The sequence below is a fragment of the Ruegeria sp. CK2 genome (genome assembly GCF_056536585.1).
Genome location: NZ_JBQFPW010000008.1, coordinates 57,672 through 114,215, shown reverse-complemented (window position 1 = coordinate 114,215; position 56,544 = coordinate 57,672). Strand labels below are relative to the sequence as shown.

General features: G+C 55.2%; 53 protein-coding genes and 9 pseudogenes (1 of these 62 cut by a window edge). 32 read left to right on the top strand and 30 right to left on the bottom strand.

The features are described from left to right. Positions 1-430, top strand: the 3' end of a protein-coding gene (locus tag ACR0BU_RS13805) for a class I SAM-dependent methyltransferase (RefSeq protein WP_480737893.1). It extends 518 nt beyond the left edge of the window; the window shows 430 of its 948 coding nt (coding positions 519-948); its start codon lies off the left edge, out of view; the stop codon is at positions 428-430. Positions 431-822: 392 nt separating this feature from the next. On the opposite strand, the pseudogene ACR0BU_RS13800 reads toward ACR0BU_RS13805, so the two are convergent. The 13 genes and pseudogenes from ACR0BU_RS13800 to ACR0BU_RS13740 all read right to left on the bottom strand — a co-directional run. After that, positions 823-977: pseudogene (locus ACR0BU_RS13800) on the bottom strand (transposase); the annotation flags it as partial. Positions 978-994: 17 nt separating this feature from the next. Beyond that, positions 995-1,729 (bottom strand): proteasome-type protease, encoded by a 735-nt coding sequence (locus ACR0BU_RS13795; RefSeq protein WP_298934699.1) that lies wholly within the window; start codon positions 1,727-1,729, stop codon positions 995-997. Positions 1,730-1,777: 48 nt separating this feature from the next. Beyond that, positions 1,778-2,575 (bottom strand): transglutaminase family protein, encoded by a 798-nt coding sequence (locus ACR0BU_RS13790; protein WP_480737892.1) that lies wholly within the window; start codon positions 2,573-2,575, stop codon positions 1,778-1,780. A 12-nt stretch (positions 2,576-2,587) separates the two neighbouring features. Beyond that, on the bottom strand, positions 2,588-3,529 hold the full coding sequence (locus ACR0BU_RS13785; RefSeq protein ID WP_298934696.1) for an alpha-E domain-containing protein: 942 nt from the start codon (positions 3,527-3,529) through the stop codon (positions 2,588-2,590). Positions 3,530-3,533: 4 nt separating this feature from the next. Beyond that, on the bottom strand, positions 3,534-4,961 hold the full coding sequence (locus tag ACR0BU_RS13780) for a circularly permuted type 2 ATP-grasp protein (protein ID WP_480737890.1): 1,428 nt from the start codon (positions 4,959-4,961) through the stop codon (positions 3,534-3,536). Positions 4,962-5,018: 57 nt separating this feature from the next. Next, the gene (locus ACR0BU_RS13775) at positions 5,019-5,798 is read right to left on the bottom strand and encodes a transglutaminase-like domain-containing protein (protein WP_480737888.1); all 780 of its coding nucleotides are present in this window, start codon (positions 5,796-5,798) and stop codon (positions 5,019-5,021) included. Between the two features lie 223 nt (positions 5,799-6,021). Beyond that, entirely contained in the window at positions 6,022-6,681 is a 660-nt protein-coding gene (locus ACR0BU_RS13770; protein ID WP_480737887.1) for a DUF2461 domain-containing protein, read from the bottom strand. Between the two features lie 12 nt (positions 6,682-6,693). After that, positions 6,694-7,038 (bottom strand): TfoX/Sxy family protein, encoded by a 345-nt coding sequence (locus ACR0BU_RS13765; protein ID WP_480737885.1) that lies wholly within the window; start codon positions 7,036-7,038, stop codon positions 6,694-6,696. Continuing rightward, a complete protein-coding gene (locus tag ACR0BU_RS13760; protein WP_480737883.1) occupies positions 7,038-7,436 on the bottom strand; it encodes an MAPEG family protein in 399 nt (132 codons plus the stop codon). Before ACR0BU_RS13760 ends, ACR0BU_RS13765 begins: the two co-directional genes overlap by 1 nt. Before the next feature lie 25 nt (positions 7,437-7,461). Next, on the bottom strand, positions 7,462-7,848 hold the full coding sequence (locus tag ACR0BU_RS13755) for a VOC family protein (RefSeq protein WP_480737882.1): 387 nt from the start codon (positions 7,846-7,848) through the stop codon (positions 7,462-7,464). Positions 7,849-7,916: 68 nt separating this feature from the next. Continuing rightward, positions 7,917-9,152 carry an RNA polymerase sigma factor gene (locus tag ACR0BU_RS13750; protein ID WP_480737881.1) on the bottom strand — a complete coding sequence of 412 codons (1,236 nt, stop codon included), beginning with the start codon at positions 9,150-9,152 and terminating at the stop codon, positions 7,917-7,919. 3 nt (positions 9,153-9,155) lie between these two features. Further along, complete coding sequence (locus tag ACR0BU_RS13745) at positions 9,156-9,527, bottom strand: YciI family protein (RefSeq protein ID WP_480737880.1); 372 nt, start codon at positions 9,525-9,527, stop codon at positions 9,156-9,158. A 213-nt stretch (positions 9,528-9,740) separates the two neighbouring features. Next, entirely contained in the window at positions 9,741-10,343 is a 603-nt protein-coding gene (locus ACR0BU_RS13740; RefSeq protein WP_480737879.1) for a TetR/AcrR family transcriptional regulator, read from the bottom strand. 98 nt (positions 10,344-10,441) lie between these two features. Here ACR0BU_RS13740 and ACR0BU_RS13735 point away from each other — a divergent pair, with 98 nt between their 5' ends. Then, positions 10,442-11,416 (top strand): zinc-dependent alcohol dehydrogenase family protein, encoded by a 975-nt coding sequence (locus tag ACR0BU_RS13735; protein WP_480737878.1) that lies wholly within the window; start codon positions 10,442-10,444, stop codon positions 11,414-11,416. A gap of 24 nt (positions 11,417-11,440) precedes the next feature. Next, positions 11,441-11,854 carry a glutathione S-transferase N-terminal domain-containing protein gene (locus tag ACR0BU_RS13730; protein ID WP_480737876.1) on the top strand — a complete coding sequence of 138 codons (414 nt, stop codon included), beginning with the start codon at positions 11,441-11,443 and terminating at the stop codon, positions 11,852-11,854. 25 nt (positions 11,855-11,879) lie between these two features. Here ACR0BU_RS13730 and ACR0BU_RS13725 read toward each other — a convergent pair. From ACR0BU_RS13725 to ACR0BU_RS13705, 5 genes and pseudogenes are all read right to left on the bottom strand, one after another. Beyond that, positions 11,880-12,132: pseudogene (locus tag ACR0BU_RS13725) on the bottom strand (transposase); the annotation flags it as partial. A 268-nt stretch (positions 12,133-12,400) separates the two neighbouring features. Beyond that, positions 12,401-13,786, bottom strand: coding sequence for an aldehyde dehydrogenase family protein (locus ACR0BU_RS13720; protein ID WP_480737875.1), 1,386 nt, complete (start codon positions 13,784-13,786; stop codon positions 12,401-12,403). Beyond that, positions 13,783-15,456, bottom strand: a complete 1,674-nt coding sequence (locus tag ACR0BU_RS13715; RefSeq protein ID WP_480737873.1) for an acetolactate synthase large subunit — start codon at positions 15,454-15,456, stop codon at positions 13,783-13,785. The genes ACR0BU_RS13720 and ACR0BU_RS13715 overlap by 4 nt, the downstream gene beginning before the upstream one ends. 88 nt (positions 15,457-15,544) lie before the next feature. Next, entirely contained in the window at positions 15,545-17,053 is a 1,509-nt protein-coding gene (locus tag ACR0BU_RS13710; RefSeq protein ID WP_480737871.1) for an FMN-binding glutamate synthase family protein, read from the bottom strand. A gap of 91 nt (positions 17,054-17,144) precedes the next feature. After that, positions 17,145-17,260: pseudogene (locus tag ACR0BU_RS13705) on the bottom strand (5-aminolevulinate synthase); the annotation flags it as partial. A 211-nt stretch (positions 17,261-17,471) separates the two neighbouring features. Between ACR0BU_RS13705 and ACR0BU_RS13700 the strand changes: the two are divergent. Both ACR0BU_RS13700 and ACR0BU_RS13695 read left to right on the top strand, forming a co-directional pair. Beyond that, positions 17,472-17,863: pseudogene (locus ACR0BU_RS13700) on the top strand (DDE-type integrase/transposase/recombinase). A gap of 189 nt (positions 17,864-18,052) precedes the next feature. Further along, a complete protein-coding gene (locus ACR0BU_RS13695) occupies positions 18,053-18,742 on the top strand; it encodes a phosphorylase family protein (protein ID WP_480755748.1) in 690 nt (229 codons plus the stop codon). A 33-nt stretch (positions 18,743-18,775) separates the two neighbouring features. Here ACR0BU_RS13695 and ACR0BU_RS13690 read toward each other — a convergent pair whose 3' ends face one another. From ACR0BU_RS13690 to ACR0BU_RS13680, 3 genes are read right to left on the bottom strand one after another with little or no spacing between them, the layout of a single operon-like run. Continuing rightward, on the bottom strand, positions 18,776-20,443 hold the full coding sequence (locus ACR0BU_RS13690; RefSeq protein WP_298934679.1) for an AMP-binding protein: 1,668 nt from the start codon (positions 20,441-20,443) through the stop codon (positions 18,776-18,778). After that, positions 20,440-20,811, bottom strand: coding sequence for a Zn-ribbon domain-containing OB-fold protein (locus ACR0BU_RS13685; RefSeq protein WP_298934678.1), 372 nt, complete (start codon positions 20,809-20,811; stop codon positions 20,440-20,442). Before ACR0BU_RS13685 ends, ACR0BU_RS13690 begins: the two co-directional genes overlap by 4 nt. Beyond that, positions 20,808-21,977 carry a thiolase family protein gene (locus tag ACR0BU_RS13680; RefSeq protein WP_298934677.1) on the bottom strand — a complete coding sequence of 390 codons (1,170 nt, stop codon included), beginning with the start codon at positions 21,975-21,977 and terminating at the stop codon, positions 20,808-20,810. Before ACR0BU_RS13680 ends, ACR0BU_RS13685 begins: the two co-directional genes overlap by 4 nt. Before the next feature lie 84 nt (positions 21,978-22,061). Here ACR0BU_RS13680 and ACR0BU_RS13675 point away from each other — a divergent pair, with 84 nt between their 5' ends. The 12 genes from ACR0BU_RS13675 to ACR0BU_RS13620 all read left to right on the top strand — a co-directional run bounded on the left by ACR0BU_RS13675 (position 22,062) and on the right by ACR0BU_RS13620 (position 34,089). After that, positions 22,062-23,228, top strand: a complete 1,167-nt coding sequence (locus ACR0BU_RS13675; protein WP_480737868.1) for an MFS transporter — start codon at positions 22,062-22,064, stop codon at positions 23,226-23,228. Positions 23,229-23,291: 63 nt separating this feature from the next. Next, on the top strand, positions 23,292-24,137 hold the full coding sequence (locus ACR0BU_RS13670; RefSeq protein WP_480737867.1) for a sugar phosphate isomerase/epimerase family protein: 846 nt from the start codon (positions 23,292-23,294) through the stop codon (positions 24,135-24,137). After that, positions 24,127-24,657: a DAK2 domain-containing protein gene (locus ACR0BU_RS13665; protein WP_480737865.1), complete on the top strand. Its 531-nt coding sequence runs from the start codon at positions 24,127-24,129 to the stop codon at positions 24,655-24,657. The genes ACR0BU_RS13670 and ACR0BU_RS13665 overlap by 11 nt, the downstream gene beginning before the upstream one ends. Then, the gene (locus ACR0BU_RS13660; protein ID WP_480737864.1) at positions 24,654-25,676 is read left to right on the top strand and encodes a dihydroxyacetone kinase subunit DhaK; all 1,023 of its coding nucleotides are present in this window, start codon (positions 24,654-24,656) and stop codon (positions 25,674-25,676) included. The genes ACR0BU_RS13665 and ACR0BU_RS13660 overlap by 4 nt, the downstream gene beginning before the upstream one ends. After that, complete coding sequence (locus ACR0BU_RS13655; protein WP_480737863.1) at positions 25,673-26,569, top strand: tagatose 1,6-diphosphate aldolase; 897 nt, start codon at positions 25,673-25,675, stop codon at positions 26,567-26,569. Before ACR0BU_RS13660 ends, ACR0BU_RS13655 begins: the two co-directional genes overlap by 4 nt. After that, positions 26,566-27,294, top strand: coding sequence for a GntR family transcriptional regulator (locus ACR0BU_RS13650; RefSeq protein ID WP_480737862.1), 729 nt, complete (start codon positions 26,566-26,568; stop codon positions 27,292-27,294). The genes ACR0BU_RS13655 and ACR0BU_RS13650 overlap by 4 nt, the downstream gene beginning before the upstream one ends. A gap of 16 nt (positions 27,295-27,310) precedes the next feature. After that, positions 27,311-28,735 carry an L-fucose/L-arabinose isomerase family protein gene (locus ACR0BU_RS13645; protein WP_480737861.1) on the top strand — a complete coding sequence of 475 codons (1,425 nt, stop codon included), beginning with the start codon at positions 27,311-27,313 and terminating at the stop codon, positions 28,733-28,735. Then, the gene (locus ACR0BU_RS13640) at positions 28,732-29,775 is read left to right on the top strand and encodes an ABC transporter ATP-binding protein (protein WP_480737860.1); all 1,044 of its coding nucleotides are present in this window, start codon (positions 28,732-28,734) and stop codon (positions 29,773-29,775) included. The genes ACR0BU_RS13645 and ACR0BU_RS13640 overlap by 4 nt, the downstream gene beginning before the upstream one ends. A gap of 25 nt (positions 29,776-29,800) precedes the next feature. Beyond that, positions 29,801-31,144, top strand: coding sequence for an ABC transporter substrate-binding protein (locus ACR0BU_RS13635; RefSeq protein WP_480737859.1), 1,344 nt, complete (start codon positions 29,801-29,803; stop codon positions 31,142-31,144). A 51-nt stretch (positions 31,145-31,195) separates the two neighbouring features. Beyond that, positions 31,196-32,104 carry an ABC transporter permease gene (locus tag ACR0BU_RS13630; RefSeq protein WP_298934665.1) on the top strand — a complete coding sequence of 303 codons (909 nt, stop codon included), beginning with the start codon at positions 31,196-31,198 and terminating at the stop codon, positions 32,102-32,104. A 2-nt stretch (positions 32,105-32,106) separates the two neighbouring features. After that, complete coding sequence (locus ACR0BU_RS13625) at positions 32,107-32,973, top strand: ABC transporter permease (protein WP_300072007.1); 867 nt, start codon at positions 32,107-32,109, stop codon at positions 32,971-32,973. A 12-nt stretch (positions 32,974-32,985) separates the two neighbouring features. Continuing rightward, on the top strand, positions 32,986-34,089 hold the full coding sequence (locus ACR0BU_RS13620) for a nucleoside hydrolase (protein ID WP_480737857.1): 1,104 nt from the start codon (positions 32,986-32,988) through the stop codon (positions 34,087-34,089). A 65-nt stretch (positions 34,090-34,154) separates the two neighbouring features. Here the strand turns inward: ACR0BU_RS13620 and ACR0BU_RS13615 are convergent. From ACR0BU_RS13615 to ACR0BU_RS13605, 3 genes and pseudogenes are all read right to left on the bottom strand, one after another. Next, positions 34,155-34,487, bottom strand: a pseudogene (locus ACR0BU_RS13615) (transposase); the annotation flags it as partial. Then, positions 34,478-34,693: pseudogene (locus tag ACR0BU_RS13610) on the bottom strand (IS6 family transposase); the annotation flags it as partial. The pseudogenes ACR0BU_RS13615 and ACR0BU_RS13610, both read right to left, overlap by 10 nt. A gap of 88 nt (positions 34,694-34,781) precedes the next feature. Beyond that, positions 34,782-36,086, bottom strand: coding sequence for a rhamnan synthesis F family protein (locus ACR0BU_RS13605; RefSeq protein ID WP_480737856.1), 1,305 nt, complete (start codon positions 36,084-36,086; stop codon positions 34,782-34,784). Between the two features lie 165 nt (positions 36,087-36,251). Between ACR0BU_RS13605 and ACR0BU_RS13600 the strand changes: the two genes are divergently transcribed. Further along, positions 36,252-36,419: a hypothetical protein gene (locus ACR0BU_RS13600; RefSeq protein ID WP_480737855.1), complete on the top strand. Its 168-nt coding sequence runs from the start codon at positions 36,252-36,254 to the stop codon at positions 36,417-36,419. Between the two features lie 283 nt (positions 36,420-36,702). Here ACR0BU_RS13600 and ACR0BU_RS13595 read toward each other — a convergent pair whose 3' ends face one another. The 3 genes and pseudogenes from ACR0BU_RS13595 to ACR0BU_RS13585 all read right to left on the bottom strand — a co-directional run bounded on the left by ACR0BU_RS13595 (position 36,703) and on the right by ACR0BU_RS13585 (position 40,045). Beyond that, on the bottom strand, positions 36,703-37,722 hold the full coding sequence (locus tag ACR0BU_RS13595) for a glycosyltransferase family 8 protein (protein WP_480737854.1): 1,020 nt from the start codon (positions 37,720-37,722) through the stop codon (positions 36,703-36,705). Between the two features lie 164 nt (positions 37,723-37,886). Continuing rightward, positions 37,887-38,557 (bottom strand): annotated as a pseudogene (locus ACR0BU_RS13590) (IS6 family transposase). A gap of 228 nt (positions 38,558-38,785) precedes the next feature. Then, complete coding sequence (locus tag ACR0BU_RS13585; protein WP_480737853.1) at positions 38,786-40,045, bottom strand: replication initiation protein; 1,260 nt, start codon at positions 40,043-40,045, stop codon at positions 38,786-38,788. Between the two features lie 634 nt (positions 40,046-40,679). Here ACR0BU_RS13585 and ACR0BU_RS13580 point away from each other — a divergent pair. Both ACR0BU_RS13580 and ACR0BU_RS13575 read left to right on the top strand, forming a co-directional pair. Next, positions 40,680-42,011, top strand: a complete 1,332-nt coding sequence (locus ACR0BU_RS13580; RefSeq protein WP_298934784.1) for an AAA family ATPase — start codon at positions 40,680-40,682, stop codon at positions 42,009-42,011. After that, on the top strand, positions 42,004-43,068 hold the full coding sequence (locus ACR0BU_RS13575; RefSeq protein ID WP_480737852.1) for a ParB/RepB/Spo0J family partition protein: 1,065 nt from the start codon (positions 42,004-42,006) through the stop codon (positions 43,066-43,068). The genes ACR0BU_RS13580 and ACR0BU_RS13575 overlap by 8 nt, the downstream gene beginning before the upstream one ends. A gap of 283 nt (positions 43,069-43,351) precedes the next feature. Here the strand turns inward: ACR0BU_RS13575 and ACR0BU_RS13570 are convergent. Further along, positions 43,352-43,999: pseudogene (locus ACR0BU_RS13570) on the bottom strand (IS6 family transposase). Positions 44,000-44,952: 953 nt separating this feature from the next. Between ACR0BU_RS13570 and ACR0BU_RS13565 the strand changes: the two are divergent. From ACR0BU_RS13565 to ACR0BU_RS13540, 6 genes are read left to right on the top strand one after another with little or no spacing between them, the layout of a single operon-like run. Next, positions 44,953-46,101, top strand: coding sequence for an ABC transporter substrate-binding protein (locus ACR0BU_RS13565; RefSeq protein ID WP_480737851.1), 1,149 nt, complete (start codon positions 44,953-44,955; stop codon positions 46,099-46,101). Between the two features lie 43 nt (positions 46,102-46,144). After that, complete coding sequence (locus ACR0BU_RS13560; protein ID WP_480737849.1) at positions 46,145-47,215, top strand: FecCD family ABC transporter permease; 1,071 nt, start codon at positions 46,145-46,147, stop codon at positions 47,213-47,215. Continuing rightward, positions 47,212-47,982: an ABC transporter ATP-binding protein gene (locus tag ACR0BU_RS13555; protein ID WP_480737848.1), complete on the top strand. Its 771-nt coding sequence runs from the start codon at positions 47,212-47,214 to the stop codon at positions 47,980-47,982. Before ACR0BU_RS13560 ends, ACR0BU_RS13555 begins: the two co-directional genes overlap by 4 nt. Then, a complete protein-coding gene (locus ACR0BU_RS13550; RefSeq protein ID WP_480737847.1) occupies positions 47,963-48,460 on the top strand; it encodes a pseudoazurin in 498 nt (165 codons plus the stop codon). Before ACR0BU_RS13555 ends, ACR0BU_RS13550 begins: the two co-directional genes overlap by 20 nt. A gap of 1 nt (position 48,461) precedes the next feature. Then, positions 48,462-48,734, top strand: coding sequence for a hypothetical protein (locus ACR0BU_RS13545; RefSeq protein WP_480737846.1), 273 nt, complete (start codon positions 48,462-48,464; stop codon positions 48,732-48,734). Then, a complete protein-coding gene (locus ACR0BU_RS13540) occupies positions 48,722-48,865 on the top strand; it encodes a methyltransferase domain-containing protein (RefSeq protein WP_298934651.1) in 144 nt (47 codons plus the stop codon). Before ACR0BU_RS13545 ends, ACR0BU_RS13540 begins: the two co-directional genes overlap by 13 nt. 566 nt (positions 48,866-49,431) lie before the next feature. On the opposite strand, the gene ACR0BU_RS13535 is transcribed toward ACR0BU_RS13540, so the two are convergent. After that, a complete protein-coding gene (locus ACR0BU_RS13535; protein WP_480737845.1) occupies positions 49,432-50,331 on the bottom strand; it encodes a peptidoglycan-binding protein in 900 nt (299 codons plus the stop codon). Positions 50,332-50,524: 193 nt separating this feature from the next. Between ACR0BU_RS13535 and ACR0BU_RS13530 the strand changes: the two genes are divergently transcribed. Beyond that, entirely contained in the window at positions 50,525-52,204 is a 1,680-nt protein-coding gene (locus ACR0BU_RS13530) for an adenylate/guanylate cyclase domain-containing protein (protein WP_480737843.1), read from the top strand. Positions 52,205-52,251: 47 nt separating this feature from the next. Here ACR0BU_RS13530 and ACR0BU_RS13525 read toward each other — a convergent pair. Then, positions 52,252-52,452 (bottom strand): annotated as a pseudogene (locus tag ACR0BU_RS13525) (transposase); the annotation flags it as partial. Positions 52,453-53,199: 747 nt separating this feature from the next. On the opposite strand from ACR0BU_RS13525, the gene ACR0BU_RS13520 reads away from it, so the two are divergent. From ACR0BU_RS13520 to ACR0BU_RS13500, 5 genes are all read left to right on the top strand, one after another. After that, complete coding sequence (locus ACR0BU_RS13520) at positions 53,200-53,475, top strand: hypothetical protein (protein WP_298934648.1); 276 nt, start codon at positions 53,200-53,202, stop codon at positions 53,473-53,475. Between the two features lie 307 nt (positions 53,476-53,782). Beyond that, positions 53,783-54,286: an aggregation factor core gene (locus tag ACR0BU_RS13515; protein ID WP_480737842.1), complete on the top strand. Its 504-nt coding sequence runs from the start codon at positions 53,783-53,785 to the stop codon at positions 54,284-54,286. Positions 54,287-54,328: 42 nt separating this feature from the next. Beyond that, positions 54,329-54,781: a TspO/MBR family protein gene (locus tag ACR0BU_RS13510; protein ID WP_300072035.1), complete on the top strand. Its 453-nt coding sequence runs from the start codon at positions 54,329-54,331 to the stop codon at positions 54,779-54,781. A gap of 105 nt (positions 54,782-54,886) precedes the next feature. After that, positions 54,887-56,401 carry an FAD-binding domain-containing protein gene (locus ACR0BU_RS13505; protein ID WP_480737841.1) on the top strand — a complete coding sequence of 505 codons (1,515 nt, stop codon included), beginning with the start codon at positions 54,887-54,889 and terminating at the stop codon, positions 56,399-56,401. A gap of 2 nt (positions 56,402-56,403) precedes the next feature. Next, complete coding sequence (locus ACR0BU_RS13500; protein ID WP_299083172.1) at positions 56,404-56,535, top strand: DUF2256 domain-containing protein; 132 nt, start codon at positions 56,404-56,406, stop codon at positions 56,533-56,535. The last annotated feature ends 9 nt before the right edge of the window (positions 56,536-56,544 follow it).

Sequence of the window (56,544 nt, the reverse complement as noted above, 5' to 3'; positions counted from 1 at the left end):
TGATGAGGCGTTCCTCAAGCGGACTGCCCGTGAAGCCAAGGCGCTGTCGACCAGTGTGCGTACTTTGCATGCTGATTTTCTCGAGGCTGCGCGCAACCCGGGGCAGCGCTACGACGTGGCTTTGTTCTCCTCAAGTTTTCACCATTGCCTGGAATTCGAAGAGTTGCTGCGGGCGATCAAGGAAAACGTCCTGACAGAGAACGGATGTATTGCGTTTTTTGCGGAACCAATTTCGAACGGTATGAGTTTTCCCTGGGGACTGCGATATGACGGCGAAGCCGTTTGGGCGATCACATGCAACAAGTGGCTGGAATTGGGGTTCTCTGAAGATTTCTTTCGCGAGTTGATGGCCCGCGTGGGTTTCTCCGTCGAGCCTATTCCCGATCCCTCGGGCTTGTCGGGTGCGGGTTGGCTGGCGCGTTCGTTGTAACCAAAAGTCGACTCAAATAGGGTGCGTAAAGCTTCGTAACCTAGCCCAACTGGCCCGTAGCTGGAAAAGCGGCCAACATGAGGTTTTCGTGACGAAGTCTCAGTTTGTTGTATGAGCAAGCCTTTGATTATAATTGGCTTTACGCATATTGGATTTTCTAAGGTATTGATTTGGTTAAATCTGGTTCTCGGGGCGATTTAGATCCATAAGTTCCCATATTGGAATGAGACTAGGCTCAGGACTCATACCCAATAGGTGACGAGAGCGACAAGTGCGATTGCTGACAGGAAGACCTTCGGCCATCTGTCGCAGTGGGTCGCAACCCTCCGCCCATCCTTGAGCCAGCCGAACAGGATCTCAGCATAAATCCCTTTGCCACTCCACCGCTTTCAGCGGTTGTAGAGCGTCTTATGCGGACCGTATTCTTTCGGCGCATAGCGCCGGCGTAACCCATTACAATTGATAAAGGTAACGCCACTCAGGACGCGCTTGTCATCAACGCGAGGCTTTCCGTGGGGTTTAGGAAGAAGGGTTCCAGACGCGACACTCCCTGCTAACCAGAGCCTATTGAGCCTTGTAACTTGGCAACTGCATAAGAGCATTGCGTAACGCATCGCTCCAACCGGTAGAAACGGCTTGGTAATACTCATCATCCGCCTCGATCCGGGGGCTATTGATAACGTCAAAGCTGTCCTTAGCGTAAACCTGAAGATCAAGCGGTAACCCTACGGACAAGTTCGCCTTGATTGTTGAATCGAAGGAGACGATCAGCAGTTTGATGGTATCTTCGAAACTCATGTCGGGGTCGTAGGCTCTTACGAGAATGGGTTTACCGTATTTGGCTTCACCAATCTGAAAGAAAGGGTTGTCATCGGTGATTTCGATAAAGTTGCCTTCGGGATAGATCATGAACAGTGTTGGTGCGCCGCCTTTAACTTGGCCGCCCAGAATAACCGATGCTTTGAATTTCGATGATGCTTCCTGCCCATCCGGCCTGCTGTCGCTGATCACCTCTTTCAAAGTGGCCCCGACCAGGCGTGCGATCTGAAACATCGTCGGCAACTCAAGAAGCGTCGGGTTTCGCTCGGCGACGACTTTGGATCGCTCATCAAGAAGACTCACCAAGGCTTGCGTGGTGGCAAGATTGCCTGCAGTCATCAGTGTAATGACCCTTTCGCCCGGAACACTCCATGTGAACATTTTCTTCGTGACGGAGAAGTTGTCGACGCCCGCGTTTGTGCGAGTATCTGACATAAAGACCAAGCCCTTATTCAGGCGAAGTCCAACGCAATAAGTCATTGTCTTGGTCCAGTATGGAATAGAAACAGCGAAGTGATGGCACCGTATCTATTGCTGAATCTGCAGTGACACAATCATCGATTCAGCAGAAGGCCCAAGGCGGACTCCCGTAATGGGCGCTGCCTCGTGTGAATCAAGGCCAGTCGCGATCCTGACATAGCGTTCATCCGGCGAAATGCCGTTGGAAACGTCAAATCCAACCCATCCAAGACCCTCGATATGCGCTTCGGCCCATGCATGGCTGGCCTCTTGCTCGACCCTGTCGTTCATCATCAGGTAGCCGCTGACATATCGCGCTGGAACACCCGCAGTACGGGCTGCCGAGATGAAGATCTGCGCGTGATCCTGACACACGCCGCCGCCGGCTGCGAGGGCCTCTTCTGCACTGGTCCCTGCCTCTGTGTCTGCCTCGCCATAAGGAACGGCCAACAGAACAGCCTTTGACAGCTCGTGTAGATCGCTCAGTATATCGGCATCGCCACGAATACACTTGGCAAGCTTTCGAATGCCCTTTCCTGCAGTCGTGCGAGGTGTGCTTTGGACAAAGTGCCAAAGGGGTGCAGCTCCATACACTTTACCGAATATCCCGTCGAATGAGTGTGTCTCTACTTCGCCAGAGACCTGAACACAGACCTCGGTTGCGCCGGGTTCGGCTTGAACCAACACTGTCTGGTTTTGGTATTGATCCTGAAAAGTCAGCTCTTGCGCCCCACCCGAGATCTCAACACTCCAGTCCAAAACCGTTTGGTTTTGGTTGGTGGCAGGGGTCAACCTAACCTGCTGCAAGCCATATGAGACCGGGACGTCATAAGAGTAACTTGTCGTATGTGTGATTTTCAGCTTCATGGTGCCAGATGCCTATCCAATGAACCTATAGTCTTGCTCGATCTGCTGCCCGATAGCGTTGTTATCGCGAATAAATGCTGTGATGAATTGATGCAGACCTTCGTCAAAAATAGTGTCAATCGTTTGCTGGCGAAGCTTATCGCGTTGGGCATCAATCATTTCATGACAAGGCAAGCGGATACCGTAGTCTTTGGCCAGATAGTTTAGGTTCTCTTCCAGAATTCGGCTGCAAAAGGACAACGAACGCGGGAAGCGGCTGTCAAGAATAAGAAATTCGGCAACCGCCGCCGGCGTCATCTCATCGCTGTTGAGCCATCGAAACGACCGGTGTGCAGAAACCGACCGGAGAATGGTTTCCCATTGCACATTGTCCAGCGCAGAACCGACAAAACTAGCTGTCGGCAGCAGCGTGTAGTATTTTACATCTATGATCCGTGCTGTGTTGTCAGCCCGTTCCAACACCGTACCAATTTGGGTGAAATCATAGATATCATTGCGCAGCATCGTACCTTGCATAGCTCCACGGACCAAGGCGCTGTGGCGGCGGATCTCTCCTAAGACGGCGGGTAGTTCAGTCTCTCTAATGGGCTTCTTCAACGCTTCCTTTAAACCCATCCAACTTTCGTTAACGGCTTCCCAAACTTCGGTGGTCAAAGCTGTTCGAACCATTCGAGCGTTGGTCCGCGCTTTTTCAATGGCCGAGATTACGCTGGACGGGTTCGTGGTATCCCGCAGCAGAAAATCCACAACGTTCGCGGCCATATAGCCATCGTATTTCGCATCATAGCTGCTGCGAACCCCAGCAGTAGTCACGACGGATTTCCATTCCGAGGCAGGATCTTTTGACCGTGTTAAGGCAATGCGAAACCCTGCCTCCACAAGACGAGCCGTGTTTTCGCTGCGTTCCAAAAACCTAAACATCCAGTAGAGGCCACCAGCGGTTTTTCCAAGCATTTCGCTAGTCCTCCAGAACCCATGTGTCTTTGGTGCCGCCACCCTGGCTCGAATTGACAACCAGCGACCCGTCCTTCAAGGCCACGCGCGTCAACCCGCCGGGTGTGATGCTGATGCCTTTGGGAGAAACAAGCACGAAGGGCCGTAAATCAACGTGCCGCGGAGCAAGCCCCTTTTTGGCAAAGATTGGCACTGTCGATAACGAGAGGGTCGGTTGGGCGATGTAATTTGACGGGTTCTTTTGAAGCTTGGCCGCAAAGCTTGTCAGCTCTTTCTTGCTTGCCGCAGGACCAACAAGCATCCCATAACCACCCGATCCATGCACCTCTTTGACGACCAACTCTGCCAGATGCTCGAGAACATAGGCAAGAGAGTCAGTCTCTGAACATCGCCAGGTCTGCACGTTCTTCAGGATTGCTTTTTCGCCGGTGTAGAATTCGACTATCTCAGGCATGTACGAATAAAGCGCCTTGTCGTCTGCGATCCCGGTCCCGGGCGCGTTGGCAATCGTGATGTTACCGGCGCGGTAGACATCCATAATACCGGGCACGCCCAACATGGATTCCGGCTTGAAGTTTAGTGGATCGAGGTAGTCGTCATCGACCCTGCGATAGAGCACATCAATGACTTTGTATCCCTCAGTCGTACGCATCGCGATATGACCATCGACCACCCGCAGGTCATGACCCTCAACCAGCTCAACCCCCATCTGATCGGCCAGAAAGGAGTGCTCAAAATATGCGCTGTTATGAATCCCGGGTGTCAGGATCGCCACAGTCGGCTTGCCGGTACAGTTGTCCGGCGCGCACGCGGCGAGCGAGCGCCGCAGGTTTTTTGGATAGTCGCTTACCGGCTGAACCTTTATCTGGCTGAACAGCTCGGGGAACATCTGCAGCATCGTTTCCCGATTTTCGAGCATGTAAGACACGCCTGACGGTGTGCGCGCATTGTCTTCCAAAACAAAGAAATCATCTTCGCCAGTTCGGACAATATCGGTCCCAACAATATGGGTGTAGACACTGCCGGGCGGTGTGACGCCAATCATCTGGGGCAGAAACGCTTCGTTACGCGAAATCAGTTCGACGGGGACAACACCAGCCCGCAGAATTTCCTGCCGATGATAGATGTCGTGCAGGAACGCATTGATCGCTTGTACGCGCTGTTCGATCCCCTTGGACAACTTTGTCCATTCCCGGTTCGCAATAATACGCGGGATCAAATCAAACGGGATCAGACGTTCCTGAGCCGCAGCCTGACCGTAAACGTTAAATGTAATTCCCGTTCGTCGAAAGAACGCTTCAGCTTCTTTAGATTTTTTCGAAAGGCGCGTCGGATCTTCGTTCGCAAACCACTTTTGATACTCGGCGTACGGTACTCGCACGTTATCTGAACCCAAAAGCATCTCATCAAAGTACTGTCGTTTTGAAGGCATTCAAGCATGGTAGCGGTTGTGTACCAACTTGCAATACAGCGCGTCGTTTTCTGTGAATCATCCAAGGCGAGACACCTGAATTGACTGCTTAATAAGCTCCATACGGCCATAGGATGTCATAAACGACACGTCAGCGGCATCTCGACCGATACCGATGCGAACAATCTCAGATACCTGCGCCATGCCAGTTGGATCAACTAAATGCCACTGACCCCCAAGATAGACTTCGGCCACCGCATGAAAATCCTGAGGCACAACATCCGGAGCGTAGGCACTGACAAACCGTGCGGGAATCCCTATCGCGCGCGCCATACTTATTAGCACATGGGCGTAGTCCCGGCAGACACCCCGGCGCTTGGTAAAGCTGTCTATGGCGTTGGTTGAGGAGTCACTTGCACCATTGTCATAAATGAAATTGCGCTTAATCCATTCAGACATCGCGAGCACAACTTCACCGCCCGGCTCAACACCAAACCTCCTTTGCGAAAAGGTGATGAAATCTGATGGATTGCAATATCTTGACGGCATTAGGAATTTTGTCACATCGCCAGGTATCAAAGGAAGCGGAGTGGCATGTAGAGTCCCCAGCTCTAAAGCCTGTCGGTCCACTAGAACGCATGTCTGATACAGGCATTCAAAACTACGCTCGACGTGGATCCACCGTCGTTGCCCAACTTGCTCTTCGCCCTGAACAATACGAGATGCAACTTCCGGCTGGATCGCAAATTCTGTGCCGGTACAATCCTGTTCGGCATCGGTCACAGCCTCAAGCTGCAGCAGGAGATCGCAAGGCTGCTCTGCAGAATACAACAAATGTGTTTTTATGGAAATCTGCAAAACCTGCCTCGTTTTCGCGAAACCGCAAGAACATAATTTCCCACCAACAAATCGAGTTGTCGAGTTCGAAGTGTTTGGCTGCTGTGTAGAAGCCCGGTTACGAGAGGTCGGAACCAACCTTAAATTTAGCGCATCATCGGCTCAATCTCGACTTTAGCCGGTAGATACTTACGCCACAGCGCAGCCCGTCATACCGCCAATCGCTGAGTGCGCATAACTGGGGCTACTTGATCCGGGAAAGCAGCAGGAAAATCGGCATGAGCTCGGCAAACATGGTGGTTGTTCGTTTCGTCAGGTTCGGCTCGAGAACAAAGGCAGGGGACTCGGCGTCTATCCAAACCGAAAAGCCTTTGCGCCGCAACGCATCCTCATGGGGATGATCCTTATCAAAACCGGACGGAACACGTTTCAATTCCGGATCGCCGATCCGGAAACCCCGCCCTCGCATCTTAGTGGTGGTCTGGATCAACTCTGCCCCCAGAGGCCCCGCCATCGCATCACGGAAGACGTCCAACGCCCCTTTGTCATAGTGGAAAACCCCGCAACCGAGGGACAGTTTTTCAGGAGAGAGCCCAAAGAACCACATCGGCGGCTGAACCCCTGGCCCAGCCGACATAAACGCAAGGTGCAGATGCGCGTTATAGGGTGTCTTGTCCTTAGAAAATCGAACATCGCGATAGATCCGAAAGATTTTGCTTCCGTGATCCTGCCCAGTCAGTTCACCCAGGGCCAACGCCATATCGTCGGCGAACTGCTTGCTGGGCGCTTTCAGGTGGGTCTCATAAGTCGCTTTGTTCGCCGCAAACCAATCTTTCGTGTTGTTGGCCTTCAGATCTTGCAGGAAACCAACCGCCTCAGGAGAGAAACAGTCAAATTGGGCCATACTATCCTCCGTTCAGTCTTTTTTCGGTAACGCTGCGGCGTGTTCGAGGCAAAGGTGCAGCCAACGCAACAAAGCTTTGTCATCGCAATCTGGTTCATCCACACGAACAAAACCACCCAGTTTGCGGGTTCCGTGGATCACGGCGCGGGCCGTGTGGTCTTTCAAAGCGGCGCTCTCGTTCACCTTGCCCACCCGAAACATGAACCGTCCTACGCCGTCTTGGTGTCGCCGCGCACCGCAGAGCATGTTGCCGTTCAAAAAGAAGCACAGGCCGCCCATCATCCGCTTTTCGGAAATGCCCACATGCGCGGCCAAAGCCTCTCGCATGCGGGCGTTGAGCGTTTCATCCACGGGCATCAGCTGGTCGTCCAGAGTTGCCAGAGGATCGCCAGCGCAAGCACCAACATGGTCAAGGTCGTGAGCGCCGCCCCGACCGCGCGCCCCTTGCCGTCCACAGAAGCACTAAGGCTGAAATAGTGGATCAGGCGCGCAAGCAGCAGCACTCCACCGCAGGCAGCGACCAGCCAAGGCGCGGTTCCCGCGATCTCTGCCCCTGCAAGGGCCAGCAAGGCAAGTGGGACATATTCGATGAAGTTCCCATGTGCCCGCATCAGCCGCAGCAAGCTCTCATCCTCGCCATGAAGCAAAGGAATCCCGGTCTTGGTACGACGCACGCCAACAGCAATGGCCATCGGAATGCTCATCAAAACAAAAACGGCTGTGACTACCAGCGCGATTTGCGGAAACTGTTCCATCTGATCTTTCCTTTCCAGATCGCACTCAGGACGCCATGCTTTCATAGGTGATCAGCGCGAACCGCGCGCCCTGGGGGTCCATCAGCGTGGTCATGCGGCCGACCCCCGGCATATCCATCGCGGACTGAACGATCGTAGCGCCGTTGGCCTCGGCTTTAGCGACGCTGGCATCGACGTCCGCCACGGTGAAAAAGATCGTCCAGCTTCCGTGATCCTCTGGCATTGGGGAAAAGCCACCAATGGCGGTTTCGCCCACGACAGCGGCAGAATAGCTTGACCCGTCCTGCATTGGCATGTCGTTGATGGTCCAGCCAAGCACCTCCTGATAGAACGCTTTCGCTTTGGCCTGATCGGGGCCAGAATGCCCGATCCATCCAGAGTTTCCGACAGTGGTCATCTCAAGAATACTCATGTGTATCTCCCTTGGTTACGCCCGCCACATACGAGTCTGATCCAAGGACGCGCGAAGCGAAGTGATCCCTACACGTTGCGCAAATTTTTGTGGCTGATCGCGATTTTTTCCGTGATCGCAACACGTTCGAGGGCAGTTGGACCGAGTGTCATCACGGTTTCAAAGGCAGTAATCGCTGACCGGTGATCCCCTGTTTCCTGCAAAAGCCCACCCCGCATTGCGTGAAACCAGCGATAGCTGGACAAATCCTGTGCCAATGGCTCCATCGCCTTTAACGCATGATGCGCGCCGTACAGCTTGGCCTGAGCGGCAATCTGGTTAAGTCGGACCACAGGCGTCGGTTGCAATGTATAGAGGGCAGCGTAGTGGCTTTCGATCGACGCCCAGTCCGTGTCCCCAACCGAAGCCGCTTGGGCATGTGTCGCAGCGATTGCGGCCTGGACGATATAGACACCGTGATGACCAGTCCGCTTGGCCTTCTGCAAAAGGCCTGTCGCCTCGGCGATGTCCGCACGGTTCCAAAGGCCGCGATCCTGATCGTCCAACGCGACGAGCTTTCCGCCCCTGTCAATGCGCGCATGTCGCCGGGCGTGTTGAAACAGCAAAAGCGCCAGCAAGGCGGCCTGTTCTCCCATTGCCGGAAACAGTGCCGCAAGCAGACGGGCCAGTCGGATTGCTTCCTCGCACAAAGTAAGCTTGATTTGCTTAGGACCGGCCGAGGTCGACCACCCCTCACTGAACATCAGGTAGACCATCAAGGAAACTTCGCCCAACCGTGCGCCTCTTTCCGCCGGGCTTGGCGTTTCAAAGGCGACCGGGCTTAACGATATTTTCTTTTTGGCCCGTGTGATCCGCTGCTCCATGGTTTTGGGCTTGACCAGAAATCCGCTGGCAATCTCTTCCACGCTCAACCCCAGGACCACCCGCAGAGCAATGGCAATCTGGTCCCGTCGGTCGAGTTCCGGATGGCAGCATATGAACAGCAGTCGCAAAACGTCATCGCGCATCTCGTCCGGATCCGGCGTTTCGGCGGGCATCGGCTGAAACTCCTCGATGTGGCGTGACAAGATTGCCGCACGGCGCTGTGATTTGCGGACATGATCAAGACCCGAGTTGCGCGCGGTCGTCAGCAGCCACGCCAACGGATCCCGAGGTGCCCCGTCTTTGGGCCAGACCGTCAGCGCTTTGAGGCAAGCGTCGGCAAAAGCCTCTTCGGCCATGTCGATATCCCGAAACAACCGGGTCAGGGCCGCGAGGGCACGCGGGCGGAGCAGGGCGAATGTGGCCTCAAGCCAGTCAGACATGACCTATTCCGACGAGATCGCGCCGCCAGCCCAGGCAACCGGTCGCACCTCAAGCCGTGCGACTGGGGATGAGATCATCTTGGCGTAGTCTAGTGCTTCATCAAAATCTTTGAAATCGGCGGCATAGAACCCAAGGAAATTCTCCTTAGTCTCGGCGAACGGGCCATCGGTGATCAGTGGCGCCGCGCCTTCAGATGGGGCTGGTTGGACCATCACGGCAGAGGTTGGAGGCATCAATTTCATCGACACGAACTCCCCCCGGTCTGCCAACGCCGATTGCAACGCGCCATGTCCCGACATCACTTCATCCTGGCGATCTTTGGGCAGCGCTTCGAACACGCCCGGTTCCCCATAGATTGTAATTGCGTAAATCATTTTCGCCTCCGTGCATTATTCACATGGTGCAAGGACGCGCGAAGACATGCAAATCCGACAACCGACCCAATCCAGGCACTAACCAAATGTCTCGTGCTGAATGCAACCTCCCCAAAGCAGGCCTTGCTAGCAACGTGCAACATTCAGGTACGCCACAGACCAAAACGCGGACAAGACCGACATCTTCAGTTCCGTTTTTGTATGTCTGGTTCACTAACGCGCCAAAAATGCGTTCTTCATCACTGTCGACAATTGAACAGTGGCCTCGGCCCTCTCTACGTTGTCGCTTCGCATCGCTTGCATCATGGCGCCTTCGACCAGACCGTGCGCCATTGCGGCCATCATGGCGACATCTCCCTTCACGAACGTCCCTTCAGATATGCCCTCGGCATAGAAAGATCGGATCTGGTTTTGGATGCGGTCACCGGGCAGCGCGCCATCGCTATAAACCACATCCGTCGTCATTGTTAGCAGCCGCAAGAGTGACCTGTGTTGTTCAGCGACTACAAACAGCCCCTCGCAGATTGAACCTAGGCGCTCAGAATGAGCACCGCCTTGATTCCAATCCTGTTTCATGCGGTCGACGAACAGTGCTTCGATCTCTTCCAGCATTGCCCGAAGCATCGCGAGCTTGTTGTCATAGAAGCGGTAGACAGTCCCAACCGCGATCCCTGACATTTTGGCGACCTGCGCTATGGACACGTTCTCGTAGCCCTTCTCTGTAAACAACTGCAGCGCCGCATCGTGAAGAGCCGCTCGTTTTGCTTCGGGGTCGCGGGTGCGTTTTGACGGGCTCGTGTGATCTGAATTTTCCATAAATGAATTGTATTCATTAGCGTTGACGACGCAAGAGGGAACGCTATATGAGCGTTAATGAATACAATTCATTAACGTATCAACGAAGGAAAAGACCCATGAAACAAGCGATCTACAAAACACATGGTAAGGCTGATGCCGTTGTTGAGCTCGTCGAGCTGGCACGCCCAGTCCTCGAGGCCGGGCAGACGCGGGCAAAGATCCTGCGTGCGCCAATCAACCCATCCGACATCGCACAGGTCGAGGGTGTCTATCGTTTCCAGCCCCCTCTCCCAGCCGCCGCTGGGATGGAAGGCATCGGCGAGGTCGTCGAAGTAAATGGGGAAGGTCCTGAAGTCGGAACCCTTGTTCTTCTTGCAGAACCTCCCGGCTCCTGGTCGACAGAAAAAGTCATGAACACCGCGGCCGTTGTTCCTGTTCCGCCCGCCGACATCGACCAGCTTTCGATGTTGAGTGTGAACCCGGCAACCGCTTACCTCTTGCTGACAAAATATGTCGCGCTGAACGAAGGCGACTGGCTGATCCAATCCGCGGGCAACTCTGCCGTGGCGGGGCTTGTTGCAAGTCTCGCAAAAGCGCGCGGTGTGAAAGTCGCAGCGCTGGTGCGGCGTGACAGCGCAGTGGCAGATGCGCAGGATGCAGGTGCGGACGCTGTATTCGTCGATGGTCCAGACCTTGCAGAGCGCGTCGCTGCTGAGCTGGAAGTGGCCCCAAGACTCGCTTTGGACGCTGTGGGCGGCAGCTCGCTTGGTCGCCTCGCCTCGACGCTCCAAGCGGGTGGCACAGCTGTCATGTACGGCAACATGTCTGGCGAAGACGCCCAGCTTCCAGACTCAGCCGTAATCTTTAACGACGTCATCGTGCGCGGTTTCTGGTTGGTCCATTGGTTCAATACGGCGACCGCCGAAGAACAGGCGCAGGTCTATGGTGAACTGACTGCGATGATCCTGCAAGGAACTCTTGAGGCATCAGTGGATCGCATCTTCCCGCTTGAAGAGATCAACGCGGCCCTCGCATACACCATGAAGGGCGGCCGCTCGGGCAAAGTCTTGATTGCGCCAAACGGCCTCTAAGCCAAGGCAAAGGGGATCCTGACAATGACACTTACACTGTTGCACAGCGCTGGTACCCGTTCCGTCGGCCCGCTTTGGCGTCTAAAGGAAATGGGTTTGCCTTACCAACTCAGGACACTGGGATATGACAGCACCTATTTTGCGTCAGATGCGTTCCGAAAGATCAACCCAATGGGCAAAGTCCCGGCGCTCTATGATGCTGGGACTGTGATCGCAGCGTCGACCGCTATTGTGCAGTCTCGCTGCACTGGTTTGGCGACTCAGACCTTTCGGTTGCCCCCCGACAAGAGGCCGAATATGGCGCATATCTGCAATGGCTCCATATCGCTGAAGGCCTTTGGATGTCCGATACTGATCGAGATGGTCAACATGATCCGCAAAGGTCAATTCGCGCCCGGACCCTCTCTGTTTCAGCAGTTCGCCCCATTGGCGGGATAATCGGCTCATCAGCGCCGACTATGCTGCTCTCAATGAAGTTTGCGACACAACTCAAACCCTTTCGTCGTCGAAGCGGCATCCCGATCAGCGCCATCATCGTGAGGCACGCCTGTCGCAGCATCGCTAAAACTCTGCTGCCGCCCGCGCTTGCCGATCTGCGCGGGCGTCCAGATCATTTCGGGGTCAAACCAGATCGTTAACGATCCCCGACGTTTCAGCGCCGCGTTATAGTTCGACCAGTTCGAGGTCTTGTACTTCGCAGGGGTCCAATTGCTCATGTCTTCCAGCTATCACACTGGATTCACGTGATGAATCCCCAACGATTTGTGCAACAAAGCCCCTGGCGTGAAATCGCACAGGCTAGAGAAGTATAGCTTCCGAGCGCGGAGAATTCATTAGCCCAGGTCAGTTAAGTTTACCGTGCTTCAACGAGCTCAACTTCGTCGCCAAGCTGTTTCCGGAAGCGGAATAGTCCGAGACCAATACCAGTTCCGACCACTGACTGCTGACGTTAACGCAACGGACCGGTCCGGTTTAACACTGACCTCAAATCTTAATCACAGCCATCTTGTCCTGTGTCATGTCGTGCATTGTATATCCGATTCCACCGGTGTTGTATCCTGACTGTCGGCGGCCCGCGAAGGGCATCCAATCGACCCGAAAAGCAGTATGATCGTTGACCATGACCGCCGTAGCATCCAGACGCTGAATAGCTTGCATTGCGGTGTCCAGGTTTTTGGTAAAGACCGCTGCTTGAAAGGCAAATGGCAGGTTGTTCGCAACCTGATAGGCATCGTCAAGTGTGTCATAGCCATAGACACAGACAACCGGTCCAAAGACTTCTGCCTTTGAGACGCGCGCATCTGCTGGCGGATTCAGCAGGACAGTCGGCGCATAAGTAGTTGGGCCAAGTCGCATTCCGCCTGTCAGCAGCTTCGCACCACCCTCAACGGCCTCATCTACCCATTGTTCGACGCTGTCAACCTCGGCCGGACGAATAAGCGGGCCGCAATCGACATCGGGATCGGTGGCGTCTCCTACCGTCAACTCCGCCGCCGCATCCGCTAGTTTCCGAGCAATCCCTGCAGCTGATACGGTCGGTGCAAAGACCCGCTGAACCGAAACACAGACTTGTCCTGAATGATAGAACCCCCCCTTGATCAAAGATGGGATCATCACGTCAATGTCGGCGGTCTCGTCCACGATCACTGGCGCGACACCGCCGTGTTCCAGTGCGCAGCGCGTGCCGGGCGCAAGCTTGGAGCGTAACATCCACCCAACCTGCGCCGAGCCAATGAAGGAGAAAAAGCCGACACGGGGATCGGTGATCAAGTTCTCGGCCACATCGTTTTGGCAGGGCGCGAAGTAGCACCAGTCAGCGGGCAAACCGGCCTGATGCAAGATATCCACAAAAGCCTTACAGGAGAGCGGGGTATCCAAAGCAGGTTTGACAATCACCGGGCAGCCGGTGGCCACTGCAGGGGCAACCTGATGCACAATCAAGTTGAGCGGGTGATTGAATGCGCTTGCCGCAACTACGACACCAATCGGTTCACGTCGCGTGAACGCGACGCGCCCTGCACCAGCCTCGGTCAGGTCCATCGGAATTTCGCGCCCCGCCATCTGAGCAATTTCGTGAACGCACAGTTCGACCCCGTCGACTGCACGTTTGACCTCGACGTGTGCATCGACAAGTGGTTTGCCGCCTTCGTTGGCTATCAAAAACGCCAGTTCCTCGGCTCGACCGGACATAAGCCGGGCGGTTTCTTTCAGAATTTCAACCCTTTTGAAGGCGGGCAACCAACCGTCGCGATCGCGGTGTAGATCCTGCGCAGCACTTAGCATGCGCTCGATCTCAACCCAGGAGCGGGTTTGCACGCTGCCAATCGACTGCAGGCTGTATGGGTTTAAGACATCTACGACACCGCTCATATCAAGCATGCCTTGGCGGCCAGTTCGTCGATAAGTACACGTTGGTTTTCGCTATAATCCACGGGCAGGTCGACTAGATGCACGCCACCAGTGGCAAACGCTTTTTCGTAAGTCGGCATCAAATCTTCGGTGCGTTCAATCCGGTGGCCGGTTGCGCCATAGCTGTTTGCGTATTGCACGAAATCGGGGTTGTTGAACTCAAGCCCCCAATCATCAAAACCGGCATGTGACTGCTTCCATCGAATCATACCGTAGGAACTGTCATTCAGCACTGTGACCACAAGATTCAAACCCAGCCGGACTGCTGTTTCAATCTCTTGGCTGTTCTTCATGAACCCGCCGTCGCCGCAAATCGCCATCACCCGACGTTCGGGGTAGAGTTTGGCCGCCATCATCGCCGAGGGCAGCCCTGCCCCCATAGTGGCCAACGCGTTATCCAGCAACACTGTGTTTGGCTGATAAGCCTGATAATTACGCGCGTACCAGATCTTGTAGATACCATTGTCCAGCGCGATGATATCGCCATCCCCCATGACCTTGCGCGTATCCGCCACGAAACGCTGCGGGATCACAGGGAACCGAGCATCATCAGCCCCGCTCGAAGTGTGCAGATCAGTTTCCTGTTTGACGCGCCGGAAATAGGCGCGATCAAAGTCCAGCGGCCCACCCAGAATGTTACCCAGCCGTGCAATGGATTCCGCCAGATCGCCAACCACTTCGACCTGTGGGAAATAGACAGGATCGACCTGCGCAGCCTTGTAATTTACGTGAATCACCTTGGTGCCGCCTTCCTCCATGAAGAAGGGCGGTTTTTCGACCACATCATGGCCCACATTGATGATCAGGTCGGCCCGATCGATGGCACAGTGCAAGTAGTCTCCATCGGACAACGCTGCGGTGCCGAGGAAAAGATCAGATCGTTCGTCGACCACGCCCTTACCCATCTGTGTGTTGAAGAACGGGATTTGCGTTTCCTTCACAAACTGGCTGAGGGCACTGCGCGCGTGTTTGCGGTTGGCCCCTGCCCCCAGTAACAGCAATGGCATCTTTGCGGCACGGATCAGGTCCGCGGCTTCGTTCAGGACCGTGTCACCTGCCACGGCATAGTGGCGTGGATGCGGTGTCAGCACGGGTTCGTTGGTTTCCTCGGCCGCAATATCCTCGGGGAGTTCCAGCAAGACCGCACCGGGGCGTTCCTCTTGGGCGACGCGAAACGCCTCGCGGATCAATGACGGGATGGTGTTGCCGTGCACGATCTGCTTGGACATCTTGCAGATTGGTGCAAACAGGCCCACCACATCAATGATCTGAAATTGACCCTGCTTGGATTTCTTAATCGGCTTTTGCCCGGTGATCATTACCAATGGCATTCCACCAAGATGCGCATAGGCCGCTGGAGTGGCAAAGTTCGTAGCTCCAGGTCCAAGCGTGGCCATGCAAACCCCGGCCTTGCCTGTCAAGCGCCCATAAGTGGCCGCCATAAAGGCCGCACCCTGTTCGTGTCTGGTCAATACAAGTTCGATCTCCGAAGTTCTGAGTGATTCCAGAACGTCCAAGTTTTCTTCACCCGGGACAGCAAAGATGTATTCGACACCTTCAGCCTCAAGCGCCGCGACCAGCAGGTCCGAAGCTTTGGTAGGGATTGATGCGATGGGTGCTGAAGGTGACATGTGATCTCCTCAAATTTGCAGGATCAACCGCTAATGGCTGACCCGCAGGCAGCCGGGGCTACCGTGTCATTTACCTATACAGACAAGCCTATTCAGCGGCCTGTATTTGTTGCGGATCCGGATAAAGGTCATCCATGGATGCAGAGCGTCCGTTGTCCAAAACGATGCGCGCATGATATCGCTTCAGCAGGCGCGGTTCGGCCACACCACAACTGTGGGCGATAGTGCCAACCTCTTTTTTCATATTCTTGGCATAGCTTGCGACACGTTCCGCCTTGCTGACTGGGTCAAGTCCGAATTGCAGTTTAGCATTATGGGTCGTGATGCCTGTGGGACATGTATTCTTGTTGCACTGCAGGGCCTGTATACAGCCGAGCGCGAACATGAATCCACGCGCCGAGTTTACGAAATCGGCACCTGCGCAAAAAGCCCAGGCCACCTCGGATGGGTTGATCATCTTGCCGCTGGCGCAAACTTTCACCCGATCCTTCAATCCAAATTTCCTGAGCATGTCCACCGTGAGCGGCAGGCTTTCACGCAAGGGCATGCCCATGTTGTCAATCAGGCTCATCGGGGCGGCGCCAGTGCCCCCATCGGAGCTGTCGATAGTGACGAAATCCGGGGCACTTTCGAGGCCACGTTTCAGAATTTCCGTACACAGGCTTTCGAAGAAACCATAGGCCCCAATTACTGCCTTAAAGCCAACGGGTTTGCCAGTTACGTCTCGCACATAGTTGATCATGTCCAGCAGATCGCCCACGCTGTTGATTTCGGGGTGCCTGTTGGGGCTGATGGCATCCTGACCGACCCTCAGACCGCGAATGGCAGCAATGTCCTCGGTGACCTTGGCGCCGGGCAGAATGCCGCCCTTGCCGGGCTTGGCGCCCTGACTCAACTTGATCTCAAACATCTTTACGGCGTCATGGGCCGCAACTGCGCGCAGCTTGTCTTCGTCAAAACCGCCTTCCGGTTTACGCACCCCGAACTTGCCCGTCCCGATCTGAAAAACGACATCCGCGCCGCTTTCCAGGTGATAGGGCGAGAGGCCACCCTCGCCAGTGTTGATCCAGATGCCCGCCGCGCTCGCTCCGGATGATAGCGCCCGAACGGCCGGAACCGAGATGGCGCCATAGCTCATGCCCGAAATGTTAAAGACTGAATCAGTGGTATATGGGTGTTGCGCAAATGGCCCAATGGTCACTGCTGACGGTTCCTGTGCGTCCTGTTCCAGCGTCGGAAACGGGCAGTTCACAAAATACACCGTCCCCGTCGGTCGCAGATCGCGGGTCGAGCCAAAGGCCACGGTTGAATCCACATTCTTGGCTGCGCGGTACACCCAGGACCGTTCGGCCCGGTTAAACGGCATCTCTTCTCGGTCCTGTGCAAAGAAGTACTGACGAAGGAACTCGCCCATGTGTTCAAAGAAATAACGAAACCGTGCGACCACCGGATAGTTGCGACGCAAGGTACTTTCGGTTTGAGTCTTGTCACGGAAATAAGTCACTACGACCCAAAGCACGACCAGACCGATGGTGAAGATGAAAGCATAAGATAGGACTTGCAGTAGCGTCAGGATCACGTTCGTTAACTGTGACATCAATCATTGGCTCCGGATTTGGCTATTGGCTGCGGTCAAACCAACGAGCGCGTCATCCGGCCCGTTCATTGCGATTGAGTTCACATTGGGATCAAAGAGCATTAAGTCCATCCACGAATGATCAAGTTCTGGTGATCCATGCACTAGCGACGGGGTAAGACGCTGGCGCTCAGTTCCGCGCAGGACAGTCGGGAAGTTGATTGGCTGGTCATCTGCTGGGTTCTAACCATTACGTGCCCTCGCGAATACTGAGGGCTTTGTTGCAAAGTTTTGAGCTGACCGAATTGTATTGTCGATGGTTGTGTTACAAACTTTCGGCCATTGACGCTTTCGGAATTGGCGAGTGAATGACTGTCGGTCGTATCAAGCCGAAAGCCAGCTCATGACTTCCTTCGAAGGCGCACTGTATTAGAAAGATGTGATCCTATTCGCAGTGTTCCTCTATGTTCGATACGGCGTTTCCTACTGCGATCTGCAGGAGATCTCGGCAGAGCGAGGTTTTTCCGTCGATCACACCACGCTGAACCGCTGAGTGACGCGATACTTCTGCGCAATCGCTGACACAGCAGACCGCCGCAAAGGCCCATGCGAGCGCGCCCGATCGAGATGGTGAGGCGGAAATATCTAAATCAAATCGTGTAACAAGATCACAGGTTCATCAAAGGACGAAACCGCCCGACGCTTGGCTTCAAGTCCTTTAAATCTGCATCTGCAACTCTTTCAGGTATCGAAGTCACGCACATGATCCGCAAAGGTCAATTCACGCCCGGACTCTGTCCATTTCTAAAGTTCGCAGAACTGGACACCTAACCCATCGGCACAAAATTAGGATTCCGAACATCCGCTAACTTTGCAACGGAACCCTTGTACTCCTTTCGACTGGCGCACTAAATGTCGTCATCGGTTTCAATATTGAGGCAATCGCCTTTGGCAATCTTAGATTTTGACAAGGCTATGTGGGAAAACGCTCTCGGTAGTGCACTCGGTGGCGTTCCTCACGTGTTAGTGTTGGAGGGCACCTGGTGGCGCGCGCAGGCGTGTGAGAACCGGCTGGCACGGCTTAGTGACGTTCGGGAGTTGCCGTTTCCCGATATCTTTGCAGGCAGTTTTGGAAAGGCGCGCGTGGCTTATTGCTGCGCATATGGCGCGCCTCGGGCTGTTGAACCAAGCCATATTTTTGCTCAGCTTGGTACACCCTTGATCATTCAGATCGGAACCTGCGGGGTGATGACACCCGGAATTCCGGCGGGTGCTGTGACTGTCCCGCGCAGCGCGGCCGCGCGCGATGGGGTTTCGCAGTATTACGGCGCCGGGGAGGAGGTCAATTTCGATGCGAATTGGTGCGCACGTGCTGATATGCTGTTGCGAGAGGCCAATTGCAATGTGCTGAGCACACGGCACGTCACTTGGCCCAGTCTATTCGCCCAAAGCGAAGAGATCTGTTCCGGTTGGGCACAAGAGGGGTTGCAAACGGTAGATATGGAAGCCAGCGCCGTAGCAGCCGTTGCCGCGCGGTACGGACGCGCCAGCCTCGCCCTTCTTTGCACATGGGACCTGCTTTCAGACGGGCGCACCTTTCTGGACCCACTGCCGGATCACAGTCAGGCGGAGCTCGCGCGGGCGAACACCGCTACCTTCGAGGCGGCGTTGCAGCTTGCCTTGGAGGTGGCGCGCGAAGGCCCCGGATAGGGGTATACCGCTGGCAGTCACGCCACCTTTGGACTAGCAATCGGACTTTAGCCGCGCTTCTTCAGCCTCACGCAAGGCACGGCGGCTGATCTTGCCAGAGGATGTCATCTTGAACTCGTTGACGAATTCGACCTCGCGGGGTGCTTTGTAGCTGGCAAGGCGGGTTTTCACGTGCTCTTTCAAGGCAACCCCCAGCGCGTCATCTGCCGTTACATTCGCACGGGGTTTTACCACCGCTTTGACAATCGCCCCCCGGTCTGGGTCAGGTTTGGCGATCACAGCGGCCTCGGCAACGCTGGGATGCGAAAGAAGGCATTCTTCGATTTCGGCGGGTCCGATCCGGAAGCCCGAAGATTTGATCAGGTCGTCGGATCGCCCTTTGTACCAGAAATAACCCTCTGCATCGCGCACAGCGAGGTCATGGGTACGCCAGAAAGACCCGAGTTTCATCTCGTGTGTCTTTTCTATGTTGTTGAAGTAGCCAATGAACTGTGTCGGCGAGCCAAGCGGGGTCACAACTTCACCTGGTTCACCATCGGCGACCTGCTGCCCTTCGCCATCGACAAGCAGGACCCGATGACCGGGATAGGCCAGGCCCATCGATCCCGGTTTGCGCGGGAAAAGCGCGGCGCAATTTCCGATCAGATGATTGACCTCTGTCATGCCGTAGAACTCGTTGCAGACCACACCCAGCTTGGTTTCCGCCCAAGTGAGTGTTTCAGCTGCCAATGCCTCGCCCCCGGTGCAGATCACGCGCAGGGCCAGATCATATTCGTCCCTTGGGGTCGGGTGCTGCGCCAACCGTTTGATCGCCGTAGGGGCCAGAAAGGTATGCGTGACCTTGTGGCGGGCCATGAAGTCATAGGCGTAATCGGCCGTAAACCGCTCCAACGACGTTGCAACGGGGCGCCCGGCCATCCAGGCGGGAAACAGCATATCCAGAAGCCCGCCAACCCAGGCCCAGTCGGAAGGCGACCAGAAAACGGCATCAGTGTCGTCCAGCGACAGATTGAAGAACAGGTTGATAGACGGGGTATAGGCGGCAAGAACCCGGTGCCCGTGCATGATCCCCTTGGGTTTGCCAGTCGAACCGGATGTGTACATCAGCAAAGCAGGATCACCCGCGCCACCAAACTCGGGCGTAAACTCATCCGGCACGTCGTGCATTGCTGCGTCCAGGTCGATGTCGTTCGAACCGGGATCGCGCATGAACACATGTATCAGATGCGGGAAGGATTCACTGCGCAAGGGCTCCCACGCGGACCGGCTGGTCAGAATCACACGGGCTTGGCAGTCGTTCAGGGCATGGGCCAACGTGTCAGGCCCATAGAGCTGAGACAGCGTGACCGCTATTGCGCCGATTTTCGCAATCGCCATGTGACCAATCGCCGTGTCGGGATGTTGACCGGTGTGCAACGCCACAGGGTCGCCCTTGCCATAGCCAAGCGCGCGCAGGGCAGCGGCAAGCCCGGTGGCGGCCGCATCGACTTCGGCAAAGCTCATCCTTGAGACGGTGCCGTCGGACGCTTCGTAGATGATCGCGGCCCGGTCCCGGTCTTCGGGTCCCAGAAACCGGCCAACCGTCGCGCTATAGATGTTGTAATCCGCCGGCCAGGTAATCTTGTGTCCGCCATCCTTGGTCGGTGCCAGTCGAAGGGCCGCCAACTGGCCCGGGTCCAAGGAATCCAGATACTCGCTCATATGCCCGGCTCCGCTTCAAGCTGCAGGATGGGCGGGCCTTCGGGGCACGCGCGCAGACGTCCATGTGTCGCATCGAGCGGCAGGTGCGTACTGCGCAGCACTGTTGCACGTTGTGCACCTTCAAAATTGGCCATGGCAAAATCGCCATCAGCGCCTGACGTCCGCCATTGGATCGCGGCCCGCCCCGACAGTGTGACCCAACCGTCAGAGGGGTTTTTGCAATCGGGACAAACGCGAAGTGGCGGGAATTGCGCGGCACCGCAAGTGGTGCAGTGCGAGGCAACAACTTTGCCCCGCCGCAGCCCCTCGATCCAAGGGGCTAGCCAACCTTCGGCCAACGAGTATTCAAGCGAGACCTGATGTTTCATGTGCGATCCCCTGCCTGCAGCACGGTCACGGCGCAGCTTGTGCCGACGCCGCCATGCGTATCGGCCAAGGCATGACCCAGCGGACGCTCGGGCTGCAGGCCCTTATGGTATCGGCCTTCCAGCAGCAGCGCACAGGTGGCGGCTTGTCCGACCCCAGTTGCCCCGACAGGCGCACCTTGTCCAATCAACCCGCCAGAGAGGTTAACTGGGCAAGCGCCGTCGGCATCAAAGCGGCCATCCCGCAAATCGGTGATCGGATCACCGGACAGGCCAAGCGCTGCAATCGCTTGTAACTCTGCGCCGGCATAGGCGTCGTAAACCTCTGCCAGGTCGATATCCGAGGTGCCGATACCCGCCATTTGAAAGGCGCGGTCCGAGGCAAGCGATTTGGCCACAAACTGACCCGGTGACTTACGATGGCCGAGACCGGGCAGATCGGATGCAGCCCCGATCCCGGTGATCTTTGGTGCGCTGGGTTGCCGCGCGACAGGTGCCGCCTCGGGCGCGGACAGGATCAAAGCAGCCGCTCCGTCGCTGAGGGGCGAGCAATGCAGGCGTTTGTAAGGGGAAGCAATCTCTGCAGATCCTTCAAACTCTGCAGCCGTATGCTTGCGGGGAAGATGTGCACCGGGATTTTCGCAGGCGTTCAGGCGGTTTTTGGTTGCGATCCGGTCCAGGTCGGCCGCTGTGCCGCGATGTTCAGCCGCAAAAGCCTGCCATGACAGTGCATAAAGGCCAGTGGCGGTGACGCCAGAAAGGCCATCGGTCCAGAAATCGAACGAATATCCGTAAAGTTCCCGAATGCTGTCGCCGTCCAGTGCGCTGGCTGACGGGTCCACGCCCAATACGGCAACCCTTTGCGCCCGTCTGGACAAGATGCGTTCAACACCCGCGTGGACCGCATATTGGCCAGAACCGCCACCGCCCTCAACCCGCAGCGTCGCAGCGCCGCAAAGACCAATATCCTGAGCAAAAACTGATGCCGGGTTGAGCTGGAGTGTGAAAAAATCGCTCTCAGATGAAACGATCAACGCGTCAATATCGCCGGGCTCCAATCCAGCCATCTGTAGTGCATCGCCGAAAGCTTGCGAGGCCCAATCGCGAAAGCCAGAGCCGTCGCGCCGCCGGTTGAATGGCGTCAATGCTGCTCCGATAACCAGAACCAATAGGCGATCCTCCCTGACGGAAGATTGACTCAGTAAATTTGTTCATACAAGTCTGTAATAGCAAATTATTGAAAGGGCCGAGCATTGAAGACTCGGAATGCCCATTGGCTTAGCCAGGCCCTGCCGGTTTTGGGATGTTTTGGCGGGGGCAGCCTTTATGGCTGGTCCGGTCTGATGCCCGCAGTTCAAAGCAGGTTTGATATCGGCAGCGCATCGGCATCCATGGTGTTTTCCTTTGCGCTTGTCAGCTTCACATTTGGCGTCCTGATCGGCCCCGCACTTTTTTCCAAGTTTCCAGCGCACGCCCAACTGCCTATTATTTCAGGCATTGCGGCCGCCAGCCTGATCCTGTCGGCGCAGGCACAGCAATTCGAATTTTTCGTGCTCACCTATAGCGTTGGCTTTGGATTTTCCGCGGATGCTCTCTACAATCACGCGCTTGCCACTGCAGCAGCTTCGCGCCGGCCAAAACTCCTTGTTCCGACCAGCGTCGCATCGTTCGGATTAGGTGGAGTTGTATTTGGTCCTATGAGTATCTGGCTGACCGGGCTCGGATGGTCGCTCAGTGCATTAATGCCCGTACTCGGCTGTATGGTTTTTATCGTGGCTGTTTCTTCAGTCACTGAAACTGCCAATGGCACCCAGACGACCAACCCCAAAACGCAGACAGGATTTGTCAAACCAGACCGCATGATCTTTGTTCTTTGGGCTATCTTTGCCACCGGTTCCTGTGCGGGTCTGATTGTTCTGGGTCTTGCACCGAAACTCCTTCCCTCCAACGCACCCGGTGCGGGCATGGCAGGTCTCGCAGTTTTTGGAGTTGCCGCGGGCAACACATTGGGACGTCTGTCAGCGGCCGGGATTGCGGCACGCTTTGGCCCGATGCACGGCTTTGTCGGTGCGGTCTTACTATCAATGGCGGCATTGTGTGCTTTACTTATGCCAATTTCCTCAGAGTTGTTTGTGAACCTTTTGATCTTTCTTGTGGCACTATCCTACGGACAGATCGCTGCACAGACACCTTTGTTGGTGTCCGCACGCGTAGCAACTTCGGCTTTTTCGGGGGCATTTGGCTGGGTTTTTACCGGATGGGGCGTCGCCGGATTGCTGGGGCCATGGGGCGCGGGATGGTTGCTCGACAGAACGGGCGATATGCGTCTGGCCCTTCTGGTTTGCATCGGTTTTTTGTTTCTGAGCCTTTTACTGACCATGCAGCTACCCCCGACAAGAGCCGCGGCGGGCCCCGACTAGTGATTTGTTGACATAATCAATTTGTTACTACTAATGTGGTTGCGACTGCGGGGAGGACTTGGCGTGAAGTTCGGTATCCATTCTGGACTGTGGATGAAAGCTTGGACCGACGATCCGGATCCGATCTTCGAATCTGCTGCACAAATCGGCTATGATGTTGTCGAGCTGTCGCTGCTTGGCGTTGGGCTTGATCGTGCCGACAAGATCCGGGCAAAGGCCAATGAATGCGGGTTGACCATGACTTGTTCAACCGGCCTCGGCCCCGAGGCGGACCCGACCTCAGAAGACCCGGCCATCCGTGACAACGCCGTCGCCGCACTTAGCGATGCAATCCGGATAACCGCGCGATTGGGGTCCAAAAGCCTCGCCGGTGTGGTGGCCGCACCTTGGGGTGTTTTCGACCCCGCCCACAAAACCGCCCGTGCGACCCGATCAGCGGAAACCTTGGCCCGCGTCGCCCCAGTTCTGGAAGCCGAAGGCGTTTTCCTAGGGATCGAAGCGCTTAACCGGTTCGAAACCGATCTGACCTCGACCGCGGCAGAGACCTGCGCCATTGCGCGTGCGACAGGATCGGATCACATCGGCGTGCTGCTCGACAGTTTCCACATGAATATCGAGGAAAAAGACCCACCCGCCGCGATCCGCGCCGCGGGTGATACGCTGGTGCACTACCATGTGTCTGACAATGACCGGGGCCAGCCCGGTTCTGGTCACTATGATTTTGCCGCTGATGCCAAAGCTTTGAAAAATATCGGATATAAAGGTTGTGTCGTTGCCGAGATGTTCGTGATGGCCGGACATGCCTCCAGCCGGGATCTCAATATCTGGCGCGATATCGAGCCCGACCCGAACCGGGCCGCAGTAGAAACGCTGGCCTATCTGAAAGAGGTTTTCGGCGATGTCGGCTGACCGTTTCTTTGAGTCGCTTCTGGCGCGCTATACCGTTGAAGCAGACCATCTCAACGCGCTTGATGCCGCCATCGGGGATGGTGATCACGGCACGACCATGCTGCGCGGCCTGACAAAGGCAGCGGCGGCAAAGGATGGCAAACGCGCCAAGGCGTTCATGCGAGCGTCGGGCGGCGCATCCGGCACCTTGTTTGGTCTGATCCTGCTTGAGATTGAGGCACATCTGGGCGCGGGCGCGCCACTGAACCTGACTCGCGCGTGCGACAGGATTTGCGATCTGGGGGACGTTGCGCCAGGCGACAAAAGCATGGTGGACGCCCTATCCCCGGCGCTTGCCGCGCAGGACAACGGATTGGCGGCGATGATCACCGCCGCGACGACGGGGTGCGATGCCACCGTGGGCATGACTGCCCGCAGGGGTCGAGCACAATACGTCGAAAACGCAGGGCGCGGACATATGGATCCGGGTGCCGCTTCGGTTGTGATTTTTCTGGAGACCCTTGCAGAGGTATCGGAATGAAAAAACTGTTCAACAGCGCCGAAACGATGGTCGACGATATGTTGGACGGCTTTGTGAGCGCCTTTCCCCAAGTGCAACGTGGCCAGAGTGATCCGCGCGTGATCATTCGCGGTTCAGCGGACCGGAAAAACGCCAATGAAAAAGTCACGTTGTTGATCGGCAATGGCTCAGGTCATGAACCGATTGCTATGGGCTTTGTCGGGACCGGATTGCTGGATGCCAATGTCGTGGGGGATGTTTTTGCCGCGCCTTCGGCGGATCTGATACTGGACGGGATTTCCGAGGTGACTGGCGACGCGGGTTCAATCCTGCTGATATCGCAACATTCCGGCGACATGATCAACGGGCGCGCAGCCACCATGATGGCCGAGGATTTGGGCATCCGCACCGTTCCCATGCCGATGTATGACGACATCTCCGCCGCGCCGCCAGATCGCAAACAGGACCGGCGCGGAGCTCCGGGTACGATGTTCATATACAAAATCCTTGGCGCGGCGGCCGAGGAAGGCCAACCACTTAATGCGCTGATCACCCTTGGCGAAGCTGTGCGTGACCGGCTTGTGACGCTCTCGGCGGCGATTACTCCGCCCGTGTCGCCCCTGACAGGTAAACCCATGTTTGAATTGCCGGAGGACGAGATTTTCCTTGGCATGGGCGTTCATGGCGAACCCGGTGTCGGGCGCGTCAAAACCGGCCCCCTACGCGATCTTGTTCGGCAGATGATTGACGCACTTCTCGCCGACCGGCCCATGCAAAAAGGGGCACAGGTCTGCGTGATCATCAACGGGATGGGCGGCACCACGTTGATGGAACAGTTGACCGCTTGGGAAGAAACACGCACCACGCTGGCCGAACAGGGCATTCGCGCAATTGCGCCGATGATCGGTAGTTATGTAACAACTCAGGAAATGGGTGGATTCTCGATTTCCTTCCTGGAACCCACAGACGAGATGTTGCGGTACTGGCTGGCGCCATCCGACACGCCATTCTTTCCGCAGATCAGGATGGAGGCCACATGAGTATCTTCTTTGGTCCTGTTCATGGTGTCGCTGTTGATCAGGGCAGCGGTCTCGAGGCCGCCCTGCGCGAGGCGCGCGGTGTACATGCAAGTGCCGATGATTTGTTGGAATTCAAACGTATCACGGTTGAAACGCTTAGCCCGTTTGCCACCACAATGCTGGTCGATGCCTCGCTTGGCCGCGAGCTGTTGCCCGCATTTGACAAGGCCTGCGTCAGGATGCTGGCATATGAAGCGGACGTGTATCACATCTCGGACGACGACCGGATGACAAAGCTGCCGGACAACCTGAGCATTGCAGACTATCCAGGTCTGGGTGCGGAGGTTTTGAAGTTTTTTCTCTATTACGGGCCGAACGATCCTACAGCGCTGAACCAGCGTAAAAAGGACCTTGTGACCCAGATCGGGGCCGAGTGTCGCGCGCAAGGGGTGACATTTCTGTTCGAGCCCCTCGTGTATGAACGCGACATACCAGATAGCGGCTCTGCCGAATTTGCGATGGCCAAACCGGGGCTTGTCGGATCTGCCACCCGCACATTTGCCGCGCCAGAGTTCAATATTGATATTCTAAAGGTCGAAATTCCCGTCAATATCGCGCAAATCGGCTCCGCCATGACCGAGTCCGAGGCCATGACGGCCTTCCGCGATGCCGCCGAAGCGGCGGGTGATATCCCGATCCTGTATCTCAGCGCCGGGGTCACGTTTGAACAATTCCGTGATGCGTTGGCCCTGTCGCGCAAGGCAGGCGTGAACGCCAAGGGCTTTATGTGCGGGCGCGCGATCTGGAGCGATGCAATCGCCATTTTTGGTGCTGAAGGTTCCGTCGCAATGGCCCGGTGGATGCAGTCGATCGGCCGCGAGCGGCTGGATGCATTGAAGGATGCGCTGGCATGATGGACGTTGCGAAATACAAACAGGTCCACGATGAGATCCTGAACCGGCTTCAGACCGGGCAATATGCCATTGGTATGCGCTTGCCCACCGAAAGCGAGCTATCAAACGCCTTTAGCGTCAGCCGTGTCACCATCCGCAAGGCGTTGGAAATTCTGGTGCGCGACGGTTATCTGACCTCGCGCCAGGGCAGCGGATATAACGTTGCGACATTGTCACCGCCGACCTCAACTTGCCTTGTGTCTTTCACCGACAAAGTTCTGCGCGAAGGGCGTGTGCCTGGCGCGCGGTTGCTGCGACTTGAGGCCGAAGCAGACACTGTGCCACCTGCCGTCAAAGAGTACTTCAAAGAACCGCTGGCACTGGTTGAACGGCTGCGCACGATCGATGACGTGCCGGGGATGCTGACCCAAACATGGATACCCAGCCGGCTGGTGCCACATATCTCGGCCGATCACTTCCCGGAAACCGGGCAGAGCCAATCCATCCTCAGAATTTTGCAGCAGGTGTTCGATCTGGCTTGGACCAGCGCGTGCGAGACGTTGGACAGCCTTCTTGCCGAACCGGCAATCGCCGAACTGCTGAACATACCGGCTGGCACTCCGATACTGTCGCAGGCCTGCACCGCCTTTGACGCGGACGGGGCGCCGGTTTTCTTTGATCAGGTGTTCCGTCAGGGACCCATCAGTTTTGATCTGGCCGGGGCCACCCCGCGCCAAACTGCGTAACGGAAGGGCGATGCTCATGTCGCTGACAATTGGATTAATCAACGCCTCTCTGCCAAGCTACTTCCCCGGCAAGCATGGCGTTTTCGAGGCTTGCTCGGATTGGGTGCGCGAGTTTTCCGCCTCATACGGCGCCTCGGTCGTCGTGGCTGAAACCGTCCCTATGAACGCGGTCGAAGCCCGCGAGGCGGTGGATGAGTTGCGCGCGAAAGGCGCGGATTTTCTGCTGCTTCTGCACGGTGGCTTCACCATGGGCGACGTGGTGCGGGAAGTGGCGCTGGAAAATCTGCCCATGGGTGTTTGGGTCACGCCCGAGCCGACGCTGACCGAGGACATACAGCTTAACAATTTTGTATCGCTTAACATGTCGATGTCGATCATGCGCGGTGTGCGGGATACACGCAAATCCCCTGTGCAATGGTATCTTGGTGCCCCAAACGAAGATCACCTGAAACGGCGGATGGGGCAAACCATCCGCGCACTGAGTGCGCGCAAGGCTTTGGACGGTGTGCGGATCGGCGTTGTCGGCGGACTGGCCATGACCTTCTACAATATGGAAGTCTCATCCGACACATTGCTTCGGCAGCTTGGCGTCTGGACCGAGCATGTTGATATCCACCACATGACCGATCTGATGACTGCACAATCCGACGAGGATGTCGCCTCTGAGCTGTCAGCCATGACAAAGGCCGCTGAGGTGCGTGGTGTTTCGGATGATCAGATGGCACTGACCGCCTGTGCGGCACTGGCCTTGCGTCAGATCGCAACGGAAGGCGGCTATGGTGCACTGACGGTGTCCGACTGGCCCGCCTTACAAGATCATCCCGGGATGCATCCCGGTGCTGCATTCAGCTGGCTTGAGGAAAACGACGCACTGCCAATCGCATCGGAAGGCGATGTTCTGGGGGCTGTCACTCAGCTTGTGGCAAAATCTCTGACTGGTCGTGTGGGCTGCTTGTTGGATATGACGTCACCAGATTTCGACCGTGATCAGATCCTGATGTGGCATGGCGGAGGTGGCCCGCTTTACCTGGCGGACAAAGGGGTTGCGTTGATCAATCACCCGATGATCGGGCGCGGTACCGAGGCCGGACCAATTCACGGTGCCATCGCCGACTACGAATTTGCGCATGGAGACTGCACGATCCTGCGTGTCTCGCGCCACGGTACAGCGCGTTTCGCGCTTGAGGGCACAATTGCCGAAGGGCCCGCACCGGGCTTTACCGGCTGCCGCGGTTGGATCGGAGGTTTTTCTGACGCAAAGGGGGCTTGGTCAGCCCGCGACGTGGTGACAACCGTTTTGGAACACGGGCTGGAACATCACTTCATTCTTGTCCCCGGACTGCATCGCGCCGTATTCGAGGAGTTTGCCCAATGGTGCGGCATGTCCGCGTTGCCGATAATTCCGGCCCATAACGGTCTGCCGCAAGGAGCTGACGTGTGACGACCGTTCTCCTCAAAGGTGTCCGCAAGGACTATGGCAGTTTCACAGCCATATCCCATATCGATCTCGATATCGCATCGGGAGAGTTGGTGGCCCTGCTGGGCCCGTCAGGCTGCGGCAAGACCACAACGCTGCGGATGATTGCCGGGCTGGAAATCCCGACCAGTGGGCAGATTTGCTTTAATGGCAAGGATGTCTCCGAAGTGCCGGTGCGAAACCGCAATGTCGGCATGGTGTTCCAGCGCTATGCGCTGTTTCCGCATATGTCCGTGGAAAAGAACATTCTGTTCGGGCTCAAAGTGCGCGGAACCGACAGGGCCGAGGCCGAAGATCGGCTGGAGCAAATTCTGGACGTTGTGCAACTTCAAGATTTTCGCCACCGCTTTCCGGCGCAGCTGTCGGGCGGGCAGATGCAGCGCGTGGCCATCGCACGCACGTTGATTACCAACCCGTCGGTCCTGATGATGGACGAACCGCTGGCAAATCTCGACACCAAGCTGCGCGGCGAAATGCGACGCTTTATTCGAAACCTGCAACAGCGGCTGGGGATCACCACGATTTTTGTGACCCACGATCAGATCGAAGCCATGGAACTTGCCGACCGGGTGGCGGTGATCTTCAATGGCAATCTGGCGCAGTTTGACGAGCCGGACGCCTTGTACAAACACCCCAAAAGCGTTGAGGTGGCCGATTTCATGGGCGCCACAAACGTCTTTGCCGCGCAGATCAAGGACAAGACCGCAACACTGGACTTTGGCGTGCTGACTTTTGACGCCCCGTCGCAGAACGGCACCCGCTCGGTGATGTTACGCAGCGAGGCGATCGATCTGCATCTGGATGAACCATCGGACGCGCAAAACGTCTTTCGTGGCACGATTGCGACCCGGGATTTCTTTGGCGCGAACATCACTTACGGGGTCACTTGCGGCCGTGAGACGGTGCAGGTCACGGAACAATCCCGCCGCGTTATCGATGTCGGGCAAGACGTCTGGCTGACCATCGCGCCCGAGCGGATCTGGGTCATTCAGGAAACCGACTAGTGGAAAGAATTCAGAGGAGGAGACCATGAAGAAAACACTTCTTACGTTATCCCTGCTTGGAGGGTTGGTGACGAGTGCGTCTTATGCGCAAGATGTCGAGGCCTTCCGCGACGCTGTTACATCCGGCTCGGCGACTTGGGAGGATGTTCAGGCACGCGCCAAGGAAGAGGGTGAAATCAACCTCTACTACTGGGGCGGCAGCGATCAGATCAACATCTGGATGGATCGTTTTGCTGCGCCGGGGCTTGAGGCCGAAGGCGTAAAGCTCAACCCTGTTCGCATAACCGGCACCAAGGACGCGGTTGACTTGGTTCTGGCCGAGCTTGGCTCGGGCAAGGGTCTGGGCGAAGGCAGCGTTGATGCGATCTGGGTGAACGGTGAAAACTTTGCGACGCTTAAACGCCAGAGTGCCCTGTTCGGTGCCTTTGCGGACAAACTTCCTAACAGCGCCAATATCGAGTGGAATGCCGATGATCCGCGCGCATTGCTGAACCTGCGCGACTTTGGCGTTGAAACCAACGCGTCGGAAATGCCATGGTCAGGTCAGCAATATGTGTGCTCGGTCAATACGGGTCGGGTCGCGAAGGAAGATATTCCGGGCACGTTTGCGGAACTCAAAAGTTATCTTGAGGCCAATCCCGGAAAGTTCGCCTATGTCAAGCCGCCCCATTTCATCGGCAACACTTTCGTTCAGGCGGCGATCTACGCGCATAATCCGGACGGCAACGGAGCAGTTCCGTTCCAGAACTCGGTTGAGGATTTGGGAGCCGCAGAATTGGCGCGACTGATCACGCCGGGCATGGAATACCTCAAAGAGCTGGACGGGATGTTGCTGGGGGCGTCAGGAAGCAGCGCAAGATACCCCGAAGACCCGTCAGCCCTGAATGGCTTGTTCCTGAACGGCGAAATCGATTTTTCCTGTCAGTTCGGTCTTTATGGTGTCGCAATCGGGTTGCGGGATGGCACCTATCCTGAGGGGGCGGAACAGTTCATCTTCCCAGAAGGCAACATGATCAAGAACAAGAACTATCTTGTCATCCCCGCGAACGCGCCTAACCCGGCCGCCGCGCTGGTTATGGCCAACTACATGGCCTCGGTCGAAGCGCAAGCGTCCAAGCTCGAGGTTGCTGGTATGCCACCGGGTATTGACCCATGGCGTTTGTCCGAAGACGACGTTGCAAAGCTGACCGCAGCCTCACCCGGTTTTGTCGGCATTACGCAGCAAGAGTTGGACGCAAACACCGCGCCCGACACCAATGCGACGCTGGTTGATGTCATCGAGGCCGCATGGCTGGAATACATCGAGCGCAAAAGCACGGACTCGATCGATGTGATCGTGGAACGCGCCGTTGCCAACCTGAACCAGTGATACTTACCCAGAGCCTCCGCGCTGTGCGGGGGCTCGAACAAGGATTTCAGAATGGGTGGTTCTGCGCCAAACGAACTGGGACGGTTGCGTCGGGAACGACGGCTGATGCTATTGCAATTGCTGCCGGTTGTGCTTGTCTTGACGGTGCTTTTTGGCGGCGCCCTTGTGCTGGGTGTCATGCAATCGTTGGGCTTTGCGCCCTGGTTTGGTGTGAACACCTTTCCCGATTTTTCTTATTTCCGCGCGCTCTGGGGTGAAGCCTCATTTTGGCAATCCCTGTGGCTGACGCTGTACTACGCTGTTGCAGCGACTATACTTTCATTGGTCCTCGGTATTCTTCTTGCACTTGCGCTGGTGCGCAGCTTTCCGTCCAAAACGCTATATAAATACCTCTACAAACTGCCTTTGATGATCCCGTACACCGTTGGCATTGCGCTGGCCGTGATCATGTTGGGCAATGGGGGAATGTTGTCGCGGCTGATGGCCTTTGCGGGCTTGATCGACGACCCCGCGCAGTTCCCGCAGATTCTCAAGACGCATATGGGCTGGGGCATTATCGCCGTATATGTCTGGAAACAGACCCCGTTTGTCGCCCTGACCATCTACGCCGTTCTGCTGGGCGTCGGGCGAGAGACAGAAGAGGCCGCAGCGATACTGGGTGCCAACAAGCGGCAGGTTTTCTTTTTGGTGACACTGCCGCAGATCTTGCCGGGAATCATTTCATCGACACTCATTATCTTTGCTTTCAACATAGGGGCCTTTGAAGCACCGTTCATCCTCGGTGGTGGCTTCCCCGACACCCTACCAGTGGTCGCCTGGCGATACTTCAACGATGCGGATTACACTCTGCAGCTTCAGGGGATGGCAACGGTTGTGTCCATCGCGCTGATCGCAGGCGGTATCCTTTATAGCTACCTCGCGATCTACCGGCGGTATGAACGCCGCATCGGGAGGCAATAAAAATGGCACGTCGGAATGCCAATGCCACGGCCCTGAGCGAACGGCTTTCGCCTTTTCAGAAAGTCTATTTGTGGCTGATCGCAGGGTTCATCCTGGGCCCCTTCATCCCGCTGATCATCCAGAGCTTTGCGTTCCGCTGGGCCTGGCCTGATCTGCTACCAAGCACATGGTGGCTGGAGCAACGTGAGAAATCAGTTTTGCCCCTGGCCTGGGACTACGTGATCTCACCCTATAGTCAGGTCTGGGAGGCCACGCTGAACACGGTCTTTATCGGTAGCGCGGTCACGGTGATCTGCCTGATTATCTGCCTGCCCGCGGCCCGAGTACTTGCCCGCGAAAGCTTCCGCGGCAAGTCGGCCTTTGAGTTCTTTCTCTCCATGCCCCTCATCGTGCCCGAGGCAGCCATCGGTATCGCACTTCTGATGATCTTTATCCAGATCGGGCTGGCCGGGACATATACAGGGATCATCATTGTCCACCTTATTCCCACGATTCCTTACATGATACGCATGCTCACCGCTGTCTATCAGGGACTGGGTCGTGATTTCGAAGAACAGGCGATGATCCTGGGCGCATCACGCTGGCAGATTCTGCGCATGGTGACCCTGCCCATGCTGTTACCGGGCGTGGTTGCAGGGGCGCTGTTTACGTTTCTGGTGTCTACAAATATCTTCCTTCTGACCTTTTTTATGGGTCAGGGCAAAATCATCACATTGCCAACACTGCTTTTCTCGAAAATCGCGGGTGGTACGTTGGACGCGTCAGCGGCAGGCATAACACTGGTTGTGACGGTGCCCGGTATCATCCTTTTGGTCATTACCGAGCGGTTCATCAAAGAAGAGGCATTTGGCAAAGGCTTCGGCAACTAGAAAGGCAAAGACATGACGACTTTGAAAGAGGCCGTGGAACGGTTCATCCCCCTTGATCATAAGCTGATGAAAACACGACTGGGCCGACCCGGCACGATGCCCCGCGTTATCATCGACACCGATACCGCCAACGAGATCGATGACCAATATGCCGTGGCCTGGGCGTTGTTGTCGCAAGACCGCCTTAACCTCGAAGGCGTTACCGCCGCCCCCTATTCGTTCCTACATCACCGAGACGGCCTTTATGATGCGGTGGCCGCCCTGCAAAAAGGCGGCGGAACAGATCACGACAGTAAATTTGTGGGCCCCTTCGCGGGATGGGCGCAACGATTGCTAGCCGATGGCCGTACGGCGGATGACATTGAGTTTGTTACGCCGGATGTCGGTGAAGCGCGCTCTTACGATGAAATCCTTCGCGTATTTGACGCCTGCGGTGTCGGCTCCGAAGGCAAAGTGTACCATGGCTCGACACAGCATTTGCCGTCATATGACGCGCCGGTTGATTCCGATGCGGCCCAGTTCATCATCAAACAGGCGCGCAATCGCGAAGATGGTCCTGTTTACATTCTCGCCATGGGGGCATTGCCAAACATCGGTTCCGCCCTGCTGATGGCGCCGGACATCATTGACAATATCGTTGTGGTCTGGACTTCAGGCTTTCCCAGCTATGCCCCGTTTTGCAACGAACCTTCACTGAACCTCGTCCAAGACCAGTTGTCGTCGCGTCTGCTGTTCGAATGCGGTGTGCCGCATGTGTATCTGCCAGGCTACCATGTCGGCGCGCAGCTGACGATTTCCAAGCCCGAAATGGCAGCTTTTGTTAAGGGCCGCGGAGCGATTGGTGACTATCTTTGGCATCTCTACACAAACAACCCGTTGCACGTGAAATACGCGATATCAGAACCGGATACTAAAACGTGGGTGATCTGGGACATTATCAACGTTGCTTGGATGCTTGATGCCGCCTACGTGCCGACCCATCTGACAACCTCACCGCATCTAAGCGCCGATCTATACTGGCAGAATGACCCATCGCGCCACCTCATGCGCGAAGCCTATGATGTCGCACGGGATGCTGTTTTTGAGGATTTTTATCGCGCTATTGAGAGAGGATAATCCAGTCAGTTGTTTTTGGTATGATCTGTTACTCGAGGTCGACCATGGCTTAGAATCAAGGCCGATAACCAATACATGCCGGTTGCAGAGAGAAAGACTTTTGGACATCTATCGTAGCGTGTCGCGACACGCCACCAGTCCTTGAGCCTGCCGAACATGAACTCAATTCGCTTGCGCCGTCTGTATCGGCGCTTGTCGTACTTGACGGTGGTCTTGCGTTGCTTTCGACCCGGGCTGCAGGCGCGTATCCCTTTGTCTTTTGACGCATCTCGGAACCAGTCGGCGTCATAGACGCGATTCCCGATCAGCCAGTCGACGTTTGGGAAGCTGCTGGGCAGCGCCTGCGCGCTGATTTAGTCGCTGACCTGACCGGCGGTGACGAACAGGTCGAGCGGTCGCATGGGCCTCTGCGGCGATGTGCTGTGTCAGCGATTGCGCAGAAGTATCGCGTCACTCAGCGGTTCATCGTGGTGTGATCGACGGATAAACCTCGCTCTGCCGAGATCTCCTGCAGATCGCGGTAGGAAACGCCGTAGCGAACATAAAGGAGCGCAGCGAATAGGGTCACATCTTTCTGATACTGTGCACCTTTGAAGGAAACCATGAGCAGGCTTTCGGCTGGATACGACCGACAGTCATTCACTCGCCAAATCCGAAAGCATCAACGGTCGAAAGCTTGCAACACAACCGTTTTACACTAACCATCGCTTTAGACGCGCTTCATAGCGATACGCGGCCTCGCCTTCTTTGTGCCACACAAGCACCTCTTCAAAGAAAGAACGGAGTTCTGGGTCTTCGAGGGCCGCCCGGGTCAGGGCGCGAGCTTGTCCATCGCTCACCAAGAGTACTTCGTCGGAGTCCCAAAGCTGTGGTGCACTCTGGAAGATGTCAGCCCAAAGGGCAATATCAAACCCGCCGGGATCGCGCTGGAAAAGCGCTTCGGTCGAGCTTTCCACGGGGTGAGAGGAAGCCAGGCAAAGGCAGGTCAACCAGCCGTCCTTCGCCACGTATCCAGGTGTGCTTACCAGCGCTACTTTGCGACCTTTCAATTCGTCTGGAAGAGGCTTTATCCACCGGTGCCGGTACCAGTCTCGAGGAGCTTCAAAGAGCGCCCTAGGGGCTAGTACTTGCCCGCCCTTGGAGCGAATAGGGAAGACGGGATCGACCAAAACTAAGGGTTCAATATCGGCTAGTTGGAAGCCTTTCGCGCGGGTACAGTCTGCAAAGAACCGTTCAAATCCGTGTTCAAACTGGTCACCGATTTGGGTGCTTTCGTCAGTGAACATCTCAGCGCCAAGGCGGAGAGTTTTCAAGGGTGACAGCGCCTCTGTTCGCGCCCAAAACATGGTCCCTGCGAAGAAATCGTCCTTGATCTGCGCAGGAACAAGTCCGGCACGCACGCATAAGTCGCCGCGAATGGGCAGGCTGGCTTCATGGCCGGGATCAATGCCGCTCCCGTTTTTTAGACGCAATGTGGCGGGGCCCATCATGCCGAGATTTGGTCGCATCGCAAAGTGGTTGAGGATGTTTTGCACTTGGACGGGCGAACCCAACAGATCCAAGAGGACCCTGCGGCGCCACAGATGCCCAAACCGCGCGCCAGTGACACCACTTAAAACCGAGCGTTTCCCGTGAATTTTGCAGATGAGACTGATACCGTCCAAAAGCCCGGACTGGAAAACGGTAACAAAGGGACGAATGTCGCGACCCAAGTTCTCGAGGTTGAGGATTTTTGCCCCGGGGAATTGGAAGTTGATCTGCTCCTCAAGTGCGGGGTTGGGTGCAGTCAGGGTGACGATCAGGCGGAAGGTCAGTTTGGAGTGCGTCAGAAAGGTGCTGACCTCGTCCCAAAGCTCTGGGTAGTGGAGATGCAAAACGACCGCGATCGTGCCGTCGAAATTCGGTGCAGGGGCATCTTTGTGCGGTAGATCTGGGATTGCATCAAGAATCATCGGAGAGGACAGGAGCGTAGCCAAGCTCTCGCTGCCCAAATCCATTCCCCGGTTGTCCGCAAGACTGGCGCGGGGTGCGCCTTTCGCGGGGCGCTCAAAACTGTAGATGCAGCCTCCATGGCGCAATGGGGCGGCGAAGCGGGATTTTCTAAGGATGCGGGAAGCGGTGTGGCGGCTCCATAAATCCGGGCGGGATTTGCGGATTTCTAGATGCTGTGCGTGAATCGTCACGTCATGTTCCATGGGCGTGACATGGAAACTTTGGAAGGCGTCGGAGGGCAAAAGGATGTGATCAATGGCCCCTGTTGCGTGATGAATCTCGATTATCTGGGGTTGGTCTGTCCGACATTGGAGCTGATACCGGATGCCTGCCGTTAGCCTATGGGGTCGCATCTGGTTCATTGTGAGCACTGGGCTTTGATTTCCGTGTTAATTGCCTTTTTCGATGCGCTAATCCGACAGCGCAGGGCCTTTTGAAGCGGCATGCGACGGTCGGAAAGGCAGTTTCGGCGAATAGCATTTTGGGTGCAATAGATATAATAATCATGGCCCAGCGGGAATAGGTCTTTGAGCATTCACTGCTTCCAGCGGTCGGAGAAATCGAGGATGCCCGGCACGTTTGCGACCTTTTGGGGCGTGTAGGCAGCCTCAACCTTTGAGGCTATGGGAGCGTATCCGAATCATATTGTGCACGCGCAACGATATCGGCGTCTATGGCTTTTTGCGATGAGCTAAGCCGATGACGCAGGGCTTTTTTTAGACGACGGATGGCGGTTTGAAGGGCTGTTTCGGCCCATGGGGTTTGGTTACGATAGGTCCAGTAAAGATGGCCCAACGGATTCAAGTCTTTGAGCATCCACGGCTTCCGGCGGTCGGTAAAATGAAGGATGCCGGGCGCGTTTGCAGCCTCCAGCGCTTCTTCGGGCGTATAGGCGGCCTCAACCTCGGATGGCAGGTAGAGCCGGGTTCCTGCATTCCAGCGCAATGGCAAGGACTGGGTTTGACCACAAAAAACCAGATTGAGCAGATCCTGATCTTGCAGGGTGATCCTCTCTTTATGGGTCTCGTAGGCGGTTGCCAATGCGGTCTCAAAATCCATGGCTCTTATCGCGTCCAGGTCGAAGATCGCGACCCCTGCGTTGAAATAGAGATGCCCAGATGGCAGGCCAAGGCGCTCGGATTGAGTGAGGCCTCCCTCATCCGGGCAGGCGCCTATGGGGTAACCGTTTAAAGGTGTGGACCAGAGGTGCTCCAGCGCGTCGGTGACCACGGTGTCGGAATCAATATAGATAATTTTTTGAATGGCTTTTGGCAGAGCCTTGTGCATGGCCAACCGATAGTATGTGGCTCTCGAAATATGTGCACGATTGAGGGGCAGTTCGGTAAGCGTCTCGGTATTGACAGGCAAGAAGATGAGTTGATTACGAGCGGTCGTGGAGAGATTCTTGCGGGTTGTGTCGCTCAGGGACCCGTCCTCGAGTATATGGAAGTTTAGGCGCTCCGGGTGGCCCGCGTGATCGAGGGCTGAGGCGATAGTGACTGCGGCGTGGGGGGCATAGGTTTCGTCAATGGCCAGTACCACATGGATGGTCTGGGGGACGGTGTCCTGCGCTCGTGCCTTTTGTGCGGCTATATTGGCCAATACTTCTTCCGGTAAAGTTGGAATGCGCGGGTGGATCATTGGGTGCCTATCGGGGTGTATTTCGGTCGACACTATGTCACCGATATTTGCATTGTCAAAGAAGCTCCGCCTGGGTTTCATGTGGGCCCTTGGTTGTCTTTCTCATCGTCCGATTGTGCCGCAAATTCTTGAGAGAGTTAGGCAGAGCGTTCGTTTGGATGCACCTATCCTGCGATTTCGGCAAACTCTCGCAATCCGCACATCGCTGCGCTGGGGGATTGCCTCTTTCGGATCACGTTGGCTACCTCGATGCCATCCAGTGTCGCGGACGCGGACGACAAAGGCTTGAACCCGCACATGTGTCGCACCCGTCGTTTGATAGACCTGTGATCCTGCTCGATCATGTTGTTCAAAAATCTGGACCAGATTGTCTGCACTTTGGCTGGGCGGCCAAACCACATGGGTATCCTGTTCACTTCTCGAAAACCGGCTGCATGGGCGTCGCTCTTGTCGATTCCGATCTTTCCTGGGACACCGTTTGATGACAGTGCTTCGGCAAAGAACTTGGTCGCCACAGGGCCATTTCTTCGCTCTGAGAGCATGAAATCAAGAGTATTTCCCTTGTCGGCAGCGCGATAGAGATACATCCACTTGCCACGCACATATGTTCCTCCATGCGCCGGGAATCTGGTGTCGGACGCTTCATCGATTGGGCGCGCGCTGCGATCATCGGCGAGTACTTCGTGACCCGCCTGTTCAATGTAGCATGATGCGCGCAGGCCCCGTTCAGCCATAATTCCCTCAAGGTGCGATAGGAAACAGTGTGCCTCAGATAGAAGTACACTGCGTACAGAACCGCATCCTTGGGGAAGTGGCAGCTGTTCAAAGACATCATACAGAAGCCCGCTCGTGGTCGTATTGAAGGCAAAGAGCACCTGAATCCGCGTTTTCGCCAACCTCGGTCAAGATTTTGCGACACAACCCTTGAGTTCTCTTATTAGCCAAAGCACCGTGCTCATAATGCGCATAAATATTATAAAATGCGCACAACTCTAAAGGTGACAAATCCATTCCATCCAGCGCCAACCACGTGCGTTGCAGAGACGTCTGGGAGACTAGGTGATCACTCGAAGGCGTCAGGCTCCATATCCAACCAAAAGGCGAAGATGGCCGTAGCATTTAGGCCTGATCGCCAACCATGCGCCCGGAAGTGCTCTCGATCCAGATCGTTGTTCAATCCGGCAAGGAACAGCCGCTTGTCTGCATCTCGCTGTGTGGGGTTTCGCCGCGAAACCAGATCCTCGACGATCGCCAATTTGCGGGAACGCTCCGCTCGTTCTGACACCCGCGCCTCGTAAGCCTGATCTTCCTGGGCCTTTTCAACCTCTCGTTCACGGGCGGCTTCGACCGCCTCGGGACTGGGCTCGGGTGCGGTTTCATTCTCCGGCGCTTTGTAGTCATCCCGCAATGCAGCTGAGAGATATCCGAGTGTTGACTTAATACCCCCCTGCCCGCTGACGTAGTCGAGCTTTTGCTGAACATAGTCTTCACCATGTTCAGCTATCCATTGCCGCGCCAACCTATCCGACACCCCCTGCTCGCGCAGCGTTTTGTATATCTTCAGGTTCCGAACGCCGTCACCATCGTCAATCTCGAACATCGCCTTCTGCGGGTTGCCTTTGATCAGGAACCGAATGTCGGTAACGGTGCGCCCCTTCTTCTTGAACTCCGGTTCAATTAGAATGTCCGAGCTTTTGTTCACCTCAGCAACAGCAGGTTTGATGATCTTGGCATTGAGATGTTTGAAACTGCCATAGTAGTCGCTTCCATCCACGCCCATCAGTTTTCGAAAAACATCCAGCGCCCACCATCCCGTCGATCCGGTACGCACAAATCGGTAGCAGTTTTCGTACAATGCCAAGCCGTGTCCGGAACTGAAGTTCCGCTGGATTTGAACATTTATCAGCGCGTAGATCTTCGGATCGTAAAGTTTCTGCGCAAGCGCAGGGGAATACGCATACTCGCAAACTCCGGCCTTGAGTTTTGCGAAACTAAGCAACGACGAGACGCCCCATTCCTGACGGCCCTGTTCGTCCAACATGTCCCATTCTGCTACGGTCTCGGCCAGAGCCCTAAGGCTGGCGCGTAGCGTGTCAAAGTCGTTCGAATTGTATCCAACCATCATCGCCAAAGTCCGAGCGTCGATGGTGTGGGTTTGTGCGGACGTTAGCGCGTCATATGCATTCAACAAAAGGACATTGGATAACTTGCGCTGCAATAGCGTCAGCTTGCCGCTAATGTGAATTGCAGCAACGTTCTTCTTCACTGTTTCCCGGCGCAATGCGCCAGAAAGCTGATCCATGTCCAATTGTGTATCCGGCATGATTCTGCCTGGCTGCTCGTTTTGATATTTCTGCCACGAAAGGTACCCGTTGATCAATCTTAATTGGGTGCCCAAATACAGGATCACATGAATCCCGTAGACAGGTACCTTATTCCGAAAGTGCTCGACTTATCCCCAGGCAACTGCTCGCGGGGGTTCGGAGACCGGCTGTTACGCAGGAGCACAACATCCAAAAGAGAGAAGATTAGGGTCTGATTGGTGCACTTTCTTAACAACCTGAGAATCGGGACCCTTCTTCCCGGATTCTGGCCCCTACCCTCCTGTAGATGGGCACCTTTTATCCTGTAGATGGGTGCTCCAGACACTGAAAACAGGTGCCATACGAGGCGCAAATTATTGTTAAATAACGATATTAACGTCCTAAAGAATCTAAACTGTCTAAAATAAATAAACTATTTGTTGCGTCCTTTTCTTCGATTTTAGGAAGTTTCGCCACGAAACCGGTCTAGGCGTACACCTACTGTGGAAAAACTTGAGAACAAGGATAGCCGCCGGGCCAAATGTTCGCTACATTCCGCAATATACGCCGACAAGGCGAACATTACCCGAGGCATCGACAGTGAATAAATCCAACCAACCCCCGCTACCGCCATATCTGAATCTGGATCCGCAAATGGCGGCGACAAAGTTACCCGATCCTATCGGCACTTCGCGATTCGCAAAAGCAGCGACGTTCTGTGCAAAGGGCCGAGAGGACCTGGCGCGCAGAGGCTACGCTCCGGATGGAGAAAAGCGTTTGCGGCGATTTTCAATCTGGGAGATCACCAAATATCTCATCCCTGTTGCACCCGCCCATCTTCGACGTGTCCTCAAGGCGAATCCCGATCTTCCTCAGGGTGAGGGAGAGGCCGGCTCCAAGTGGTTCACGTTGGAAGAAGTGCTCACCCTACGAAAGCACTTTGCGGCAGAGGGTGTCAGCACGAAGGAATATCTTCCTTATCGCCCTGATGGTTTACCCGCAAAGGTCGTCGCTGTTGCGAACTTCAAGGGCGGCGTCGGCAAGACCTCAACAGCGGCCCATCTGGCTATGTCGGCGGCTTTGGACGGCTATAAGGTTCTGGTCATCGACCTGGACAGCCAGGGATCGATGACGTCGATCCTCGGAGGGCAGGTTGCCGATGAATGGCAAACGGTGTTTCCGTTGGTTGCAAAGGACTATGCCAAGGCTGTTCAGGAGGAAAACCGGGTACGCTCAGCCTCAGGTCAGCCAGAGATCCCGCTCGACGAAACCCTGCAGGAGGCATTGACCACCCTGCCCCGCGACGTCATTCAAAAAACCCACTGGCCCAATATCGATCTGATCGGTGCGCAGCTGAACCTGTATTGGGCCGAGTTTCAGATCCCGGTTTGGCGCATGGGATTACGCAGTTGGCCCCTGTGGGATGGGTTGACCAATTTTCTTCAGGACGAAGGTATTCTGAACGACTACGACGTTGTGTTCCTCGACACTCCTCCTGCACTTGGGTACCTAACGATAAACGCTCTGGCTGCGGCGGACATTTTGTTGGTTCCTCTTGGCGCTTCATTTCTGGAATTTGATTCCACAGGCCGCTTCTTCGATATGCTCTACACTACGTTCGCCAGTATTGAAGATGGCGAGAACTCGGCGCAACGCGCGGCGGGTTTACCGGAGTTAAAGTTCGAATGGGATGTAGTACGGGCCATCATCACGCGGTTCGACGCCAGCCAGCAGACAGATATGGCCAACGTCATTCAGGCCTATTTTGGTGATTTTATGAACGCATACCGGCAGGACTATACGGCCTTGGTCGGGCAGGCGGGTGAACAAGTGAACGGCATTTACGAAGCAGACTATCGCGACTTCAACCGAGAAACTTATGTGAGGGGCCGAGAGACATTCGACCGGACCTACGCAGAATTCAAAGAGGTTCTGATCGGATGTTGGTGGCGCGATGCTCAGATGGGAGGAGAAGCAGATGGCTAAACGCAGAAGACTGACCGCCCCGGATACGGCGGAATTGGAACATCTCGAGGCGGGTTTCGCGGCGAAACCATCGATCAGCCCGTTTGAGACGACGACAACACCACCGATAGCCCAGGTCGCAGCCGAAGCCGCGTCACTGAACGGTATGGTGGCGGTTACGGATCGCGTGGCTTTGGCCCAGGATCAGGGGGACGCCGCGCGCTGGCGCGATGCCGAGAACGCAGGGCTTGTCGCGCAAAACCTGCCTTTGGATCAAATTGATGCCGACTTCATCCGGCGCGACCGTATGGTCGAAGACGAAGAGGCCATGGCCGAGCTTCTGGAATCCCTGCGTGTTCACGGTTTGCGAACGCCCATCGAAGTCACGCCCGACGGTGACGGTTTTGGCCTTATCTCCGGCTATCGTCGATTGGACGCATTTCGGCGGCTGTCAGAAACAGACCCCAGGTTTTCCCAGATACCAGCTTTTGTTCGGCAGGCTGGGACGGGGCAGGGGGCTTACGTTTCGATGGTCGAAGAGAATGAGCTTCGATCAAATCTCAGCCCCTACGAACGCGGCCGTATCGCGGTTCTTGCTGCGGGGCAGGGAGTCTTCGACACAACTGAGGCTGCCGTGGATGTTTTGTTTGCCGCTGCATCCAAAGCCAAGCGGTCAAAGGTACGCAGCTTTGCGGTTGTTCATGAGGCGCTAGGCGATCTTCTAAAGCATCCAATTGCTCTGACGGAAAAGGCAGGCCTTAAGCTTGCATCCGCCCTCCGCGATGGGGCGCAATCAAAACTTCGTCAAACTCTTGCGTCAGCAGAAGTGTCGGATGCAAAAGAAGAGTGGTCGTTGTTGGAAGCGGCCTTGAAAGATACGCCTGAACCAACCGAAACAAAGGCGCGCGGAGGGCGGCCACAAGAAGTTCAGCGATTGGCTCCGCAGATTTTGCCGGGAGGCGGAGAGATTTTGGCAGAGGTGTCATCTGGCGAAATGCGGATTCGCATCAAGGGGCGTGAACTGAGGCCCAAAGACGCGGAGCAACTGATCGAAAAAATCTCGAATTATCTGGCTTAGTTTCGTCGCGAAACCCACAGCGCCTGACGAGCTATCCGGTTCATTGATATCAATGTGGGCGCTGAAAGCTTGAAACGCTGCTTTAACCAAACGCCAGAGTAAGTTAGGTGATTATCGTGTCGTGCGCAAAATGAATGAATAATGATCATTAAATGACTGAGGCGACTTTAAGAGAGGGCTGCACCCAGAGTTCCCTGGCAACCATTATTAATGGCGCAGGTTTTCTGGGGGATTTTGTTGCGAAGTTTCTTGCTGCCCGAAGAGGTTACGTTGGATCTGCGGGTTAAGCAGCCAGTTCCGCAAATTGACGAAATGGGCAGAGTCCAGACGTGAGTTGACCTTTGCGGATCAGTTTCACGCCTCGACACCTGTGAGAGTTGCCGAAGCTGACGCGAAAGACTTGAGGCCGAGCATCGGGCGGGTTCGTCTTTTGATGAAACAGTGTTCTTACTCGACGATATCGTTCAAGTATCTCCGCCTCACCATCTCAATTCGGATCGGGCAGCCAAAGCCTTTGAGCATTTTGTTGATAGCTTTGATGCTGGAGGTGTTAGCACCGCTCTTGTCGGTCACATTCTTCCTCGGCAATCCATTTGTCTCTAAAATCCGGGTGAAGAACTTGGTCGCTACAGGTTTGTTTCGGCGTGGTGAAAGCGTAAAATCAAGCGTCTTGCGGTGTTTGTCGACGCCTCGGTAGAGATAGACCCATGCGCCAGGAGTGATCACACGGTCCTTTGCGCCTTCGCGCTGCTTCCACAATGGAGCGAAAGTACCGTGTTACCCGTGGGTTCAGCGTGGTCTGATCGACCGAAACACCTCGCTCTGCCATTATCTCTTCCAGATCGCGGTAGGAAACGCCGTGTCGAACATAGAGGAACACTGCGAATAGGATCACATCTTTTAGATATTGTGCACCTTTGAAGGAAATCATGAGCTGGCTTTCGACTTGATACGACCGACAGTCATTCACTCGCTAATTCCGAAAGCGTTAATGGCCGAAAGTTTGGAATAGAACCCTGCCAAGTCGTCCGCACATGAATTGAACATAGCGAAACAGGGGGACCGTTTGAGGAGCTTTTTTGCTAAGTCATTGGAGGGGCTGGACGAGGGGGTCAATGCCAGCCCCTCAACAAGGGGTACACAGAGTGGTGTTTGTGTTCCGTTAACTGACGTCTAGCACCCGGTGGTGATACGTGTAATTGGGGGAACCCCTTAGTGTGTCAAATTTCTGCGAAACGATTGGTTTCCGAAAAAGAAACGGTGAGTTTCGCAAGGAATCATGGACACAATTTTGCCGCAATGCGATACGTTCTGTGTGGGTGGCACGTCTTGATTTTAGTACGTACAGTTTTTCAACTGGTTTTCGAGGGGGTTGTGAGTGCGGCGTGTCGCCCCGCGTTTCTCTAGCTCCATCAGCAAAATTGTTTGAATGGTTGCCGCAACGTCAAGCAAATTGGGCGTCTCTCTTCAGAAAACAGACACAATTCTAACCCGCGCATTGTGTATTGGGAAGAAGCGACGCGTCTTGAAATGAGGTTTACGATTTCAACGAGGGGGTACGAGTTTGGCGCGTCGCACCTCTTCAATCAGCCACTTGTATTACCCCGGTAATGCTGGCACTCGGTTTCAAGGTGTGAATGGCGGGCTCGTCGGCATCTCAGAAATTGCAAACCTTGCTGATGAGTGTCTGCTACCTGCTGCCAATCGAGATGCTCACAGAGAACAGCAGTGGCGAGGCCACAGTGATCATTCGTAGCTGTGCAGCGTGCAGTTTCTCAGACGAATTCCAAATGCGGACTGGCAACAACTGCTTCCTGAGTTTTTTACTTGGGTTTATGGGTCAAACGTTCTAAGGAGGCCTCATAGTCTATAGGAGAGCCTGCTATGAACACTCGTTTCATCAGCGGCTTTGCCCTGACGCTTGCAGCAACCGTGACATTTCTCACGCCAGCAACATCCGCAAAGGCCGAAGCCGTAACCCTAACCGACATTGCTGGTCGTCAAGTGACGCTTGACGAGCATCCCGACAAAATCATTCTTGGCGAAGGCCGGATGATGTATGCGATTGCGGCGATCACAGACGGCAACCCGTTCGATCAGATTGTCGGCTGGAAAGACGATCTGGTTCAGTATGACCCGGATGCGTTTCGCAAATTCGAAGACGTTTTCCCGGTAGATACGCAGCGGATGATCAATTTTGGTAACCCATATGCCGGCGACTTCAGCATTGAGGCCGTGCTCGAAGCAGATGCTGATCTTGTTCTACTTGACAGCGGCAACCTCTTCAAAGCGGAAGAAACTGGACTGATTGATAAGCTGGACAAGGCTGGTGTGCCTGTTGTGTTCATCGATTTTCGCCGCAATGCAACCGAAAATACAGTGCCCTCGCTGTTGATCCTCGGACGCATCTTGGGCGAGGAAAAAGGCGCGGCCAAGTTTATCGATTTCTACATTTCTGAGATGAAAAAAGTCACTAATGTAGTCGATCAAATCCCGGCCGAGGAGCACCCATTGGTGGTCCTTGAGAACGCAGCAGGTTGGCAACCAGACTTCTGTTGCTGGTCTTTTGGGCCTTATAACTATGGCCGCTTCGTGGAATTGGCAGGTGGCAAGAACTATGCCTCAACGCTGGAGAATGCCTACTCTGTAAGCCTGTCCATGGAAGGGGTAATCGATGCCGACCCTGATCATGTGATCGGTACAGGGGCCAACTGGGCTGAAGCCAAACCAGAAGTGACTTCTACATTGCTTGGGTATGAAGGGGATCCGGCGGTGAATGCCGAGAAGATCGCCGCCCTTGCGGCACGTCCGGGCTTTGCTGAATTGCGAGCGGTCAAAGATGGAAATTACCACTCAATCTACCATCAATTCTACAATTCTCCATATCACTTCGTGGCTATTCAGCAGATCGCCAAGTGGCTCTATCCAGAGGATTTCGAGAACCTCGATCCACAAGAGACGTTCGAAAGGCTGCATGACGAGTTCATGCCTTATGAAGCATCCGGCCAGTTCTGGCTGAGCGCTGACAAATAAGAAAAGAGGATCCGCCGTACTTTGGACGGCGGGTCATCCGCGAATGACAGATATCTCCAATTCTCCAAGCGTTGACACAATTGTCGGCGGATATCGCAAACGCGCGGTCTTGCGCGTCGCGCTCGTCGCGGCGGCTGCCTTGATCTTGTTTACAACGGTCGTGATAGATGTAGTTACCGGCCCGGCTGATCTGAGTTTCTGGCGCGTTGTCCATGTGATCTTCGATCCTTCTGTGGCGACAGCGAAAGAAGAGGTCATCATTTGGGATCTGCGATTGCCCATTGCGATGATGGCCATCGTGGTTGGTGCCATGCTGGGTGTTTCAGGTGCCGAGCTTCAGACGATCCTGAACAACCCGTTGGCCGAGCCCTTCACTTTGGGCCTTTCGATGGCAGCAAGCTTCGGTGCTGCGGTTGCCATCGTACTGGGCTGGTCTGTCCTGCCCGGTGTTGGCGCTTTGTTTGTGACGGTGAACGCGTTTTTCTTTGCAATGGCCGCCTCGCTTTTGCTGTTTTTTGTCACGCGCCTGCGCGGCGCAGACCCCGAGACGATGATCCTGATGGGCATTGCGATGATGTTTACCTTCAACGCTTTGCTGGCCTTTCTTCAATACGGCGCCTCAGAGCTGCAACTTGCGCAACTTATCTTCTGGCAATTGGGCTCACTGGCTCGTGCAACCTGGCCTAAGGTCGCCATCTGCGTCGCGATCCTCGCAATCGTCCTGCCCTATTTCCTGAGCCGCTCCTGGGCCTTGACCGCATTGCGGATGGGGGAAGACAAGGCTGCTGCCCTTGGCGTTAACGTCAACACGCTTCGGCTGATGGTGCTTGCTGGCGTGTCCTTACTGTCGGCGGTGGCAGTGTCATTTGTCGGCGCGATCGCCTTTGTCGGTCTCGTCGCGCCGCATATTGCACGCATGATAGTCGGTGAAGATCAGCGTGGGTTCCTCCCGCTTTCGGCACTTGTCGGAGCGCTGATCCTGTCGGGTACGTCGATTGCGTCCAAGGCGATCACGCCGGGCGTTGTGTACCCGATTGGAATGATCACATCGCTGATCGGGGTTCCGTTCTTCGTCAGCCTGATCCTCAGCCAACGCAAAAGGCACTGGCAATGATGCTGGAAGCCAGAGACCTGAATTTTGCTTACGGCGCTCGCCCGATACTAAGAGACGCTGGCTTTGCACCGTTAAAACCCGGCCAGATGACCGCATTGATTGGGCCGAATGCGTCGGGCAAGTCCACTTTGTTTCGTGTGATCGCTGGACTGCTGAAAGCCGAAGGAACGGTTGCCCTTGGCGATACTGACCTTGCGACATTGTCGTCCAAGGCACGGCTCGCCCGCGTTTGCTTCATGCCACAGTTCTTCGCGGCCAATGCAGCGCTGACCGTTTTTGATGTCGTGATGATGGCGCGGAAGAACCTGAGCGGCTGGCGCGTTACTTCAGAAGACATGGAAGCCGTTGGGCAAGCCTTGCACGACGCTCAAATTGGCCATCTTGCCGAGGCATATATCAGCGAGTTGTCTGGTGGGCAGGCGCAGATGGTCTCAGTCGCCCAAGCGTTGATCCGAGACTCCGAAGTCTATCTCTTTGACGAGCCGACCTCGGCGCTCGACCTGAACCATCAGCTACGGGTGCTGAGCCAGATTCGAGAAGCCATTGCCAAGCGCAACGCCATAGGTATCGTGGCGCTACACGACCTGAACCTCGCCTCGCGGTTTGCCGATCATCTGATCCTGTTGCGACAGGGGCGAGTTCTGGCCGAGGGTCCGCCTGACGAAATCCTGCACCGCCCGGAAATCGGCGAGACCTATGGCGTTGATATTCACATTACCACTGGCCCGAAGGAGGATCTTGTCGTTCATGCCTACTCCCACGTTTGATCGATGGACATTCACCCTGTCACTGGGTGCTTTGGCCACCGCGACTCCACTTTTAGCGGCAACAAACGCAACGAAGGATACCACAGCGGATCATACCGTGATGATGCTCAACGCCGACTGCAACAACGCCAACGTCGTCAATGTGTTCGAGCCTGCCATTCTGCATATGAATCCGGGCGATAGCGTACAGTTTCTGGCCACCGACCCCAGCCATAACTCGACGTCCAAGCGTGGCATGATCCCCGATGGTGCTGAGCCCTGGAATGGAGCAGTGGACGAAGCGTTGGTGATCACCCTTAGAGTGTCCGGCATCTACGGCTACATCTGCCTGCCACACTATGATTGGGGAATGGTTGGGCTGATCGTTGTGGGTAGTGACCTGTCTAACCTCGCGCAGGTCAAAAAGGTCCGTCACCCCGGCGATGCCCGCAAGAACTTCCGCGCCTTGCTCAAGCAGCTTGAAGAAGAGGCGGCGTAAGATGAACAGTCTTATCGATACCTGGTCAAAAAAGCCGTCTGAAGAAGATAGTCTGACCGAAGAACACGCCTGGATCTGGCGCGAGATGATCAAGTGCATACCGAATCCCGATCTATCGACGGCCCGGGTATTGGATGTCGGCTGCAATCAGGGCGGTTTCTGCGCATGCTTTACGATACGAGACCGTTTGCGTCGGGCATGGGTGTCGATCTCGCAAGAGACAGGGTGGCATTGGCCAACGCTGCCTAGGGTGACCGCCCATTGGCGTACCTAGCAACGGACATGCTATCGGAAACCGGAGGTGGCTTCGATCTGGCCTTCAGTCACGAGGTGATCTACCTGATCGAAGACTTTGAGGATCATGCCCGGCAAGTTGCTTCGGTCCTAAAACAAGGCGGCCACTAAGACGCTGTTACATGCTGTCACGCAGACAGCGCATAATGGTCGGCCTGGCGTCCAAAGATCTCGGCGTTTTCCAATATCCCTGTACCGAACCATTCCGTCTCCGATATTGCAATTGCGTTTAGAACAGCAGGCCTCGACGTTGCGATCAGCCGGTTTTGGCCAATGCCTTCATTCCCACAGAGCCGCCGACGGATTACTTTCCCAACGATATCAAACGTCTGGAGACCTACTCCCGATGGAAGCTCTGTTTTAGGTGCAAAAAATCTAAAAACCTCTCCAAAACAGGCACTTGCTCGATCGCCGCTTTGTCGCGTGTCTTGGAAACTGCAAAGCTCGGTGTTTAAGGCCGGGTTTGAGCCCTAACCGGTCATTCCAATACAATCTGGATCCAGCAGGTGCAGTCGGCGGGTCACAGCCCGAACTCGAAATCCACTTGAGTTCAGGGATTGAAGCGCGGATCAAGCAGATTCGCCGAAAAACAAGCTAGGCGTTTTCAACACCAATTGTGTCGTGCAATTCTGCCATTGAAAGCAAAACTCAAACTACAGATTTCGTGTACCATCCCGTTAGGGGTTCCATAGTTTGGGAATACCTAAACCAGAAACCCGATTTTGCAGTGCGTCAATGTAGGCCGCCATTTTGTGGTTTAGACCCCTTGCCGGATTTTGGTGAATGAGAATTCTGCTTTGCCCCATGCGTTCAAAGCCTCGGGGGAAACGGCATACGATGTCGTCGTTTCTACAAATTGAAAGGGACAGGTTTTCGAACTGGGTCGACGATCCCGATTTCCGGATCCTGGGTGCTGCAAAACCAATTGAAGGTTTGGACCAGATTGTTGACAGGATCTGTGCAGAAGCCGCACCCAGAGAATGTCCAACAATCAACTTGGGCCAGTTATCCGGGTTCGATCCGATCCACTTATTTATATGGTTCGCATGGGTGAAAAACCCCTGGTGCCAGACAATTCCAGTTCCGGCCGTAACAGTATTTTTGTCCGCCTTTCGGTCACGTTTTCTCAATCTAAGCGACAGGCGCGGCATGCCGACATTTAACAGGCGCAGATTGAACCTGGCATAATCCCAAAATGAGTTGCTGCCTGGAACCAGCAAACACTTGTTGTTGAGCATGTAGGCTTCTACGCCTTTCTTTGGACACTGGCTTTCGATCCAGAGACCGTGTTGATCTCTCAGTGTTTCATTGACCGCTTTGAGGCCCCTTTTCTTCACCGTGTATGCAATTTTCACAAGTTCGGCAGCTGATGAAATCGAACAATCCAGGATTGAACACTGCGCATTCAGAGCGGCCCGTGTTTTTCTGCCAACAATGCCGTCTGCTTCCAACTGCATGCGCTTTTGAAAGATCACGATTGCATTTTTCGTGTTGGGCCCGGGAATTCCATCAACGGTATCCGAGTAACACCCCAAGTCTTTCAGTTGAGTTTGAACATGGCTCCAATCCAAATGCATCGCAGCGGCCGCCTTTCATAATCCTCATCAATTCATAATGTTACCCACTTCCCACTCATTTTCAACACTGAGAAAAGAGGCCTACTTTGCCGCCCTCCAATGTCTCTGCGACAAGGATATACTTGTCTATCGATCACATCTTGGCCAAGCTTACCGACGCGAGAAGAATGTTGAAGGAATGGGGAACTCACGCATGAAGCGAAGTCTCGCTGCAGTATTGGCCGCAGATGTCGCTGGCTATTCGAAGTTGCTTGGTCAAGACACCGAGAAAACCCTCACGTCACTCAGACGGCTTCGAACAGAAGTGTTTGGCCCGACAGTGGCGTCTCGGCGCGGCAGGGTGGTCAAAAGCATGGGAGACGGCTGGATTGTTCTGTTTGAGGCAGCTTCTGATGCTGCAACCTGCGCGCTGCAAATTCAGGATCTACTTTCAAAAAACCTAAGCCCTCAAGCTCCAAATATGCAACTCCGACTAGGCGTGCATCTTGGTGACGTAGTCGAGGAAGAAGAAGATGTTTTTGGCGATGGAGTGAATGTCGCAGCCCGGCTCGAACAAATCGCTGCTCCTGGAAGTATTGTGATCTCCGACGCTGTATTCGGCAGCCTTGATGGCACACTCAGACCGTCGTTTGACGATGCAGGAGAACATGATCTAAAAAATATTTCCAGACCGGTGCGTGTGTGGACACGAGGATCCCTCCCGGGCCAGAAAGCATCGGATCCTGGTACTTCTCAACGGCCTCAGATTGTAGTTCGCCGCATAGAGACATCTGATCCGCGAGATGAGGTCAGAGAACTCTCTGATGCCCTCACCGGCGACTTGATGACCTATCTTGGCGCAACGCACTGGCTTTCCGTAACCGCAACAGAGTCGGCTCGTCATTCCTATGTTTTATTGGGGCGTATACGCGCCAGCGGCACCCGCCTTCGGTTAGAGATAAAATACACTGATCCGGACGGCGTCGAGCTTTGGTCCACTAAAATTGACGGCGACATGGACAACGCATTTGACTGGCAGGATGAAACGGCGGAATTGCTGGTTAGCCAAGTCATGACTGCGACGTTTGATCGAGAGCGTGTGAAACTCGACAAGTTAACGATTGAAGACATGACCGCCAGCCAATGTGAATTGCGTGGGCAATTGGCTATAGATCGACTGGATCCGGACGCCTTTGCGTCAGCTTTGGAGTACTCAAGTGCGGCAATTCGAAAAGATCCTTCGTTGCCGCACCCGTTCGCCCTGGCCCTTGTAGCGTTTTTGTCCGCGACTGTGATGGGGTACGAGCGCGTTGCACAGAAGTACGCCACATCGGTGCCATCATGGTGTTCTGCAGCCGCACCACTCGCCGAGAACCATTCCCTTTTGCGTCTTGCGCTTGGCGTCACAACCTATTCGCAGCATCGAGAACCAGCCATTCTGCGGTCAACGGTAGAATATGCTCTACGGCAATCCTCGTCTGACTTCGTAACACTGGCTCTGAGCGGATGGTCGTATGTCTGGATAGGAGATAACACTGCGGCTATAGATTGTTTTAAGAAAGCCGATGTTTTGGGTGGCAAAAGCCCTTGGGCCTTGTCGATCAGGGGTGGGCTGGCAATGGCGACGCTTCAGGCAGGCAACGATGAAGCGGCAATAAAACTAGCCAAAGATGGTTTAAGTCTGAGTGTTGGATACGCTACCCTCTATCGAGTATTGGCCGCAGCCCAAGCGCAGCTAGGTCGTTGGGGCGAGGCAACGGAGGCCGTGAATACTGCGCTTCGTCTGCATCCAAATGACAACATCTCCTCAATATTGGCGCGTAACGTATTTGCGATCGAAGGCGGGGAAAATCGCTACATCTCGGGGTTACGGAAGGCCGGGATGAAAGAATAGGCAGGCTAATCCAAACATCTGGATTTGAAGTTGCCTAGGGCCGGGATTCATAACCAGTAGCTGACGGTTGCTGCGAGTTCGATCGCTGATAGGCAAACCTTGGGGCAGCGGTCATATCGTGTTGCCACACGCCTCCTATTCTTGAGCCTGCCAAACGTGATCTCGATGCGGTCTCGCCGCTTGAATCTGCGCTTGCTGTACCTGATTGGCGCTTTGCGTTGCTTTCGGCCGGGGACGCAGGCGCGTAAACAAGTCAGAATGTCATGCGATGAATCCAGGGTCGTTTGCGGCACTGGGCGAAATGACATCTCTTGGTCGTGCGGAGTATAAACGTGTCTTCTGAAGTGGCACGGTATAGGGTCACACAAACCAATGTAGGGGGCGTTGCGGCAACGGCGCACTCATGACGGATGGGCGGGGTATGCTATGCCGACGGAGAGGATGCGGGGGCGGCTGAAATCGCCTCTGGCGACGCTTTGGACTGTCGATGGCACCTAGGGGGTCCGGTGCAGGCATTTAGAGATCCCAGCGGCTAAATCTCGGCTCAAGCGGGCCAGGTACTGTAGTAATAGGATAGGCGTGAGTATCAGTGACATGGTAGCGGAAGTGTTACAGACGACACTCAAAGCGAAGTCGGGATTATGGTTGAAGGCCCAATCATGCGAAACGCAGTGACATCTCACCCAATTTTGCCTTTGGTCCTCAACCCGCCTCCCAATGGTTGGCGAGCCGGACGGCCAGATCGGTCTTTTGCTTGGACGGGTCCACATGATAGAGTGCCTGTACCAGCTCGACGGTCGAGCTACACACGGTTCGATGCTGAAAGCTCGGGAATAAGGAAACGCTCCGCGCTGATGGGCATGGAGTTTAGCCAAAAAATGTGCCGCAATAGTCTTTAGAAGTGCTCAAAACAACTTCTAGTCGAAGTTTATTGTCGGGATGCAATCATCGCTATAGAATTCAGGGCTTACATTCGCTGAATACACGAGGCTCCTATGCAACTCAAATACTCTGCAGTCACCTTGGCATTCCTTGCGGCCTGTGATGTTCCTCCTCCCACTCCAGAAGAAGCAAAACAGCAAGTGCAAACACAACAACAGCTTCAAGATCTTCAGCGGCAAGGTCAAGACGATTTGTATCGACAACAACTGGAACTTGATTGTTTCGATGGGGATCAAAAGGCCTGTGACAATCAACAGAAACTCCAGGAAATAGATGCGGCTGGTGATGCACTGGAAGGGGTGGCCGAAGCTTCTAGTGCGGGTGGTTGAGCCATTAATCATATTCGCAATCCAACGGGCTCAGAGTCCGGTTTGGGTCGTTTCTATATAATGGAACAAACAAGCCAGCCAAACACGAAGAAGAAGCAGCGACTTAATCCAAGGCAATGGCCAGCTGGCTATTGAGCTGGTAGTATCAGGCTCAGATTTCTGAAGGTCAAAAGAGCCGCAAACAATCATCCAGGTTTTTCAGCTCATGGAGAATTCCAGGCTGCTGTAATGTTCTGACAATCGCAAAAACTAATCCAAACCCTGCTTGAAACGTACACTAAGTGTCAGGTGTTTCTAGGAGGTCGCCGTGCTTCGTTTATTCATACTTGCAACAGCAATTGGCTTTGTTGTAGCTGGTCCGCTTCAGGCCGGGATTCAGGTGCGGTTCATAGAAGGTGCGCCAAAGGATCAGTTTGTCTTCAAAAATCTGGGAAGTTGCGACCTCGAAGCCTCGATCCTGAGCCTTGATCTTGCAGGCTCTTCGGGTCGTTTGATCTTTGACGTCTCCGGCACCGGAGCAGGTGTTGAGGTGTTCCAGCCATTTGAGCTCATCGACGGAGCAGACTCCTTACGGGAACTGCCGTCGGTTGTGGATGGGCAAACCTCGGTTGAGCTTCAGATCGTGTCGCTCAAGGTTGGCGACAGCATAGCCTTTACCATCGATGTTGATGATACGATCGGTCAACGCGAGATCACTGTAAGCGGCACAGAGATCGTTGGTGCACAGGTGTTCTATGAGAAAGATGGTCAAAGCAGTACAGCGGTTTTTTCTTCTGAAGCCCAGACAATGGTAACAATTCCAGACTGCTGACGATCAACCGTGTAGCTGCGTTGCAAGTATGGGGCGTTAGAAATGACAAAACTGTCGATACGCTTTGGCTTTCTGGTGCTCGTGCTTGGCGGAGGTATCCTAATTGGTCTAATGACAGCGCCAGGTGAGTGGTACGCTAACCTTGCAAAACCGATTTTCAACCCGCCCAATTGGATCTTCGGGCCGGTCTGGTCTGTGCTTTACGTCCTGATTGCATGGATTGGCTGGCGGCAGTTCGAGGTGGACAAACGCTCGGTTGCAATGAGGCTTTGGTGGGCACAATTGGGACTGAATTTCCTCTGGTCCCCGGTTTTCTTTGTGTTGCAGCTGCCTTGGGTCGCCCTTTTGATCATTCTTGCGCTGTTGAGTGTCATTATCGCGTTTATCCGCAACGTGAGCGCGTCGGATCGGGTGGCGACGTTTGCTTTCCTGCCCTATCTGGCTTGGGTGACCTTTGCATCCACCCTGAACTTATCGATTTCGATACTGAACTGAGGCCGAGGACGCCTTCTTGCGCAACCAAACGTGTTCATCTGGACCGCAGCACGAAGAGATCTACGTCGTCCCACTTCATCCAATCAAGACGCGAGGATACAACAATTGCAAGTCGTCTGGTTCAAACGCGACCTACGTGTGCAAGATCATCGGGCGCTTGCTCGGGCCGCGCTGCAGGGGCCCGCATTGCCGATCTACGTCGTCGAACCAGAGCTTTGGCAACAACCGGATGCATCCGCCCGGCACTGGGGCTTTGTTTCAGAAACACTTGGTGAGTTAAGAGCCGATCTTGCCCGGCTTGGGCAACCTTTGATCGTGCGTATTGGGCCTATTGTCGACGTTCTTGAAGACTTGAGACAGAGCGGATTTCTGCAAGCGCTTTGGTCTCATGAAGAGACTGGAAACGATTGGACATATCAGCGCGATCTGCAAGTCGCCGCTTGGTGTCGCGAACAGGGGGTGCCTTGGACCCAGGTGCAAAACCACGGCGTTTCGCGCAGGCTTGGTTCGCGGGATGGATGGGCTGCGCGTTGGGACAGCATCATGGCTGAACCTATAAGCCAGCCGCCAGTTTTGCAGCCTATCAATCTGGAACCCAGGCATATCCCGACAGCACGAGATCTTGAGCTTTCCCACGATCCTTGCCCGCATCGTCAGCCTGGCGGCAGACGGGCAGGGTTGGAGCGCCTTTCGAGTTTTCTGAACGATCGTGGGGAACGCTACCAGCGTGCAATGTCCAGCCCCGAAGAAGGCGCACAGGCGTGTTCACGGCTGTCTCCGTACCTTGCGTGGGGTGCCGTTTCGATGCGTGAAGTGGCACAAGCCTGCGACAGGCGTCGCAGGACGCTGCCCCGCGGGGCACAAAACTGGCAAAGGTCTTTACGCTCGTTTTCCGGTCGGCTGCACTGGCATTGCCACTTTATCCAAAAGCTCGAAGACGACCCTCGGATCGAGTTCGAGAATTTGCATAGGCTGTATGACGGCCTGCGCCCCAAGACCCCGAGCGCCGAGCTTTTGCACGCCTGGAGCGACGGCGAAACAGGGTATCCGTTTCTCGATGCCTGCATGCGGTCCCTGCGCGCGACGGGATGGCTCAATTTTCGGATGCGGGCTATGGTCATGGCCACCGCCAGCTATCACCTGTGGATGGATTGGCGCACACCGGGGCTGCATCTGGCGCGTATGTTCACCGACTATGAACCCGGCATTCACTGGAGCCAGGTCCAGATGCAATCGGGTACGACGGGTATTAATTCAGTACGTATCTACAACCCTGTCAAACAAGGCTATGATCAGGACCCGAGTGGTACCTTCATCCGAAAGTGGCTGCCGGAACTGGCCAGCATTCCCGACCAGTACATCCATGAACCCTGGAAGGCCGAGGCGGTATCAGGCGTGATCGACCGTCACTATCCAACCCGTCTTTTCGACCATCTCGCCGCAGCGAAAGCCGCGCGCGAACGTGTTTGGGCAGTGCGCCGGGCCCCCGAATTCCGCGCAGAAGCGCAGGCGATCTTGGCCAAACACGCCAGCCGCAAGACTTCGCGTCAAAAGCGAGTACGGAGGTCGACCAAAACACCTTCGGCTCAATTGAGCCTTCCTTTCGGAGATGCCCCATGAAAATGCGTAGAAAATCCCAACTGCTGCAGAAAACCTGCTCTACGTGCGGGCGCCCCTTCGCGTGGCGCAAGAAGTGGGCGAAGGTTTGGGATGAGGTGCGCTATTGCTCGGATCGGTGCCGGCGGCGCTCATGAGTGGCATGT

Excerpts from the sequence above, each read along its gene's own strand:
- ACR0BU_RS13770 (WP_480737887.1), bottom strand. The coding sequence starts at position 6,681 with ATGGCCCAATTTGACTGTTTCTCTCCTGAGGCGGTTGGTTTCCTGCAA.
- ACR0BU_RS13785 (WP_298934696.1), bottom strand. The coding sequence starts at position 3,529 with ATGCTTGGAAAAACCGCTGGTGGCCTCTACTGGATGTTTAGGTTTTTG.
- ACR0BU_RS13780 (WP_480737890.1), bottom strand. The coding sequence starts at position 4,961 with ATGCCTTCAAAACGACAGTACTTTGATGAGATGCTTTTGGGTTCAGAT.
- ACR0BU_RS13745 (WP_480737880.1), bottom strand. The coding sequence starts at position 9,527 with ATGATTTACGCAATTACAATCTATGGGGAACCGGGCGTGTTCGAAGCG.
- ACR0BU_RS13500 (WP_299083172.1), top strand. The coding sequence starts at position 56,404 with ATGCGTAGAAAATCCCAACTGCTGCAGAAAACCTGCTCTACGTGCGGG.
- ACR0BU_RS13690 (WP_298934679.1), bottom strand. The coding sequence starts at position 20,443 with ATGAGCGAGTATCTGGATTCCTTGGACCCGGGCCAGTTGGCGGCCCTT.
- ACR0BU_RS13555 (WP_480737848.1), top strand. The coding sequence starts at position 47,212 with ATGATGCTGGAAGCCAGAGACCTGAATTTTGCTTACGGCGCTCGCCCG.
- ACR0BU_RS13520 (WP_298934648.1), top strand. The coding sequence starts at position 53,200 with ATGCAACTCAAATACTCTGCAGTCACCTTGGCATTCCTTGCGGCCTGT.
- ACR0BU_RS13685 (WP_298934678.1), bottom strand. The coding sequence starts at position 20,811 with ATGAAACATCAGGTCTCGCTTGAATACTCGTTGGCCGAAGGTTGGCTA.
- ACR0BU_RS13735 (WP_480737878.1), top strand. The coding sequence starts at position 10,442 with ATGAAACAAGCGATCTACAAAACACATGGTAAGGCTGATGCCGTTGTT.
- ACR0BU_RS13620 (WP_480737857.1), top strand. The coding sequence starts at position 32,986 with ATGACGACTTTGAAAGAGGCCGTGGAACGGTTCATCCCCCTTGATCAT.
- ACR0BU_RS13765 (WP_480737885.1), bottom strand. The coding sequence starts at position 7,038 with ATGCCCGTGGATGAAACGCTCAACGCCCGCATGCGAGAGGCTTTGGCC.
- ACR0BU_RS13760 (WP_480737883.1), bottom strand. The coding sequence starts at position 7,436 with ATGGAACAGTTTCCGCAAATCGCGCTGGTAGTCACAGCCGTTTTTGTT.
- ACR0BU_RS13595 (WP_480737854.1), bottom strand. The coding sequence starts at position 37,722 with ATGATCCACCCGCGCATTCCAACTTTACCGGAAGAAGTATTGGCCAAT.
- ACR0BU_RS13545 (WP_480737846.1), top strand. The coding sequence starts at position 48,462 with ATGAACAGTCTTATCGATACCTGGTCAAAAAAGCCGTCTGAAGAAGAT.
- ACR0BU_RS13630 (WP_298934665.1), top strand. The coding sequence starts at position 31,196 with ATGGGTGGTTCTGCGCCAAACGAACTGGGACGGTTGCGTCGGGAACGA.
- ACR0BU_RS13635 (WP_480737859.1), top strand. The coding sequence starts at position 29,801 with ATGAAGAAAACACTTCTTACGTTATCCCTGCTTGGAGGGTTGGTGACG.
- ACR0BU_RS13715 (WP_480737873.1), bottom strand. The coding sequence starts at position 15,456 with ATGTCACCTTCAGCACCCATCGCATCAATCCCTACCAAAGCTTCGGAC.
- ACR0BU_RS13750 (WP_480737881.1), bottom strand. The coding sequence starts at position 9,152 with ATGTCTGACTGGCTTGAGGCCACATTCGCCCTGCTCCGCCCGCGTGCC.
- ACR0BU_RS13605 (WP_480737856.1), bottom strand. The coding sequence starts at position 36,086 with ATGGATTTGGGCAGCGAGAGCTTGGCTACGCTCCTGTCCTCTCCGATG.
- ACR0BU_RS13560 (WP_480737849.1), top strand. The coding sequence starts at position 46,145 with ATGACAGATATCTCCAATTCTCCAAGCGTTGACACAATTGTCGGCGGA.
- ACR0BU_RS13660 (WP_480737864.1), top strand. The coding sequence starts at position 24,654 with ATGAAAAAACTGTTCAACAGCGCCGAAACGATGGTCGACGATATGTTG.
- ACR0BU_RS13510 (WP_300072035.1), top strand. The coding sequence starts at position 54,329 with ATGACAAAACTGTCGATACGCTTTGGCTTTCTGGTGCTCGTGCTTGGC.
- ACR0BU_RS13650 (WP_480737862.1), top strand. The coding sequence starts at position 26,566 with ATGATGGACGTTGCGAAATACAAACAGGTCCACGATGAGATCCTGAAC.
- ACR0BU_RS13730 (WP_480737876.1), top strand. The coding sequence starts at position 11,441 with ATGACACTTACACTGTTGCACAGCGCTGGTACCCGTTCCGTCGGCCCG.
- ACR0BU_RS13530 (WP_480737843.1), top strand. The coding sequence starts at position 50,525 with ATGAAGCGAAGTCTCGCTGCAGTATTGGCCGCAGATGTCGCTGGCTAT.
- ACR0BU_RS13740 (WP_480737879.1), bottom strand. The coding sequence starts at position 10,343 with ATGGAAAATTCAGATCACACGAGCCCGTCAAAACGCACCCGCGACCCC.
- ACR0BU_RS13710 (WP_480737871.1), bottom strand. The coding sequence starts at position 17,053 with ATGTCACAGTTAACGAACGTGATCCTGACGCTACTGCAAGTCCTATCT.
- ACR0BU_RS13720 (WP_480737875.1), bottom strand. The coding sequence starts at position 13,786 with ATGAGCGGTGTCGTAGATGTCTTAAACCCATACAGCCTGCAGTCGATT.
- ACR0BU_RS13645 (WP_480737861.1), top strand. The coding sequence starts at position 27,311 with ATGTCGCTGACAATTGGATTAATCAACGCCTCTCTGCCAAGCTACTTC.
- ACR0BU_RS13535 (WP_480737845.1), bottom strand. The coding sequence starts at position 50,331 with ATGCATTTGGATTGGAGCCATGTTCAAACTCAACTGAAAGACTTGGGG.
- ACR0BU_RS13625 (WP_300072007.1), top strand. The coding sequence starts at position 32,107 with ATGGCACGTCGGAATGCCAATGCCACGGCCCTGAGCGAACGGCTTTCG.
- ACR0BU_RS13575 (WP_480737852.1), top strand. The coding sequence starts at position 42,004 with ATGGCTAAACGCAGAAGACTGACCGCCCCGGATACGGCGGAATTGGAA.
- ACR0BU_RS13755 (WP_480737882.1), bottom strand. The coding sequence starts at position 7,848 with ATGAGTATTCTTGAGATGACCACTGTCGGAAACTCTGGATGGATCGGG.
- ACR0BU_RS13600 (WP_480737855.1), top strand. The coding sequence starts at position 36,252 with ATGCTGTGCGTGAATCGTCACGTCATGTTCCATGGGCGTGACATGGAA.
- ACR0BU_RS13665 (WP_480737865.1), top strand. The coding sequence starts at position 24,127 with ATGTCGGCTGACCGTTTCTTTGAGTCGCTTCTGGCGCGCTATACCGTT.
- ACR0BU_RS13550 (WP_480737847.1), top strand. The coding sequence starts at position 47,963 with ATGCCTACTCCCACGTTTGATCGATGGACATTCACCCTGTCACTGGGT.
- ACR0BU_RS13790 (WP_480737892.1), bottom strand. The coding sequence starts at position 2,575 with ATGAAGCTGAAAATCACACATACGACAAGTTACTCTTATGACGTCCCG.
- ACR0BU_RS13580 (WP_298934784.1), top strand. The coding sequence starts at position 40,680 with ATGGCGGCGACAAAGTTACCCGATCCTATCGGCACTTCGCGATTCGCA.
- ACR0BU_RS13565 (WP_480737851.1), top strand. The coding sequence starts at position 44,953 with ATGAACACTCGTTTCATCAGCGGCTTTGCCCTGACGCTTGCAGCAACC.
- ACR0BU_RS13655 (WP_480737863.1), top strand. The coding sequence starts at position 25,673 with ATGAGTATCTTCTTTGGTCCTGTTCATGGTGTCGCTGTTGATCAGGGC.
- ACR0BU_RS13585 (WP_480737853.1), bottom strand. The coding sequence starts at position 40,045 with ATGCCGGATACACAATTGGACATGGATCAGCTTTCTGGCGCATTGCGC.
- ACR0BU_RS13795 (WP_298934699.1), bottom strand. The coding sequence starts at position 1,729 with ATGACTTATTGCGTTGGACTTCGCCTGAATAAGGGCTTGGTCTTTATG.